Annotated in this window: 40 protein-coding genes; 12 read left to right on the plus strand and 28 right to left on the minus strand. The window is 35.8% G+C overall.

Annotated features, from left to right (window positions below; genetic code table 11):
* Window positions 1-130: 130 nt before the first annotated feature.
* Window positions 131-349 (plus strand): hypothetical protein, encoded by a 219-nt coding sequence (locus tag GH741_RS19930; RefSeq protein ID WP_153738515.1) that lies wholly within the window; start codon window positions 131-133, stop codon window positions 347-349.
* A 97-nt stretch (window positions 350-446) separates the two neighbouring features.
* Here GH741_RS19930 and GH741_RS19935 read toward each other — a convergent pair whose 3' ends face one another.
* From GH741_RS19935 to GH741_RS19965, 7 genes are all read right to left on the minus strand, one after another.
* Window positions 447-605 carry a hypothetical protein gene (locus tag GH741_RS19935; RefSeq protein WP_153738516.1) on the minus strand — a complete coding sequence of 53 codons (159 nt, stop codon included), beginning with the start codon at window positions 603-605 and terminating at the stop codon, window positions 447-449.
* 100 nt (window positions 606-705) lie between these two features.
* On the minus strand, window positions 706-2,076 hold the full coding sequence (locus GH741_RS19940; RefSeq protein WP_153738517.1) for a dipeptidase: 1,371 nt from the start codon (window positions 2,074-2,076) through the stop codon (window positions 706-708).
* A gap of 147 nt (window positions 2,077-2,223) precedes the next feature.
* Window positions 2,224-3,357, minus strand: coding sequence for a bifunctional cystathionine gamma-lyase/homocysteine desulfhydrase (locus tag GH741_RS19945; RefSeq protein WP_153738518.1), 1,134 nt, complete (start codon window positions 3,355-3,357; stop codon window positions 2,224-2,226).
* A 50-nt stretch (window positions 3,358-3,407) separates the two neighbouring features.
* Complete coding sequence (locus tag GH741_RS19950) at window positions 3,408-4,340, minus strand: PLP-dependent cysteine synthase family protein (protein ID WP_153738519.1); 933 nt, start codon at window positions 4,338-4,340, stop codon at window positions 3,408-3,410.
* Window positions 4,341-4,351: 11 nt separating this feature from the next.
* Window positions 4,352-4,819 (minus strand): S-ribosylhomocysteine lyase, encoded by a 468-nt coding sequence (locus tag GH741_RS19955; protein WP_153738520.1) that lies wholly within the window; start codon window positions 4,817-4,819, stop codon window positions 4,352-4,354.
* Window positions 4,820-4,845: 26 nt separating this feature from the next.
* A complete protein-coding gene (locus GH741_RS19960; protein WP_153738521.1) occupies window positions 4,846-5,484 on the minus strand; it encodes a class I SAM-dependent methyltransferase in 639 nt (212 codons plus the stop codon).
* Window positions 5,485-5,661: 177 nt separating this feature from the next.
* Window positions 5,662-6,486 (minus strand): YhcN/YlaJ family sporulation lipoprotein, encoded by an 825-nt coding sequence (locus GH741_RS19965; RefSeq protein ID WP_153738522.1) that lies wholly within the window; start codon window positions 6,484-6,486, stop codon window positions 5,662-5,664.
* Window positions 6,487-6,739: 253 nt separating this feature from the next.
* Here GH741_RS19965 and GH741_RS19970 point away from each other — a divergent pair, with 253 nt between their 5' ends.
* Entirely contained in the window at window positions 6,740-6,979 is a 240-nt protein-coding gene (locus GH741_RS19970; protein ID WP_153738523.1) for a YhdB family protein, read from the plus strand.
* A gap of 82 nt (window positions 6,980-7,061) precedes the next feature.
* Here the strand turns inward: GH741_RS19970 and GH741_RS19975 are convergent, their stop codons facing one another.
* From GH741_RS19975 to GH741_RS20010, 7 genes are all read right to left on the minus strand, one after another.
* Entirely contained in the window at window positions 7,062-8,627 is a 1,566-nt protein-coding gene (locus GH741_RS19975) for a bifunctional GNAT family N-acetyltransferase/carbon-nitrogen hydrolase family protein (RefSeq protein ID WP_153738524.1), read from the minus strand.
* Window positions 8,628-8,649: 22 nt separating this feature from the next.
* The gene (locus tag GH741_RS19980) at window positions 8,650-9,570 is read right to left on the minus strand and encodes a Gfo/Idh/MocA family protein (RefSeq protein ID WP_153738525.1); all 921 of its coding nucleotides are present in this window, start codon (window positions 9,568-9,570) and stop codon (window positions 8,650-8,652) included.
* Window positions 9,571-10,270: 700 nt separating this feature from the next.
* Window positions 10,271-11,230, minus strand: coding sequence for an anti-sigma-I factor RsgI family protein (locus GH741_RS19990; RefSeq protein ID WP_153738527.1), 960 nt, complete (start codon window positions 11,228-11,230; stop codon window positions 10,271-10,273).
* Window positions 11,227-11,958, minus strand: a complete 732-nt coding sequence (sigI, locus tag GH741_RS19995; protein ID WP_153738528.1) for an RNA polymerase sigma-I factor — start codon at window positions 11,956-11,958, stop codon at window positions 11,227-11,229. The genes GH741_RS19990 and sigI overlap by 4 nt, the downstream gene beginning before the upstream one ends.
* Window positions 11,959-12,274: 316 nt before the next feature.
* The gene (locus GH741_RS20000; protein ID WP_153738529.1) at window positions 12,275-13,093 is read right to left on the minus strand and encodes a S1C family serine protease; all 819 of its coding nucleotides are present in this window, start codon (window positions 13,091-13,093) and stop codon (window positions 12,275-12,277) included.
* Between the two features lie 38 nt (window positions 13,094-13,131).
* Window positions 13,132-15,162, minus strand: coding sequence for an ABC transporter ATP-binding protein (locus GH741_RS20005; RefSeq protein ID WP_153738530.1), 2,031 nt, complete (start codon window positions 15,160-15,162; stop codon window positions 13,132-13,134).
* A complete protein-coding gene (locus GH741_RS20010) occupies window positions 15,162-16,910 on the minus strand; it encodes an ABC transporter ATP-binding protein (protein ID WP_153738531.1) in 1,749 nt (582 codons plus the stop codon). The genes GH741_RS20005 and GH741_RS20010 overlap by 1 nt, the downstream gene beginning before the upstream one ends.
* A gap of 906 nt (window positions 16,911-17,816) precedes the next feature.
* Between GH741_RS20010 and GH741_RS20015 the strand changes: the two genes are divergently transcribed.
* The 4 genes from GH741_RS20015 to GH741_RS20030 all read left to right on the plus strand — a co-directional run bounded on the left by GH741_RS20015 (window position 17,817) and on the right by GH741_RS20030 (window position 22,385).
* Complete coding sequence (locus GH741_RS20015) at window positions 17,817-18,377, plus strand: beta-class carbonic anhydrase (RefSeq protein ID WP_153738532.1); 561 nt, start codon at window positions 17,817-17,819, stop codon at window positions 18,375-18,377.
* A gap of 252 nt (window positions 18,378-18,629) precedes the next feature.
* Entirely contained in the window at window positions 18,630-20,165 is a 1,536-nt protein-coding gene (locus tag GH741_RS20020) for a spore germination protein (RefSeq protein WP_153738533.1), read from the plus strand.
* Window positions 20,155-21,267: a GerAB/ArcD/ProY family transporter gene (locus tag GH741_RS20025; protein ID WP_153738534.1), complete on the plus strand. Its 1,113-nt coding sequence runs from the start codon at window positions 20,155-20,157 to the stop codon at window positions 21,265-21,267. Before GH741_RS20020 ends, GH741_RS20025 begins: the two co-directional genes overlap by 11 nt.
* A 5-nt stretch (window positions 21,268-21,272) precedes the next feature.
* Entirely contained in the window at window positions 21,273-22,385 is a 1,113-nt protein-coding gene (locus GH741_RS20030; RefSeq protein WP_240795577.1) for a Ger(x)C family spore germination protein, read from the plus strand.
* 54 nt (window positions 22,386-22,439) lie between these two features.
* Here the strand turns inward: GH741_RS20030 and GH741_RS20035 are convergent, their stop codons facing one another.
* The 6 genes from GH741_RS20035 to GH741_RS20060 form a co-directional block, all read right to left on the minus strand.
* The gene (locus tag GH741_RS20035; protein WP_153738536.1) at window positions 22,440-23,261 is read right to left on the minus strand and encodes an aldo/keto reductase; all 822 of its coding nucleotides are present in this window, start codon (window positions 23,259-23,261) and stop codon (window positions 22,440-22,442) included.
* Between the two features lie 140 nt (window positions 23,262-23,401).
* The gene (locus tag GH741_RS20040) at window positions 23,402-24,652 is read right to left on the minus strand and encodes a quaternary amine ABC transporter ATP-binding protein (protein ID WP_153738537.1); all 1,251 of its coding nucleotides are present in this window, start codon (window positions 24,650-24,652) and stop codon (window positions 23,402-23,404) included.
* A complete protein-coding gene (locus GH741_RS20045; RefSeq protein ID WP_153738538.1) occupies window positions 24,652-25,509 on the minus strand; it encodes an ABC transporter permease in 858 nt (285 codons plus the stop codon). The genes GH741_RS20040 and GH741_RS20045 overlap by 1 nt, the downstream gene beginning before the upstream one ends.
* Before the next feature lie 252 nt (window positions 25,510-25,761).
* Window positions 25,762-26,775: an ABC transporter substrate-binding protein gene (locus GH741_RS20050; RefSeq protein ID WP_153738539.1), complete on the minus strand. Its 1,014-nt coding sequence runs from the start codon at window positions 26,773-26,775 to the stop codon at window positions 25,762-25,764.
* Window positions 26,776-27,100: 325 nt separating this feature from the next.
* Window positions 27,101-28,102, minus strand: a complete 1,002-nt coding sequence (locus tag GH741_RS20055; RefSeq protein ID WP_153738540.1) for an ABC transporter substrate-binding protein — start codon at window positions 28,100-28,102, stop codon at window positions 27,101-27,103.
* 328 nt (window positions 28,103-28,430) lie between these two features.
* Window positions 28,431-28,778 (minus strand): hypothetical protein, encoded by a 348-nt coding sequence (locus GH741_RS20060; protein WP_205677358.1) that lies wholly within the window; start codon window positions 28,776-28,778, stop codon window positions 28,431-28,433.
* A 333-nt stretch (window positions 28,779-29,111) separates the two neighbouring features.
* Here GH741_RS20060 and GH741_RS20065 point away from each other — a divergent pair, with 333 nt between their 5' ends.
* Window positions 29,112-29,696 carry a YczE/YyaS/YitT family protein gene (locus GH741_RS20065; RefSeq protein WP_476693060.1) on the plus strand — a complete coding sequence of 195 codons (585 nt, stop codon included), beginning with the start codon at window positions 29,112-29,114 and terminating at the stop codon, window positions 29,694-29,696.
* Window positions 29,697-29,738: 42 nt separating this feature from the next.
* Here GH741_RS20065 and GH741_RS20070 read toward each other — a convergent pair whose 3' ends face one another.
* Window positions 29,739-30,809, minus strand: a complete 1,071-nt coding sequence (locus GH741_RS20070; RefSeq protein WP_153738543.1) for an undecaprenyldiphospho-muramoylpentapeptide beta-N-acetylglucosaminyltransferase — start codon at window positions 30,807-30,809, stop codon at window positions 29,739-29,741.
* 170 nt (window positions 30,810-30,979) lie between these two features.
* On the opposite strand from GH741_RS20070, the gene GH741_RS20075 reads away from it, so the two are divergent.
* On the plus strand, window positions 30,980-32,341 hold the full coding sequence (locus GH741_RS20075) for an MATE family efflux transporter (protein ID WP_338079585.1): 1,362 nt from the start codon (window positions 30,980-30,982) through the stop codon (window positions 32,339-32,341).
* A 709-nt stretch (window positions 32,342-33,050) separates the two neighbouring features.
* Window positions 33,051-33,191 (plus strand): hypothetical protein, encoded by a 141-nt coding sequence (locus GH741_RS20080; protein WP_153738545.1) that lies wholly within the window; start codon window positions 33,051-33,053, stop codon window positions 33,189-33,191.
* 36 nt (window positions 33,192-33,227) lie between these two features.
* Here the strand turns inward: GH741_RS20080 and GH741_RS20085 are convergent, their stop codons facing one another.
* From GH741_RS20085 to GH741_RS20105, 5 genes are all read right to left on the minus strand, one after another.
* On the minus strand, window positions 33,228-33,809 hold the full coding sequence (locus tag GH741_RS20085) for a YIP1 family protein (RefSeq protein ID WP_153738546.1): 582 nt from the start codon (window positions 33,807-33,809) through the stop codon (window positions 33,228-33,230).
* A 167-nt stretch (window positions 33,810-33,976) separates the two neighbouring features.
* Window positions 33,977-35,404 carry an aldehyde dehydrogenase family protein gene (locus GH741_RS20090; protein WP_153738547.1) on the minus strand — a complete coding sequence of 476 codons (1,428 nt, stop codon included), beginning with the start codon at window positions 35,402-35,404 and terminating at the stop codon, window positions 33,977-33,979.
* Window positions 35,405-35,526: 122 nt separating this feature from the next.
* Window positions 35,527-36,717, minus strand: a complete 1,191-nt coding sequence (locus tag GH741_RS20095) for a NupC/NupG family nucleoside CNT transporter (RefSeq protein WP_153738548.1) — start codon at window positions 36,715-36,717, stop codon at window positions 35,527-35,529.
* A gap of 192 nt (window positions 36,718-36,909) precedes the next feature.
* Entirely contained in the window at window positions 36,910-37,410 is a 501-nt protein-coding gene (locus tag GH741_RS20100; protein WP_153738549.1) for a hypothetical protein, read from the minus strand.
* A 135-nt stretch (window positions 37,411-37,545) separates the two neighbouring features.
* Window positions 37,546-38,421, minus strand: coding sequence for an ROK family protein (locus tag GH741_RS20105; protein WP_153738550.1), 876 nt, complete (start codon window positions 38,419-38,421; stop codon window positions 37,546-37,548).
* Window positions 38,422-38,701: 280 nt separating this feature from the next.
* Between GH741_RS20105 and GH741_RS20110 the strand changes: the two genes are divergently transcribed.
* Both GH741_RS20110 and GH741_RS20115 read left to right on the plus strand, forming a co-directional pair.
* On the plus strand, window positions 38,702-38,989 hold the full coding sequence (locus GH741_RS20110; protein WP_153738551.1) for a hypothetical protein: 288 nt from the start codon (window positions 38,702-38,704) through the stop codon (window positions 38,987-38,989).
* A gap of 26 nt (window positions 38,990-39,015) precedes the next feature.
* A complete protein-coding gene (locus GH741_RS20115) occupies window positions 39,016-39,411 on the plus strand; it encodes a spore coat protein (protein ID WP_153738552.1) in 396 nt (131 codons plus the stop codon).
* 177 nt (window positions 39,412-39,588) lie between these two features.
* Here GH741_RS20115 and yhbH read toward each other — a convergent pair whose 3' ends face one another.
* Window positions 39,589-40,749, minus strand: a complete 1,161-nt coding sequence (gene yhbH, locus GH741_RS20120) for a sporulation protein YhbH (RefSeq protein ID WP_153738553.1) — start codon at window positions 40,747-40,749, stop codon at window positions 39,589-39,591.
* Window positions 40,750-40,966: 217 nt separating this feature from the next.
* Between yhbH and GH741_RS20125 the strand changes: the two genes are divergently transcribed.
* Window positions 40,967-41,545, plus strand: coding sequence for a CBO0543 family protein (locus GH741_RS20125; RefSeq protein ID WP_240795576.1), 579 nt, complete (start codon window positions 40,967-40,969; stop codon window positions 41,543-41,545).
* Window positions 41,546-41,655: 110 nt separating this feature from the next.
* Here the strand turns inward: GH741_RS20125 and GH741_RS22195 are convergent, their stop codons facing one another.
* Window positions 41,656-41,781 carry a hypothetical protein gene (locus tag GH741_RS22195; protein WP_276608252.1) on the minus strand — a complete coding sequence of 42 codons (126 nt, stop codon included), beginning with the start codon at window positions 41,779-41,781 and terminating at the stop codon, window positions 41,656-41,658.
* Window positions 41,782-42,071 lie beyond the last annotated feature (290 nt).

Below are 42,071 nucleotides of genomic sequence, written 5' to 3' on the forward strand. Positions count from 1 at the left end.
TTTCAGCCTGGTTGTATTGTTACTAGAAATATTGACGTTTGATTCCTATGTGATACCTCTGATTTGATTAGGAATCCATTTTCGTGATAGTTGGTGGCTACGAGAAGCGTAGCCGTGGACGTTTCGTGCGATGCAATGCTACCGGAGCCTTCCTTATCCTGCGGGAAAAGCGACGGCTGAAAATCCCGCAGGAAGTGGTATTCTTCCGAGGAAGTTGAAGCGTTGCCCGCGGAAAGCGACTGCCCGGAGCGCAAATAAACATAGCAGCCGATTAAGGAAAAGTGAAAAAAATTCAACAAAAAAAAACATCGCAGTTTATAGATACTCCGTCAAAGCAACAGCCTTTTAGAAAACGGCTTTAAATTAATGGTTACTTCAAAGTTCTAATTAATAAAACAAAAAAATGAAGAGTGTGACTTGTTAAGGTCACACTCTTCAATTAATGTTCATTCTAAATTTTTACCAGTAGCTCCTACATTTTTGTTTGAATTTTTTCGATTGTTTGTTTTGGGATCAATATTTTTCCCGCGTTCTCCGTGACCCAAATAATTAGTTTTCTCTTTTTCTTGGTTCTTAATGAAGCCATCAAAGTCTTGATTTATCATACATTTACCTCCTCCTTGACTACTTGTTATAATTCCCAATTATATTACCTTTAGTCAAATAAAAAGGGGACTTCCTTGGGAAGCCCTCTTTCTCCAACTTTTACTTTTTTCTAACTTCATCCCAGTAATAAACTAATGTCTCCATCCCTTTATCAAAGTTTTCTAGAGGGAAACTTTCATTTGGTGAATGAAGTCGATCCTCTGGAGTACCAAACCCTAATAGAACTACAGGCATATGATAATTTGAATCTATCCATTCTACGACCGGTATAGATCCTCCCATGCGAACGTAAACAGCTTCTTTACCAAATGCACTAGTAAGACTCTTTGATGCTTTTTCAATTAGCGGGTGGTTCGGATCTACTTTATATGCCTTTGCAGATAAAGGCTCCCGTTTTATGTCTAGCGTTACACCTGAAGGTAAATGTTTCTCAAGGTGTGCAACCAGCAAATCTTGCGTTTTCTTTGGATCTTGTCCAGGCACGAGTCTACACGTTAATTTAGCTGTAGCGGTAGAAGGGATAATTGTTTTTGTCCCTTCACCTTGATAACCGCTAAACAATCCATTGATTTCTAGAGTTGGACGTGCCATTGTGTGCTCTTTTGCGGTATATCCTTGTTCTGATACTGTTTCTGTTACACCAGTAGATTTTGTGAAATCTTCTCCTGGTACATTCTTGATAAGCTGACGTTCTTCATCAGCAAGTTCCTCGACATCATCATAAAAACCAGCAACCTGGATTACTTCATTTTCATCTTTTAGTGATGCAAGCAAATGTGATAATGCCATTGCGGGATTCCTTACCGCCCCACCGTAAATTCCGGAATGCAAGTCACTAGAAGGACCTGTAATAGTAAATTCAAGCCCTGTAAACCCCTTTAAACCATAGAGAATGGTTGGTTGACCACTATCTACCATGCCGGAATCGGAAATTACAGCAAAATCCGCTTTAAACTTTTCTTTCTTTTCTTTCAGAACATCATACAAGTTTTCACTACCTATTTCTTCTTCTCCTTCAATACAAACTTTCATATTGATTGGAAGTTTCCCCTCTGTATTCATGTAAGCCTCAAAAACTGCTAAGTGCATGAATACCTGGCCCTTATCATCACTAGCACCACGTGCATATAATCTTCCGTTACGTACCTCAGGCTTAAAAGGTTCACTATCCCATAGCTCTAATGGATCAGCAGGTTGCACATCATAATGTCCATATAGTAAAGCTGTTGGGGCATCGGATCCAGCACCGTTCCACTCTCCATAAACAAGTGGGTGTCCTTTCGTTGGTTGTACCTCTACCTGCTCAAAACCGATTTCCTTAAGATATGTAGCAACAAATTCCGCTGCCATATTAACGTCCTGCTTATGTATTGGATCTGTACTTACACTTGGTATAGATAAAAACTCATTTAAACTTGTTAATAGCTCATTTCTATTGGCCTGTAAATAATCTAAAACTTTTTTTGACATATACAATTCACATCCCTATATAATGTACTTTATTTATTCATTAGTGTAGCATAATGAGACTTGCTTTTATTGTTTCCAGGCTTGACTTTTTTTACTATTTTTTTAAAAGAAAAAAACAGCATCCTTCTTAAAGAATGCTGTTCCCATTTATTCCAATGCTTCTTTTAAATCTTCAATCAAGTCCTCAATATCCTCTATACCAACTGATATACGAATCAAGCCATCAGTAATTCCTAATTCGTGGCGACGATCCTTTGGAATAGAAGCATGTGTCATCTTTGCAGGAATAGAAATTAGGCTTTCCACTGCACCAAGGCTTTCTGCTAAAGTAAAATACTTTACCTTGCTTAACACTTGGTCCGCCTTTTCAGCACTCCCAACATCAAATGAGATCATACCTCCAAAACCAGTAGCCTGTTGCTTTGCTACATCATGCCCCTTATGACTTGTAATTCCCGGATAATAAATTGTACTTACCTTTGAACTACTTTGTAAAAACTCAACTAGCTGATGTGCATTTTTCTCAATTGCTTCCATACGTAAACCTAATGTCTTAATTCCACGCATTAATAACCAAGAATCCTGTGGTCCTAAGATTCCACCAACAGAATTTTGAATAAAATGTAAATCTTCAGCAATCTTGTCGTCCTTAACAACTACTAAACCGGAAACAACGTCACTATGCCCACCAATGTATTTGGTCGCACTGTGAACAACAATATTAGCTCCGAAATCTATCGGCTGTTGCCAATATGGAGTAGCAAATGTATTATCAACGATTAACAATAAATTATTAGCTTTTGCAATCGTAGACATTTTTTTAAGATCGGTAATTTTCAATAAAGGATTCGTTGGTGTTTCAATAAATAATGCTTTTGTATTTGGCTTAATTGCAGCTTCCACTTTTGCTGGATCACTTGTATCAACAAATGTATGATCCAAGTTAAAGCGATTCAATACTTTCGTAGTCAGTCGGTATGATCCACCATATACATCGTCAGTCATTAAAATATGGTCTCCTGCGTTCATAAGCATCATAACAGAGGTAATAGCAGCCATACCAGAGCCAAATGCAAAACCAGTACTTCCATTTTCTAAATCAGCTATAACTGTCTCCAATGCATGTCTAGTTGGATTCCCAGTCCGAGAATATTCATAACCTGTATGCTTACCCGCAGCCTCTTGTTTATAGGTACTTACTTGATATATCGGTACGGAAACTGCACCCGTACGTTCATCACCGGTAATGCCACCGTGAACCATCTTAGTTTTACGTTTCATCATACTCCTCCTTATTTAATGAACCTGAGAAAAGGATTAATTATAAAAAGTTATTTATCGTCATCGTTTTTCGAGTAGATACCTTTACTTAAATAACGCTCACTGCTATCAGCAAAGATTGTAACAATATTTGTACCTGGTTTTGCATTCTTGGCTTCTATTAATGCAGCACACATGGCTGCACCCGAAGAACTTCCAACAAGTAGACCTTCTTTTTTTGCCAACTCTCTTACATAATAGAAAGCTTCCCTATCTAATACTGTATGGATTGCATCAAAGTAAGACCTATCCATGTAATCAGGCAAGAATTCCATACCAATTCCTTCCGTTTTATGAGGTCCTGGTTCTCCACCAGCAATTATCGATCCTTCTGGTTCCACAATTGCCGTTTTAACATCCGGATTCTTTTCTTTTAGGTAACGAGCTGTACCCATAAAAGTTCCACCAGTCCCAGCACCGGCAAGAAAAACATCAACCTTACCGCTTAGGTCTTTCCATATCTCAGGTCCGAGTGTTTTGTAGTACGTCGCGGGATTTGCGACATTACCAAATTGTCGTGGTGAATAACTGTTAGGAATCTGTTCGAGAAGCTCATCTGCTTTAGCAATCGCTCCACGCATTCCATCTTCAGTGGGGGTATTAACAATCTCTGCACCTAACGCTCTCATTAAATCCTGTTTCTCAACACTAAATTGTTCAGGGACACAAAAAATCACCTTAATATCTTGATCCAAAGCAGCCAATGCCAATCCAATCCCAGTATTACCTGCTGTTGGTTCAATTACTGTGCCACCTGCTTTTAATTTTCCAGAAGAAAAAGCATCCTCTAACAACTCCTGACCAAGACGGTCCTTAACACTACCTCCAGGATTATAAAACTCGAGTTTAGCAAACAAACGAACCCCCTCAGGAAGGGGGAACTTGGATAATTCAACTAGCGGTGTATTTCCTATCAATTCTTGGGTATTTCTATATAGCACCATTGCATATCCCTCTATTCAGCAAAAACAATATGCCATTCATTTTTGCCTTCAAGCATACGAGCCGCTATTTCTTTAGCACCATCAAGACTATGATTAGCAGCCCAGCCACATTGTACCTCATTACAAGCAGGAACTTCCGTAGCTTCAAGGACATCCTGTAATGTTTTTTCTAATGCTTTTGCAATGTCATCATAGTTATCATTGTTAAGAATTGCTAAATAAAAACCAGTTTGACAACCCATAGGACCTATATCAAGGACATTATCAATATGGTTACGAATGTTTTCAGCCATTAAATGTTCAATCGAATGTAATCCTGGCATATCCATGTGATCTTTATTCGGTTGATTAAAACGAATATCATATTTGTAAACCTTATCACCACTTTGTCCAGTAGTAACACCAACTAAACGAATATATGGCGCTTTAACTTTTGTATGGTCTAGATTAAAACTTTCTACATTCATTTTCTTTGCCATCCATCATACACTCCCTTTGTTATTTTTTACTGTTTCTCAGCGACTATTAACCAAGCGAATTTATTCATCTGTTTAAAAGTAACATAAAATCCATTTTGTTTAAAAAGACTTTGAAGCGTATTTTTCATTGGATAGTATTCTGTCGTTAAGTCATAAACTAAATCATTATAACCATTGTCTTTTGCTTGGTCGATAATCTCTTGTTTAGTTTCTTCACTTTCAAAAACTGTATCTGCGAATACCACTTTCCCATTGACTGGTAAAATTTCATTAAAGGCTTTTATTGCCTTCCCTTTCTCATCATCAGTAAGGTGATGGAAAGCATACGTACTAACGATAGTGAAAATTGGGATATCTAATTTTGGAAAAGATAGGAAATCCCCATCCAATACAGTCAAATCAGGGTATTTTGCCGATGCAGCTTCACGCATTGCCTTAGAAGGTTCGATCCCAATCACATGATGGTCTGCATCAAGTAATTTCTTCGATAAGTTGCCAGTTCCTACGCCAAATTCCAAAACATTACCTTCAGAATTACTCACTACTTCAGATAATATTGTATCATAATTCTCGAACACATCGCGATATTGAGGATCGTGTCCAGTTACCGCAGCATCATAAGATGTAGCCCATTTATCAAACAGATCAATAAATTCTCGACCCATATTTTACTCATCTCCCAGTTAATATTTATTTTTCATTTTAATTCTTAGTAATACACTATGTTTTATCGGGATTAATGGTAATAATATAACATATAAAAAGGGCTGTATCAATTTTAAAATACCAATTAAAATTATGTAAAACGAAACGCGAGGGCTTGATACCCCCGCGTTACACTTTTATCGTCTATCTGGAAATACTCGTTCAATCATTGCACCCATTTGGTCGAAAAACCCTTCAATTGGTTCTCCATTATTGGCACCATCTCTAAAATTATTTGTTAAATCAACAAAGTCTGGGTTAGTTGATACATAAACATTGTCGATGTCTCGATCTACTGCTTTTACAGCATCACGAATTTCTCTTTCAATACGGTTACTTACATTGTCTCCATTTCCAAGATTGTTTCCATTACCAACATTGCCTGCATTACCACCATTGCGTGCACCATTATCTAATTCAACAGCAACATATGCATTATTATTTGTTGTTAATACATACACATTATCAACATCGTCAACCTCTTGTTCAATTCGATCGGCGGCTTCATCTGCTACTTCAAAACGATTTTCGTTATTGTTGTTATTGTTATTGCCATTACGGTTGTTGTTGTCACCATTGTTGTTATTGTTCATCGTATCAGCATTTCTGTTTAAACCATAGTTCGGAGTACCATTATTATTGTTGTTCATATCTGCTTGATTATTTATATTTCTCTCGTTAAACCCATTACGCGTCCCATTGTCATAATCTCTTGTTAAATAATCATTTCGAGCATCTCTACCGTAACTATTACCATCGTTCATCATTCCAGCGCCATTACGATTTTCATCAGTTCCTAATCGTGTGGTGTCGTTGGTTGGAAAATCCGTTGTGTTGCCAAACCTTGTCTGTTGAACACCATTATCTAGACCTTGACCTGTTTCGTTATTATCTACTCCACAAGCTGAAAGCGTTAAAGAAGCTGAAGCTACTATAGTTAAACCAACTGTTTTCCAATTCATTGGCGTAATTCCTCCTTTTAAAGGCTTAACAATATTATTTACATCGCTCGTTTCTTTATTCGATTTTGGAGTAGTCAATGAATGGAAGTATGCTAAATCCAATATTAATGGAATAAATATGACGCTGGTACATTCTGATATGTAAAATTCATATTCACGTAAAGTATTGGAATTGAAACCATTAATGTCTTCTATTTATAAAAGTAAAGAAGGCCATACTATAATTGACCCTTTCAGAAAGGGGAGAATAGCAATGTATATCCCGGATTATGACAAAGCGCTGTACTTTACTTTATGGGGACAATGGGATGACCTACTGGTTCTTATGGTAAGGACAAACGATGACATTTTATCAAAAAAAATCGAATCTTTTCTCCATGCTTTTCATTACAGAGCAACCGAACAAGAAGTAATGAATAGCCATGAACAATTACTTCATTACATTGATCATGCTATGGGTCATACACCATCTGTCACTATGATGGAAGTTTAAAAAATAAACAAGGTCTGATTTAAGGGCCTTTTAAAAGATAAAGGGTTATCCTATTCCTAGGATAACCCTTTTTACAGCTTTTTTATTTGATTGGTTTAACTTCTGTTTCAATATTTCTATACTTGACTTCAAACAAATCTCGACGTCGGTCACGTAATTGTCTAACAGTGCCAGATCTTCTTTGTCGTCGTAAAATTTCTAAATCAACATCACCAACTACTACTGTCTCAATATTTGGATGACATTCGCCGATAATGCCATCTCGAGCAAATTCAAAATCTGATGGTGTAAAGATTCCAGATTGAGCATATTGGATGTCCATATTTTCAACTTGAGTTAGGTTCCCTACTGTACCAGCAATAACTGTGTAGACCTGATTTTCAACTGCACGAGCCTGGGCACAATAACGCACACGTAAATATCCTTGTCGATCATCCGTACAGAATGGAACAAAAATTATATTGGCACCTTGATCAACTGCATAGCGGGCAAGTTCCGGGAATTGAATATCATAACAAATCTGAATGGCGATTTTCCCACAATCTGTATCGAAGACTTTGACCGTATCGCCAGGCTGGATGCCCCACCATTTTCTTTCATTTGGTGTTACATGAATTTTATATTGCTTTTCAATCGTTCCGTCTCTACGGAATAAGTAAGCAATATTATAAATGTGGTCATCCTCTTCTACAAAATGGGAACCACCAATAATATTGACATTATAGCTTACTGCAAGCTTAGTAAATAGTTCGATGTAATCCTCCGTATATTCAGCTAACCTACGTACTGATTTAGATGGGACCTTCTCATCTAGGAAAGACATTAACTGTGTCGTGAATATTTCAGGAAAGACAGCGAAATCAGAGTCGAAATCATAAGCTACATCAACATAATATTCTACTTGCTTAGCAAATTCCTCGAATGAATCGATGTTCTTCATCATGTATTGAATTACAGTAATCCTTACTGGATACGCTGTTTTAAAGTGCCGTTTAGTTTTAGCATGGTAATCAATATTGTTCCATTCCATTAACGTAGCATATTTTAAGGACTGGCTATCGTCAGGTAAATATCCTGGATTAATACGCATTACTGTAAATCCATTCATGATTTGAAAGGTTAATACCGGATCAAAAATATTTTGATTACTTACTTCTTCTACATATTCTCTTGGAGTTAGCTCATCTTCATGTTTATGATAATTTGGAATTCGGCCCCCAATAATAATACTTTTCAGGTTAAACTCCCTTGCCAAGTCTTTTCTTGCTTCGTATAGCCTTTTTCCAATCCTCATTCCTCTAAATTCCGGATCAACCATTACTTCAATCCCATAAAGATTATAGCCTTCAGGGTCATGGTTGGTGATATATCCTCCATCTGTTATATCATCCCAAGTATGTTTATCATCGTACTCATCAAAGTTAACAATTAAACTAGAGCAGCTCCCGATTATTTTACCATCATATTCAACACAAAACTGTCCTTCAGGAAATACGTTTAAATGACTTTCTAAATGGTCTCGGCCCCATGGTTCCATATTAGGAAAACAAATTTTTTGCATTTCCATGAGTTGATCGATATCATTCCTGGTTATATTTCTAACCTCTAATTTTTTTTCAAAGCTTGACAAATCTAATTTATCTGACATTTTACTACCTACCCTTTCGTTTTTAATTCATTGTAGCTATTAGTCTTTCCAAAAGTTGCTGAGACTTTACAGCTTCCCAACCATCAACCGCTGGTTTTTGGTCGTTATGAATACTTGTTATAAAATGGTACACACAATCTTCAAAACCTCTTATTTTTAAAATTGTATCCCATGAGTTAGAAAGTGAAGTGCTTACAGTTTGATCACTTTCCACTTCAAGCGTACCCAAATTTAACACTCGTACAATTGAATTATTTGTAACAAACTCTAATTTTTCTATATTTGAGCCTGCTTGTCTATGCATAGCAGATGTAAATAGTCGTTGCTCACCCTTATAATTGTGTTTCGCATAAACTAAATTGTGTTCATTATTTTTTTTAATAAAACTATCAGAAATAGCGACATCCTCATTTGCGATCCAGCGAATTGTATCGACTAAGTGTAAATAATCATCACGCATTGTAAACGCATAATCCTGAGGGCCAACACTTGCAGTTCTATGTTTTTCCATGTGAACCCAGTCAAAATCACCCACTAACTTCTTAGCTCTTAAATACATTGGAGCAAAGCGTCGGTTAAAACCAACCATTAGTTTCCGATTGTTTTTATCACTTAGCTCAGCTAACTTTTCTGCTTCTTCTAATGTAGAGGCAAGTGGTTTATCAACATAAACATCTACACCATTTTCAAGTAAGTAGGACACTACCTCATAATGGGTTTCTGTAGAGCTATGAACAAAAGCAGCATCACATTCGTCTGCCAAGGAGGCTAAACTACTAAAGCTATTCATACGATATTGTTTGCAAATCCTATTTCTTTTTTCTACTCCAGGAGAAAAAGCACCGATTAGCTCCCATTCGACAGCTCTTGACAATATGGGTAAATAAGCCTTTTGTGCTATTCCTCCTAAACCAACTACACCTATTCGGATTTTTTTCTCCATCGTGATAGCTCCCTTGTGATCAATTCAATTACTATTGTTAATTGTACTTGATGAATGTAAGTTCAACAAATGATTCCCTCTAGACTGTTTTCTAAAAGGCTGTTTTTTTGACAGAATATCGATAGACTCCGACGTAACCTTTTATTAATTTTATTTTTTTCTCTTTTTTTAATCGACTGCTATACAACCGCTTAGGCAGAATACTTCGCTTTCCATGGGCTCGGCCTCAGCCTCCTCAGAATCAAAGAGCGATTCTTCCGGGGTCTTCGGACACGCGCTGTTCCCATAGGAGTCTACGTATTCTGCCTAAGCTAGTAATAGTGTTCTGATTACAGAAATGTAGCCAATGGTTCTACGTAAAGAGGGATTTTCTCCTGTTGAACACAAAGCTATTCTAAGATACGGAACTACACTACGCTAGTTTTTTGGACTTTATCCATCTTCTTATTGTTGTTGTAAAATGCAGATTGAAGTGGAGGGAAGTCGACTCCTGCGGGAAAAGCGACAGCTGAAAATCCCACAGGAAGTGGGTTTTCTTCCGAGGAAGTTGAAGCGTTGCCCGCGGAAAGCGACTGCCCGGAGCGTAAATAAACTAATAGCTACACTACGTCGCAATTTTCATCTACTGCGGAGATTGATAACGATGCCAACCATAAAAAAACAAATTAAAAGACCTCCGCAATTAGTCAGCAGACGTCTTTTATCTTTTATCTATGTTATTTGGTTTTTTATTATTTGAAAGCTTCTTTTCGAGTCCTGGAGGGATTTTATCATTTGCTCTGTTCTTCATTACCTGGTTGATTTTTTCATTAATATCTTTTTTGTTATGCTCGTTAATTTTATTTTTTTCGTTTTTTTGGATTTTTGGATTCTTACTGGTATTTTCGGATTCTTTTCTTTTTGTTTTGCTTTCCTTATTTGCTTTATTTTCAAAAAAAGATTGAATCATATCCTGTTCATTTCGATTCATATTGGTTTGATTACTAGTAAAAGTTCCATTTTCTTTTATAGATGCTGCCATTTCTTGATTCATTGACGTTTTTTTATGTTTGGCTTCTTCCCGGATTTCTTTTGGAACTACAAATGTTGCTATTTGTAGTTCGCTATTAAGCTTCCTTTCAAAAATATTGTCTAGTATCTTAGTAACTTTATCTGCTTTATGAACATCCATATAACTAACACCAACAAGAATCGTGTTCAAATCTCCCAAAATACCTTGTTGACGACTATTCGTTAAAATTGCACCTGTTACATCCTCTAACGATTGCCCTTCCAAAGTTCCGATTCTGCCTAGCAAAGTTTCTGCATCTTTATTGAATGCATGAACATTTTTTACAACCATCTCTTCGTTTACTTCCAATTCTAAGCTTGGGTTGAAGTCAATGCTAACAAATGCGTACACTTTTTGATCGTCGTACCAAGCATATAACGGCAAGCTGGCTAAAACTAAAAGTGCGGCCATTGCTGCAATTTTAAATTTAGACTTTATTTTCTCTTGTGCAAAAAACAGTTGAGAAAACACCATTTCTTTTTTTACCTGATAGTCTACTTCATCTCCAATATTTGCTTGTTCTAAGGGGTTAACTTTATAGAATCCTCCGTCACGATCTAATACAACAGTATGAGTACGCCGCTGTTGTACAACGATTCCCTTTTTCACAGGCCGACCCCTTTCAAATAATCTTTCAAATAAATATAATCTTCACTTAAGATAATAAACATAGCTAGTATAAATTTCCGATTCCGCTCAAGTGTTTTTTTACTTACATCAACCTTTGTTAGTAGAGCTTTAATCGGAACCTTTTTCTTATTTACAACATACTCTCTCAACTGTTCATCTTTATATAAAATGCGGGCTACACGAACAGCAGAATCTCTCGCATCTTTGTGCTTAGGTGAAACAATTGTTAATTCTTCAAACGATAATTTATATTCTGCAAGCTTTTCCTGAAGCTCTGAAATTTCTTCGCGTCGATTCCAATGATCCGTTTTGTTTTGATAGATAGCTTTGGCTGCCATTACCTCTGTTGGATTTTCAAAGTTCTCATCATGATAGGTTTCATCAAGTGATAAGGCGATACCTTTACCTTTCTCTTTTCTTATGTAGTCAATCACTTTGCGTTTAATTACTAATCGAGCAAAGGATAAAAAGGAGCTCCCTTTTTCCGCAGCATAAGAAAAAATTGCTACATCAAATGCGACTAATCCTACACTAAACTCATCGTCTCTAGTTGGGCTGATATACCTCTTACATACTTCGGAAACAGCTTTAGCAATAAATGGACGATATTGCTGTAGTAGATCATTTCTAATATCTTGATTCCCATCTTGAACTAAGCCAACCTGAATCTCCAAAGATAGAGTATCTTTAAACTGGTAGTTAATCAATCAGATCACCACCACTACAACTTTCGTCATTAAAAGTTTGTTTTAGGGTGTTGCATGTATTTATATAATTACTAGTTTTATTTTTTTTATAGATAGTTGTCATCATTTTTTCTCCAAATAATTTTAGTTTGACTAATCATACATTATCGACAAGTATGAATCTATCACAGTAAACTAACAATTAATTTAATTTGTTTATCAAAAGATAGTACAATATTCCCAATTTATCATGTAATTGTTACAAAACATCCATATTTTTCTAATTCCTATAGAAAAAAGATCCATCTGTTCGAGCTCCGAACAGATGGATCTTCATTTAATTAGCATCTATTTTCTCATAATAATAATCAATTGGAACTGCTAATCCAACCTTACCATTTTCATCATGCTTTAATGTTGCAAACACAACACCTATTACCTCACCATCTGAATCTATCACTGGACTTCCGCTATTCCCTCTGTAAACTGGCGCTTTTAACATTAACACTTCCTGCTCCCAACTATCTAGTTGTGTATAACCGATGACTTCTCCTTCATTTGCAATTCCTTGGAACCTCAATGGGTTACCAATGAAGTAAATATGTTCGTTAGTATCAAATGTTGTTTTGTCAGCTAAAGTTAAGTGGGGTAGATTATCCCCATCCACTTTCAACAATGCTAAGTCAATATCAGGATAGCTTGCTACTACTTCTGCATCAAATAATCCCTGTTCTGGGAATGCAGCCATTATCTGTTTTTCATCCTCAATCACATGGTGATTCGTTAAAATCATTCCATCTGAAGAAATAGAGAATCCAGTACCTTTACTATTACCGGCCTCAATGACAACTACTGACTCCTGATATTCATCAATTGTTGGGTCTGTTGATAGTTTGGCTGAAGTCATTAAAAAATCTAAAGCAGGTATGGAGAATGTTTGTGGAATGACCGCAATGACATTGATGAACATTGCGATTGCGATCAACCAGAAAGCCCACTTAGGAAATGGGCGTTTCGGCTTATCTTTTTCTTCCTCACTATTCTCTAGCGATTTTTTTCTTTCTTCAGCAAGAATCTCCAGTAATTCTTCATCTTCAAATTCCTCATATAAATCTTTATCTATAATATCTTTGTGATATTCGTCAGATTTACTCATCCAATCACCTCATGAGCAGAACATATTATATAGTCTTATTAACTTGCTGGTACCTTTGCTCTTCCTTTTTGCATTTGGTACATTTTGTAGTAGATACCCTTTACGTCTAGCAATTGATTATGACTACCTTGTTCTCTTATTATACCATGTTCTAACACATAAATATGGTCTGCTTTTTGAATAGTCGATAAGCGATGAGCAATTACAAGTGTTGTTCGACCTTTTTTCAGAACCTCTAACGCCTCTTGAATAATGCCTTCCGTTTCGGAATCAATATTGGCAGTCGCTTCATCCAATATTAGAATAGCGGGATCAAAAGCCAGTGCTCTTGCAAAGGAAATCAATTGTCTTTCTCCCATTGATAGGGTACTTCCCCCTTCTTTTACCGGCTCATCATACCCCATTGGTAATTTCCCAATAAAACGATCTGCTCCAACATTTTGCAAGGATTTAATTGCCATTTCCCGGGAAATATCACTATCATTCATCGTAACATTCGACAAAATTGTACCTGTGAACAAAAATGGATCCTGTAAAACAATTCCCATGTGGCTTCTTACTTCCTGTCTAGATAGTGAATTAATATTTTTTCCGTCAATAGAAATTATTCCTTTTTGTGGGTCATAGAATCGAAACAGTAAATTCATTATCGAACTTTTCCCCGATCCTGTATGACCAACAAAAGCAGCTGTTTTCCCTGGCGGAATATCAATAGTTATATCGTTTAACACGTAGTTACTATTATCATAAGCAAAAGAGACAGAGTCAAACTTAACATGGCCGCTATACCGTTCGATTGTTTGGTCCTTGATTGGCTCCCCTTGCTGGTCGATTAATTCAAACACCCTGCTTGCTGCAACTCTAGCTTGCTCCAACAGTGGTAACTGATTAACAATGTTAGTTACTGGTCCAAAAAGTCTCGTTAGGTAATCGACAAAAGCATATAGTAGGCCAACACTAACCACACTACCTAACCCAATTGATGATGTACCAAAATACCAGATAAAAGCAACAAATGCTAGGTTTCTTAATACATTAACAAGGTTATGAGAGGTTAATGCACTTAAACGTACTAGCTTTCTTTGATAAGTGAATTGTCGTTGATTCATTACCTCGAATTCTTCTTTTACCTGGTCTTCTTTCCTAAATGCTTGAATGATTGGCATTCCTCGTATCGACTCATTAATATTTCCGTTAATATCACTAACAGTTGAACGAATTACTTTGTTGTATTTCGTTCCAAAATATTTATATATCTTCATCCATACGTACATAATTGGAAGTAATAGAGTTCCAAAGAGCGCTAACCTACTGTCCAAAAGGAACAGAGCAATATATATTCCGAGCATATAAATGATACTTGTTACAAATTCAGATAACACTCGTTCATACAAATCACGAATAGCCTCTGTATCATTAGTAATCCTTGCAACAATTTTTCCGGCTGGACGATCTACGTAATAATTAATTGGAACTTCTTGAGTATGCTTAAAGACATCATTTCTCATTTTTTGAACAATGCGATTTGAAGCCTTCTGTAACATAAAAGTTTTCCCAAACTGAAAGACTGCAGCAACAAGTAATAACACAACATAAATTGCTAATAATATGAAAATAGGTCGATACTCAGGTTTGAAAAATGTATAGAGTTCATCTAAAGACAGTTTCCTTGCATCCATTTTGACTGTTGTTTCTGGAGTCACAATTTCAATTTCCCCATTTTCAATCAATCGTTTACCCGTGAGCGGCACCTTTTGTTCGATCCAATAGTAATCTCTGTTGACTTGTAAAACAGTAGCTACTGCCACTGAATTATCGCTCACATTTAATCGACCCTCTCTTTTGAAGAGCTTCCCGTTAAAAGCAACCGTATAGTTATCATCATTTTTTTCCACTTGATGCCAAGTTGTCTCAATCCCCGTAATATGCTCATCAATAATTCTTTTTGCGATTAATGGTCCGGCTAACTCTAATGCTACTGCAATCATTAAACATACTAGCCCATTAATTATCGTTTTCTTAAAATACATCGCATAATTAAATAATCTGCTCTCTGTTGATCTTCTCATCAGGAGATCACCTCCTGTTCTTCTAATTGCTGAAGGTTATATTGATTAGCATACCAACCATCTTGATCCATTAATTTTTCATGTGTTCCTTGTTCGATAATCTTTCCGTCATCCAACACAATAATAATTTCTGCATGTTGAATCGCGGACATCCGGTGGGCTGTAATGAAAGTGGTTTTACCTTTTCTCTCATTTTTCAAATGAGCAATGATGGTTGATTCCGTTTTCCCATCTACAGCTGACAAAGCATCATCTAGCAATAATATTTCTGGATCTTTAATAAAGGCTCTGGCCAGCGCAACACGCTGCTTTTGTCCACCTGACAAAGTTACCCCACTTTCTCCTACTTTAGTATCTAAGCCCTTTGGTAAAACTTTGATATCATCTAGAAAGTGAGCTAATTCCATCACTCGATATATTTGTTGGTCAGATGCATCGACTTTCCCAAATTGAATATTTTCACGGATTGTTTTAGAGAAAAGGATCTGTTCCTGTGGGACATAAGCTATCCATGAACGAGTAGTTGCCAATGATAATTCGTTAATGGATACTCCAGATATCGACATTTCCCCTCGGTGTCCTGGGTATTCACGCAATAGCTGTCTTAATAACGTCGTTTTACCAGCTCCAGTTTTACCTACAATACCTACCGTTTGACCCCGCTTTACGTTCAAATTAATTTTTTCTAATTGATCGGATGAAGTTTCTGGATAAGAGAAGCTAACATTTTTAAAATCAATTCGATCTGGCGAGGTAATCTCGACAGGAATATCTGGATCTTTTACATCTACAGGATAACTTAACGTATCATTAACACGATCCAATGAAGCATTTCCGCGTTGCATTACATTAATTAGCTCCCCAACTGCAAACATTGGCCATATCAACATTCCTAAGTAAATATTAAAAGAAACAAGTTCACCAAGCGTAATCAAATTTTTAAATACAAGTGTTCCCCCATAACCAAGACCAATCGTATAGGAAATACCCACTAATATTTTCATTGTTGGCTCAAATAATGCATCCACTTTTGCTACCTCAAGATTTTTTTGATAGACATCTTCTGTCATCCTATTAAACCTTTGTTCATCATTTTTTTCTTGAACAAAAGCTCGAATAACACGGACACCACGGATTGATTCAAGAACATCATTGTTCATTTCACTAAAAGCAGCTTGAGCCTTCATAAACCGCTCATGGATTACGTCGCCATACTTGTGCATGACGATTGCCATAATTGGTAGTGGAATAAGTGAAATTAACGTTAATTTCCAACTAATTGTCCAACCCATTACAACTATAATCATCAGCATGAAAATGCTCGAATCAACTAGTGTTAAGATTCCAAATCCAGTTGTCATGGAAATGGCCTTTAGATCATTAGTTGCTTTTGCCATTAGATCTCCAGTGCGATACTTTTCATAAAATGTGGGAGTCATCTTCAAAAAGTGGGTCATCAATCGTGAACGCATTAATTTTTCCATTATTGCTGCTCCACCAAACAAGTTATAATCCCATAGAAAAGAGATTATATAACTTAAGACCATTAACCCACCGTAAATCATTATTATTTCTAAAATTCGATCCATAGTTAATGTTTGGTATTGAATCTCATCAATCGCCATTCCTACTAACTTTGGTGGAATGATATCGATAATACTCGCAATAATTAGGGCTATAATTGCAAAGGTGTACCTTTTCCAATATTGTTTAAAAAACCAATCTAACTTCTTAAATACCTTAAACAAACCAATCACCTACTCACTTATTTGTCTAACTAACCACTTTCTTTCCATTCTTCGTTCAGTAGTAGTTCCTTTTTCATGACCTTATTCATCTTTCATTCTCCTCTTTGTTATGACTTTTTAGATCCTATTCTTTGAAACAATCAGTACAGCTCTATCAATCAATGGTTTATTCCATTCAAAATTTAACACAAGAACAAATACAAACTTATACCTTTTTATATACTGGTTAATAAACCAGTCTAATTTCCTAAATACGTTAAACATACGATCACCTATTCTCTTTTTCTTTTAAACTATCCGCTTTCTTCTCTCTCTGAAATTATTGTTTCTTTTCTTTTGTAGTTAGTCATTACAATCTCCTCCTTATTTTTTTATATATAGGGTCAGAGCCATAGTTGAGATTAATCACAACTAAGGCAAAATCCAAAAAAACGCATACGTCCGCTGACGTATGCGTTTTCCACTAAATTAAAACTCGGCAAAATACCAAGTATGATGAGAGCCAATCCTTGTCTTACTTAACATTCAGTAACAAGGAATAGCTTTCCCGAAATTTGTATAGAAAAAGGCCACGGACTATTGTCGTGACCTTCATAGATATACTAAGTATGGGATTTCATGCATTACACAAACATATTATGTAATTATCCACAAATATAACGATTTTCCTGAAGGTCACTTTTTATATGAAATTGATTGGATGAATAAATGGTTACTTTTTTCATTTTCGCGACCTCCTTTTTCGTTATTTTATGCTTTTATATTATATTATGGTAATTATTGTTAGTCAACATAAATTTTCGCAATTTTGTCTTTTCTTCCATTTTACTTTATATTATAACTATGAACTATGTTCTTCTTTTGTTAGCAAGAAACACATAATAGTTAAATAAGGGGTTAAGTGCTATGTACTTAGATGAGTTAATCGAATATAATCAGGATTTCGCCAAAGAAGAAAAATTTATTCCATACCAAACAGATAAATTTCCTGATAAACGAATCATTATTTTTAGCTGCATGGATACTCGGTTGGTCGAACTTCTGCCTAATGCATTAAATATTAAAAATGGTGATGCGAAAATTGTTAAAAATGCAGGAGCGATTATTAAGAATCCATTTGGTAGCATTATGAGAAGTTTATTAGTAGCTATCTATGAACTTGGGGCAGATGAAATCTTGGTAATTGGACATCATGATTGTGGTATGAAGGGGTTTAACGGAAAACAACTTATTGAAAAGGCGATGCATAGAGGGGTTCCTAAAGAAACAATTGAAACACTTAAATACGCAGGTATTGATGTAGAAGACTGGTTACAAGGATTTGAAAGTGTAGAAGAATCTGTTGGCCATAGCGTTAATGTTATTAGAAACCACCCAATGCTTCCGATAAACACACCAGTTCATGGTCTGGTGATTGATCCGAATACTGGAAAACTTGATATTGTAACGAGAGGATATTCTGAATAATTCACTACACCCCCCTGTAAAAAGGGGGATTTTAGTTTCCACACTAATGTCACATCGAGTGCGAAGGTAAAAAACAACGAAAACTACTAATAGAACAATAATAGATTACCAATCCAGACTTTCCCAAATGTATTGACCTCGCTAATCAACCTTAAGTATTCAAATCCCAGTATTTGCTCAACAAACCACATATTTTTTCTCCTTCCTGACATACTAACGAAAGGACATTCCTCATGTGGGAGGGGTATTTTTTTGGATAAACGTACAAGAGCATTTCAAAACAGTAAAAAAAAGGGAAAACTCCCTCTTTCAATTGAACAATTAAAAAAGTCAATTAAAGATCAACTACATGATGAAGCGGATCTTATATTCAAAAAAATAAATGTACAAAATAAAAACATCTTAGTTTTTTACATTTCTTACCTTATTGACAAAAAACGATTAGATGAAAACCTCTTTACCCCTTTAATTTATGGCGACAAGGATTGGACTGTTGAAAAATTGTTAGCTGGTCTTCCACTTGGTGAAAGTAAAGAACATCAAACAGTTGAAGACGTTTGTACTAAATTAATAAGCGGTAGTATTGGTATTTACATAGAAAGTGAAAACAAGATTGTTTCTTACTCCATTCTAAATAATCAACAAAGGCCCATAGAAAAACCTGAAAGAGAATCAATCGTTATCGGTCCACAGGCAGCTTTTTCTGAATCGATTGAAACCAACCTAAACCTTGTCCGTTCCAGTGTAAGGTCTAACGATTTAGTGGCCGAAAAGTTTACAATTGGTTCACGATTGCCAACAGAAGTGAGACTTCTCTATCTTAAATCACTTGCTAACGATGATGATGTGCAAACAATGCGTCAGCGGCTTACCGATTTGAAAGTCGATGATATTGAAGACGGATCAGTTCTTGCACAATATGTTGAAGATTCTTCTATTTCAGTTTTTCCGCAATTTTATTTAACAGAGCGCGTTGATCGTTTTTCTTATGGCATTAGCAAGGGAAAAGTCTGTGTGCTAGCAGATGGAAGTCCTGAAGGAATCGTGGCACCTACCACCTTTTTTGGTTTTTTTGAGTCTACAGAGGATGTCTATTTCAGGTGGAACGTTGCAACCTTTTTCCGCATGCTCCGATTTATTGCAATGTTTATTTCATTCATCCTAACTCCAATTTATGTTGCAGGAGTTACTTTTCATTATGAGGTTATACCAACAAATTTATTAATGACTCTTGGGGAGTCGCGATCAAAGGTGCCCTTCCCACCAGTTATGGAAGTGCTATTTCTGGAGCTAATCATCGAGTTACTACGAGAGGCCGGGGCACGATTACCGACGAAAGTAGGACAAACAATTGGTATTGTAGGAGGAATTGTACTAGGCCAAGCAGCTGTCGAAGCTGGTTTAACAAGTAATGTCTTGATTATTGTTATAGCCATGAGCGCTTTAGCGTCGTTTACAGCTCCAAGCTATCTAATGGGGACTGCGATTCGAGTTATTCGTTACCCGTTAATCATTATAGCGGGATTATTCGGAATAATTGGAGTGACTTTTGGTTTATGCCTATTGATCATTCACCTACTAAGAATGACTTCACTTGGACGGCCGTATTTTTTACCTGTTTATCCGTTTGTCTATCAGGATTTGGATAATGCATTGTTCCGCTTACCTTTTGGAGTCAGTAACAAGCGATCCATTGCATATCGCCTAAAAGACGATACCAGGTATAAGGAGAAGAAGTCAGCAAAGCAAAAAGATATTGATGACTTTGGAGGGTATAATGAACATTAATGTCGCTATAAAACCCGGCCTACGTATTCGAGCATTTTATTTATTTTTCATCATTGCTAATATCCAAACTGGAACAGGAATTATGGGGGTATCCAGTTACATTTATAAGGAGGCCAAACAGGATGCATGGTTATCTATTCTAATTGCAGGGGTATTTGTGCACATTATCATTTTCATCATGTTTATAATCCTGAATAAATATGAAAACACGGATATATTTGGTATTCAGACAGACTTATTTGGGAAATGGATAAGTAGGATACTCGGGACAGTTTTTATTATCTATCTTTTTGCTAGTTTATTAACCGTTTTAATCAATTACATCCAGGTGGTACAGGTCTTTCTTTTTCCACTATTATCGCCATGGCTGTTAACTATTTTACTATTATTAATAGTATCCTATTCTGTTCTTGGTGGTTTAAGGGTTGCGGTCGGGGTAAGTTTTATCTTTTTTTTACTATCTATCTGGTTAGTATTATTTCTATATAAGCCAATAACTTTAATGGATTTGGGTCATTTCAAACCGCTATTAGAAGCATCTCCAAAAGAACTATTACTAGGTGCAAAAGCAACGTCCTATTCTTTTCTCGGTTTAGAGATTCTTTTTTTCATCTATCCATTTATTGATAATAAAAAAAGAGCACAACTTCCCACCCAACTGGGCATCGCTATGACGACCTCCCTAATATTACTAGTTACCGTTACATCAATTGGATTTTTCGGTGGTGAACGATTAGAACAAACAATTTGGCCAGTTCTGATCTTATACAAGTCCATTGAATATGCTGTAGTTGAAAGGTTTGACATTATTGTCGTCTCCCAATGGATGATGGTCATTACACCTATTATGATTCTTCTTGTATGGATGATTACTTATGGCATGAAAAGACTATATAGCTTTTCGCAGAAAAAGACGCTATATATTGTCCTATTTTTACTATTAATCGGTGGCGGGACAATTAAAGAGCAATTTACTATTCAATTAATCATTGATTATGTTGCTAAGGTTGGCTTTTGGATTGCTTTCATTTATCCATTAGTTCTCTTTCCTCTCGTTCTAATTAAAAAAAAGATTGAAAAGAAAAAGGAGGGATACAATTGAAGAGCATGTTTCCTATAGTTTGTATGTTTGTCATGCTCATTGGTTGTGTCCCTACCAAGCAAATCGAAAAACTTGGTATTGTAACGAGCTATGGAGCCGATTTACTTGAAGATGGATCAATAGGCAATACTTTACTATACTCTCAATTTGATCCAAACATAAAAGAGCCTGTACAAACCGCGGAGAGTCAAGCTCATTCTTATGAAGGAGCCATTGATGCTGCCAATTTAAAAACGAATTACAAGCTCGTTACCGGACAAATACGTACTAAGGTTTTCGGAAAAGAACTTGCAAAAACCGGAATAGTCCGGTTACTAAGTACACATTTCCGGGATGCTAGTGAGCCTGCAACTTTATATATTGCAGTAAGTGATACGACAGCAAAGGATGTTCTGACAAGTACCACTGAGGTTGATCTAAGTAAATTTCTTTATAATTTAATTGATAACAATAGAAAACGTGAGATTTTACCTAAAAGTGACTTGATAGACTTTTTGCACAAGTATGATGATGTAGGTATTGATCCGGTTCAACCTTTAATAACAATTGAAAAAAAGAGACCAGTTATAGATAGCATAGCATTATTTCAAGACGACATTTACGTAGATTCTTTATCACCAGAAGAAACGTTTCTAATCAAGTTAACTACTGAAAAATTCAAAGCTGGCACACATGAAATCACTCTACCTAAAGAACCCTTCAAGGAAGACATAGGGTATGATACAGATAAAAGTGACAAGGAAACTATTCATTTTGTCTTGAATGAAATAAGAAGTAAAAGTAAAGTGAAGTTAGATGATACCGAGAAACTCAGCTATACCGTCGAGATAAAACTTGTTAGTCGTTTAATTGAAATCTCTGAACCCTTGATAATAGAAGACGAGAAAACAATCAAAAAAATAGAAAAACATAGCTCAGAGCATTTTACTAAACAACTAGAAGAAATGATGGAGAAATTAAAAGAACTAAATGTTGATCCAATTGGGTTTGGGAAAATTTACGATGAGGAAACAAGAAACAAAAAACTGACAAATAAAGAATGGCGTGATTTATATCCAACGATTGACGTGAAGTTTAATGTAAAGGTTGAAATTATTAGACATGGGATTATGCAGTAACTCTTCCTAGTAAAACAAATAGGAGAGCCATAACGGCTCTCCTATTTGTTCATTTTAGTAATCAAATTCGTCCGGGTGTGGCCCGGTACGTTTATCTTGATTTAAACTATCGATCTTTTTCATATCTTCAGCAGATAACTCAAAATCAAAAATATCAGCATTTTCTTTTTGTCTAGAAGCTTTAACAGACTTTGGAATTGTTACGATACCGCTCTGAAAATCCCAACGGACAATTATCTGTGCTGGTGTCTTGTTATGCTTAGCGGCTAATTCTTGTAATATTGGATCATCTAAATAGTTAGCCTTTCCTAGAGGTGACCATGCCTCGATAACAATATTATGTCTTTCGCAATACTCTCTTGTCTCCACCTGAGTTAACTGTGGATGTAGTTCTATTTGGTTAGCCATTGGCATAATTTCCGCTTCACTCATTAAATCTTCTAAGTGGTGGGGAAGGAAGTTACTTACTCCAATTGCTTTTGCTTTTCCATCTCGATAAATCTTCTCCAATGCTCTCCATGTTTCCTTATATTTTCCAGGAACAGGCCAATGGACAAGATATAAATCTACATAATCCAATTCAAGTTTATCTAAGCTACGCTGGAATGCAGCTAAAGCTTCATCATACCCTTGCTCATCATTCCATGCCTTCGTCGTTATAAAGATGTCTTCACGTGGGATACCACTATCTTTAATTGCTCTTCCTACACCTTCTTCATTTTCATAAAAGGACGCAGTATCGATATGACGATAGCCAATATCTAGTGCCGATTTAACAGCTTCATATACACTACCATCTATCATTTTGTACACACCAAGACCGACAACAGGAATCTTCACACCATTATGTAATTCTTTCGTCGTTAAAAAACTCATTTCCTTAGTCCTCCTTCATATTAAGAGAATTTAAAGCCTTTTCAATTACATTTTATACGAAATTCGATTTAGATAGAAGTAATTGGATTACCCTCAATAACAAACCCTCGTCATAAACTAAATATGACAAGGGCATTTTATTACTCTATTTCTTCAGTCTTGTTCTCTGATCCTTGGTAGTATCCATGGTATTCTCTACTTCCTTCGATTTCATCAGCAACTAAGCCTGATAGAACATGAACTCTAAGGATAAAACCTTCTAACTTGTTTTCTTCATTTGTTACAGCAAGAGGGAACTTGGATTCTAGTGCTTTTGCAATGATGTCATTTACATATTCTTCTTTTCTAACTGTTATGACATCTGTAGTTAATACATCCTTTAATGTTTTTTTCATTTTTATCCCTTCAATCGCAGCATCAATCGTAACAATGCCTTTTAAATGACGGCCCCGATCAACGACAAAGACACTCGAAATACCATTATCCTCCATCTCTTTTATTGCAACGTTTAATCCATCCTTTAGAGAAACTAGGGCATTCGGTTTAATCATTACATTCTCAGCTTGAATAATTTTTGAACGATCAATATCCTTAATGAATTCCGAAATATAATCATTTGCTGGAGCTTCCAAGATTTCTTCAGGTGTTCCGACCTGAACCACCTTACCATCCTTCATGACTGCTACACGATCACCAATTTTAAATGCTTCATTTACATCATGTGTAATGAAAACAATAGTTTTTTGCAGTCGATTTTGGATATCCAGTAATTCTAGTTGCATGTCTCTACGAATAAGTGGATCTAACGCACTAAACGGTTCATCCATTAACAAGATGTCCGGATCATTTGCTAAAGCACGAGCTAAACCAACACGTTGTTGCATCCCGCCTGACAATTCATCAGGATATTTGTCTTCATACCCTTTTAAGCCAACTAACTCAATGTTTTCTTGAGCAATTTTTTGGCGTTCTTCTTTCGTAACATCCTTAATTTCTAGACCATATTCTACATTCCCAAGTATTGTGCGGTGATTAAATAAACCGAAATGCTGAAATACCATAGCTATTTTATCTTGTCGGAATTTTTTTAACTGCGATGAGTCATAATCGACAATGTTTTCATCATCGACATATATTGCACCAGCTGTTGGCTTATTCAACAAATTAAAACAACGAATTAATGTCGATTTACCACTTCCTGAGAGGCCCATGATAACAAAAACCTCTCCCTCCTTAATCTCCATTGATGCATCATAGACACCGACAGTATGCCCCGTTTCCGCTAATATTTCATCCTTTGACTTACCTTCTTTTATCATAGGAGCAATTGTTTTTGGTTTTGGACCAAAGATCTTAGAAACATGCTCTATTCTCATTTTGCTTTTAACCATTATTTAGCCCTCCTATGTTTCTGGAATCGATCTGCAACCCCATTGGTTACTCGATCAATAATGATAGCTAAGAAAACGATACTAATACCAGCTTCAAATCCAAGCGCAATGTCGATTCTATTAATAGAAATTAATACTTGCTCACCCAGACCTTGAGCACCTACCATAGAAGCAATTACTACCATTGCTAAAGCCATCATTGTTGTCTGGTTTACACCAGCCATAATGGTTGGTAATGCCTGTGGTAACTGTACCTTCTTCAGCATCTGCCATCTCGATGAACCAAAGGATTGAGCCGATTCAATTACTTCTGGGTCAACCCCTCTAATCGCAAGCTCCGTTAAACGAATTACCGGTGGCAAAGCATAAATTAATGTTGCAAATATAGCTGAGACATTTCCTAGTCCGAAGAAAAATATCGCAGGAATTAAATAAACGAAACTAGGCATCGTCTGCATCGCATCCAAAATGGGACGCATAACAGTAGAAAATCCCTTACTAAACGCCATCCATACCCCTAGAGGAATACCAAGAATAAGACAAATTAATACGGCTGATAGTACAATCGAAATTGTCATCATCATTTCATCCCAAAGACCAAATGCTCCAATTAAAAAGATAAAAGAACCGTATAAGAGACCTGACCAGATTGATCTAAAGTACCAACCTAGTAAAATAATGAAGATAATAAATAACCACCATGGCAAAAAATTTAGAACATCCTCAATACCATTTATGGTTCTAGAAGAAATAAAGAAAATTAAATCAAATAAACCTTCTAATGCATTATCCAGAAAATTGACGAGCGTTTCAACATAGTCACCTAAATTAAATTCTATATCAGGAAAACTTCTCATAGGTAGACTGCAACAGGCAGCCTTTTCACCTCTCGTTTCTTTAAATTTAATAGTAAATAATTCTAACCAATTTCTTTTTTGCTACAAAGATCATAAAATATGCACTTTAAAATTGAATTTAAATTAAATAGCTTTGTTATGGTTGTATATTTCCGGATACCTTTTGTTCTGGAAGTAACGAAAATTAAAACTATTATAAGATAACAAAGTAGCTGACCAGGTAGCAGCCAGCCTACTTGTTGTAAGTTGTAACTATTCTAGTGAATCAAGAATTTTACTAGCAACATCTTCTGAAACCCAACCAGTCCAAACATCCTGATTCTCATTTAACCACCACTGTGCAGCTTCATCAGCATCAGCATCATTCTCATTCATATAAGTTAATGCCTCTTCTGTTAACACACTGCTTGTTTCATAATTAGTCAAAAAGTCATAAACCTCAGGGGCTTGGGCCGGAAAATCTTTGTGAACAGCAACAACTACATCATTTGGTGGAAATTCAGTTGCTCTAGTTTCGTTCCAAATCTCTTCGTCATATTCCGGTTCCTCAAGTAGAGTTAAATCATACATTGCGGTTACAGCAGTTGGAGACCAGTAGTAACCGACCCAAGGTTCGCCTGATTCGTAGGCATCCGCTAAAGAAGTTACAATTGCAGCATCAGAACCTGGCATAAAATTATTCATTGTCTCATCTAAGCCATATGCTTCAAATTTTTCATCAATTCGTTCTGCAACTGCCCAACCACTCGGAGCATTTAAGATTCGACCTCGACCTGGATCTTCAGGATCTTTAAAAACTTCAGGGTATTTTTTTAAATCTTCTACTGTTCTTAAATCGGGTGCTACTGGTTCAATTCCTCGTTCTGCATCACCTTCAATTACGTAAGTCGGAACATATAAACCTTGTGTGTTATCAGCAAAGTTAGTAGAAGCCTTTATAATGTCTCCCACTTCAATTGCTTCTTCATAAACCTCTTTAATATTATCTGTCCATACTTCCATGTACACATTGATATCACCATTACGCAGACCTTGAACTGTAGCTGCGGTAGAGCCTGGTGTGACTTCTGTTTCGTACCCGAATCCTTCTTCGATAATAATCTGAGCTACACTATTATGAAAACGAATGCTATCCCACCCCACATCAGTAAGTACAATTGTTTCTAACTCTCTCTCATTTCCGGCATCATTAGTATCATCAGTACCGCCACATGCAGTAAGAACCAACAAGAAAACTGTAGAAAGTAACAATATTGTTTTTTTCATATAAATTATTATCTCCTTTTGCATTTTATATTTAATATGTACTGGACATATTAAATGCTACAATCAACTTTTACATAATATTCAATCTAGCATTCAGATTTCATAGAAGGAAAATTTTATCTAAGTTGTTTAAATCCTGTATTCTTCTGTCTATTGTGTTAGTAGTCTTTAACTTAAGTTAATTCTCTTTTTAATGTATTTATTAATTCATGCTAGTTATACATACAATTTTCATAGTTTTTAAAGCATGATTTAACTAGTACAATAGAGAAACTTATTATATACGATAAACCTAAAATAGCTGGCTTCAAAGCCAGCTATTTGTTTATTTTAAGAAATTCATTACTTTTTCAGCTACATCTTCAGGGACCCAATTAATCCAAACATCCTCATGCTCACCCATCCACCAATGAGCTGCTTCTTCGGGAGATGCGTCATTTTCAACGATGTATCTGAGAGCATCTTCAGTCAATGCATTACTTGTTTGATAATTGCTAAGAAATTCAACGACCTCCGGTGCTTGATCTGGCAAATCTTTATGAACTGCTATAACAACATCGACTGGAGGAAATGCAGTCCCATAGTTCTTTTGAAATATTTCTTTGTCATACTCTGGTTCTTCTAACAAAGTCAGATCATATTTAGCAGTTATCCCTGTTGGTGACCAATAGTAACCAACCCAGGCTTCTCCAGATTCATAAGCATCTGCTAGAGATGTGATTAGCCCTGCTTCAGATCCTGGATAGAAATAGTTGTACATTTCATCCAGGCCATAAGTTTCTATCTTTGTTTCCATTTGTTCACTAACAACCCATCCAGTCGGACCACCGATAATTCGACCTTTACTTGAATCTTCCGCATCTTGAAAAAGTTCAGGATAATCTTTTAAATCTTCTATAGATCTTAAATCTGGAGCCATTGGCTCAATCCCACGCTCAGAGTCACCCTCAATCACATAGGTTGGTACATAAAGACCTTGCTCATTATCATCATAGTTTATTGAAACTGTTTCGATATCGCCTGCCTCTGTTCCTTCATCATAGATTTCCTGAAGATTATCTACCCAAAGTTCCATATAGACATTTATATCACCTTCTCTTAACCCCTGAAAAGTTGCTGCTGTTGAGCCTGAAATCACCTCAGTGTCATAGCCATAACCATGTTCAACAATGGTTGAAGCAACACTATTATGAAACGCAAAACTATCCCATTGAGCATCTCCGAACACAATTGTTTCTATTGTTTTATCTTCACTGACGTTTTCCGTATTCCCGCAACCAACTAATACAATCAACGAGATAACTAATAACAAATACACCTTTTTCATAGGTTTTCCCCCTAAGTTAATTTTCTGGTTAAAGAAATATAGCTGTCTTTCTACATCCAAATATGCTGAAATCCTATCCCCTGTTAGTATGTTGGTATTTGCATATAACGCATGCTATTAAGCTTACTTAGAGATTATTCATTTGAAACCTTTTAGAGAAGATGAAAAATAGTTATCTTATTAAATTATATCGAAACAATAGAAAATCTCCAATGTGCGAAAAAGGTCATAAATAGGGTTATTAGTCTGAAAATTTAAAATAATCAACCTAATGCTTTATATTTTTAATCTTTTTGCGGTTTTCTATCAAATAAAAAAACACCACAATCTAGTGATGTTTTTGTTTAGATATTTTAATTTCAAAAAATAAATAAGACATTATTCTAATAAGTACAGAATAAAGTGCTACGACACCAATTAAATCCCCAATCTCACCCAGAGAATCAGTGAATAACAACCATGCCGCAACTATTGCCAAAATAATAGCTCTAGTGTTTCCAGACACACCATTTAGAGGCTTCCAGAATCCCCATAGGGTTCTTACTTCTTTTTCTAATTCATTAAAACAAACAAAATGAAATGGTTTAATTCTAAAAAAATTTGATGCTGTAACAAGCTCGTCTCTATCTTTAATTTCTTTATAACAATATCTACAAATATTTGGACCCATCTTCATTTCCTTTCTAGTACTCCATTTCTCTTATTATAACAACTTACAATACGAGTAACCACTATTGAACTTCATTTAAGTAAGTGTTTACTTATCCAGTTGATAAGCACTAATTCTATTCCTTTATAACGGCAATTTATTCATCGAATTAAAAACCGTTGGAAACGCACAAGTATTTGATCAACTAATAATTTAGAGTGAGGGTATTCAGTCTTCTCTTTCTACTAGTTTAGTGTTGTACAGGATACTTATATTTGGAAAAAAACTACTAACTCGAGTATAATTTGCTGTTAGGCTTTCGGTTTTGGAGGTGGACTTAACATTATTATTAAAGTAGCTATATATGTAACTGGAATCTTTATAACATTATTAGGATTATCGTTGATCATCAAAGCATCCTTTGGAACTGGATTTTGGTCCGCTTTAGCTATTGCCTTTCAAGGTAATTTTGGCTTAACTGTCGGTATTTGGTTAGGAATTATTCAAACTTTGGTTCTTATTTTGAATTTTATCATCTCAAAAAAACGACCTGAATACGAGTCCATTATCGCTATCTTTTTAGAAAGCTTGGCAATAGATTTTTGGTTGGAAATTGTACTTGTAAACGTTTCGTTTCAGCAAAGTCCTCTTCTTGTTAAGCTGCTTGTACTAGGTTTGGGAATTATAATTGCTGCTCTAGGCATTGCCACTTATGTGCAACCAAATTTCCCGTTATCTCCGGTCGATCGAATTATTTTTGTACTTAGTATTAAGTTCAACTGGAGTGTACGAGTATCTCAAACATTGGTTGCATTAAGCGTCACACTACTAGCCTACTTCCTAGGTGGGCCTGTAGGTGTTGGAACGATCATCATGACACTTGGTATTGGTTACTGCATACAATCATGGCTACGGATTATGACCCCTTTGTATCAAAGAATATAGTAAACAGGCAAGACCCCTTCTTTTAAAAGGAGTCTTGCCTGTTTATTTTTGTGCATCTTTAATAATTTTAATGACAGTATCTTTCGCTTGGTGACTTTCATAATTACGCATATTCTTTAACATATTATTTTTTGAATCTTTTAGTCGCATTAATTCTTTTACTAATCGACCTTCAGTTAAATCTTCTTCCTCAACCATATTTGCATAGCCCTGTTTTTGAAAAGACTTTGCATTTAAAAGTTGATCCCCACGGCTAGCATTCCGAGATAATGGAATCAGCAACATAGGTTTTTTTAATGCAAGAAACTCAAAAATAGCGTTCGAACCAGCACGTGATAATATAAAATCAGTTGCAGCAAATAAATCACTTAATTCTTTATTTACATAATCAAACTGCGAATACCCATCAACATTCAAGGAGTCGTCAACATTGCCTTTGCCACATATATGAATGATTTGAAATTCCTTTAATAAAATATCTAGTTGCTCTCGAACCGCTTGATTAATTTTCTGCGCACCACCACTGCCCCCCATAATAAGCAATACTGGTTTACTATTCGTTAATTTGGCAAGTTCCAATCCTTTTGTTTTACTGCCTTGGAATAACTCATTTCTAACTACAGCACCTACCCACTCCGCTTTATCCTCCGGTAAGTACTGCATTGTTTCTGGAAAAGTTGCCAAAACCTTTTTGGCAAATGGAGTAGCTAACTTATTCGCAAGTCCTGGAGTGTAATCTGATTCATGAATGACGGCTGGAATTCTCCGCATCCATGCTGCTGCCAAGACAGGAACAGATACGAATCCACCTTTAGAGAATATCACTGAGGGCTTCTTCTTTCCTAATATTCGAAAGGACTGTAGTGTTCCGTTCATGACTTTGAATGGATCTTTAAAATTTTCTTTAGAAAAGTACCTTCTCAGTTTCCCCGTAGATATCTGATGGTAAGTTACACCGTCCAATTCACCAATTAATTCCTTCTCTATACCGTTTTTAGACCCTATGTAATCAATTTCCCAGCCTTCTTGACGAAATACTGGAATAATTGCTAAATTCACGATTACGTGGCCTGCACTTCCACCACCGGTAAATAATATCCGCTTGTTTTTCATGACTTACTCCCCTTCTATATAAACAGTTGCTCAGTATAATATACTCATTTCTTGTAACATTCATAAGAAAAATCTAGTAACTAATAAATAGTGTTAAATATCATAATAAATTAAAATGTGCTATAATCCTCTCTATCCTAATGGAAATTAAGTTAAAAGGGAAGAGATTCGTGTATCAAACTAACACACTCAAACAAAAAATAAAATTATTTTCCGCAATCCTTATACCTATTCTAATTACACAATTAAGCATGTATGCAATGAATTTTTTTGATACTGTCATGTCGGGTAATTCAGGTGCTGAAGAATTAGCAGGTGTTGCAATCGGTTCGAGCCTGTGGGTACCTATTTCTACCGGCATAAATGGAGTTCTGATGGCGATCTCACCTATTGTTGCTCAGTTGATTGGGGCTAGAAATGACAAAAATGTTCCTGAGACAGTTAGACAAGGTATTTATCTGGCAGTTTTCTTAGGAATTATCGTTTCTATTATTGCTTTCCTTTTACTAGATCCTATTTTAAATCTTATGGATTTAGAAGAGCGTGTTCGTTACGTGGCAAAGTACTACCTAATTACAATTGGAATAGGCATTATTCCACTATTTATTTTCAACCTAATCCGTTGTTATATTGATGCATTAGGACAAACAAGAATCTCAATGTTTATTATACTAATAGCTTTACCCTTAAATATTGCGTTTAATTATATGTTTATTTTCGGGAAGTTTGGTGCGCCAGAACTAGGAGGAATTGGAGCGGGTATTGCATCTGCTTTGACCTACTGGCTAGTGTGTGGTATTACAGTTGGGATTGTATATAAGGTAAGACCTTTTGCCGATCATAAAATTTTCAAACAGTGGACGCGACCATCTATTCAAGCATGGTGGGACCAATTGAAAATTGGAGTTCCTATTGGTTTTTCGATATTTTTTGAAGTAAGTATTTTTTCAGCTGTTACTTTATTCATGAGCGTCTATAGTACATACACCATTGCTGCTCACCAGGCTGCTATTAATTTCGCTTCTTTTATCTATATGATTCCGTTAAGTATTGCAACAGCCTTAACCATAGCTGTAGGATTCGAGGTTGGAGCCAAGCGAATTAAAGATGCTCGTACTTATTCATATATGGGAATTGTATCTGGAGTATTCATTGCGATTGTTGCTGGATTTATTCTATTAGCCTTTGATGACCAAATAGCCCGTTTATATAACACAAATCCTGAAGTAGTCGAACTAACAAAGCATTTTATATTCTATGCAATTTTCTTTCAATTTGCTGATGCGTTTGGTGCACCACTACAAGGGTCATTGCGTGGATATAAAGATGTAAACATAACGTTTTGGATGTCACTAGTATCCTATTGGATGATTGGTCTCCCGAGTGGTTGGTTACTCGCCAACTATACAGATTTCGGACCATATGGTTACTGGATGGGATTAATCATTGGCCTTAGCGCTGGAGCCATTACCTTATTCGGTCGAATGTATTATTTGCAAAATAAATTATTAAGAAAGTATGCAACGGAGTAATATGAACTATCATGTTACCCATTCAAAACAAACGTCTATTCCATTGGAGAGACGTTTGTTTTGTTATTGGAAAAGTTATTTTTTAAAAAACGTTGTGGCAGATAATACATAGACTGCGGTGTAACTAAGACGTAACTAATATGTTGATTTGCGCTCCGGGCAGTCGCTTTCCGCGGGCAACGCTTAAACTTCCTCGGAAGAATACCACTTCCTGCGGGATTTTCAGCCGTCGCTTTTCCCGCAGGAGTCGACTGCCCTGCGCTCCAATCACAATCATATAAGTAAATAGCTGTTGTTTATTGAAGGTTAACAAACACAAGACTATACTTTAGCAGGAAGTACATGAAGACTCCTTAAAAGTACAAACCCATTTTCTTCATGCGATTTAATGTAACACTGTCGAAGCATTCCTTGTCATACATAATGAATGGCCCTCGTTTCCATAGGAACCTACATATTTAGATTACGCTAGTAGATTTTCTATTCAGAGTAGTTATATTTCATGAAATAAACTTTTCATGGAGTTCAGCTCACTTCGACAGAAGCTATTCTAAGATGAGGAGAAATGCTCCATGAAACTTAGACACTATGGGTTTTATTCTTCGACAACCCAGAACATAGTGTAGGCAGAATACGTAGACGCCTGTGGGAACAGCGCGTTCCGAAGACCCCGGAAGAATCGTTCTTTGGTTCTGAGGAGGCTGAGGTCGTGCCCATGGAAAGCGAAGTATTCTGCCGAAACGGTGTATATCAGCAATTAAAAAGAGAAGGTAACAAGCAAATCACAACTAATAGTTACGTCGTATTTTTCATCAACTACGAAGTTGAAAACCAACAAAACTTACTTTGACTGGGCCCTATAAACAATAGTAGAAAAGTACATTCATTATAAAAATAGAAACGGCAAAGTAATTAACAAGATTAGTCCAGCCAACAAGAATGCAGGTAAAACATAAACTATAATTGCTTTGAACCAAGAAAAACCATAGAAAACCTTAATTGCAATTACAAAGTAAATAGTATAAGGAATTACTAGCAGACCATCAATTACTAAATAAAACATAGGTTGATAGGTTTCTAAGAAAAATGTTTCTTTTGCAGTAAATATAAATGGTAAAACTACAACTAAATTAATGATCGTTGGTAAACTTGCCCAAGCATAGGCTATTCGGAATCTTCGTAAATCACGGTCCCCACCAAACCAACCTGCTATTAAGTCCGTTATCCAAGAGCCGATTAAAAAGTAAATGTAACCAATCGCTGGACCAAATAGTATAGCCAATATCGAAATGGCAGTAAGTGAAAATTCATCCCCAACATTATTCGTTTGCAAAATAGTAAAAAAATCATATATTCCAGCTATTAGAACGATAATGACTGGGGCTTTCATTGTATTTCTCTCTACTTCGTTCTTAATTGTATTCCCCGGGTGAAGCCAAAATCTTAATAGGCTTTCTTTAATAGTCATGTATTATCCCCCTTACCTCCTATATATTAACATATTAATACAAGTTCATCGTATGATTGGTTTTCGGAACCTATATAGTGTCATTAGGTTCTACAAAAATAGTTTCTAGTTGTACACAAATAAAACAGCTAGGCTACTATTTGTAACCTAGCTAATGTAATCTCATATTAATTTTCCAAATTCAAAACAATTAGTCTTTCCTCAGTCATTTCTTTAATTGAGTACTTAGGTCCCTCTTTACCGTTACCGCTATCTTTTATACCACCATAGGGCATTAGATCGACTCTGTATTGTGAAGCATCATTAATCATTAAACCACCCACTTGAACCTTGCGCGCGGCATAAAAAGCGGTATCAAGATTTTTGGTGAAAATTCCACCTTGTAAGCCGTATGGAGATTCATTTAATTCATCTATACATGCATCGATTTCAGTAAATGAAATAATACTGACAATCGGAGCAAAAACTTCATCACAAACTACTTTCATATCCTTCTTAACATTACCAAGTATAGTAGGTTGCATAACGGCCTCGTTCCGTTCACCACCACATATAATCTCAGCTCCGTTCTTAACTGCCTCATTCACCCATTCCTCGGCACGAATGGCCTCTTTTTCAGCAATCATTGGACCTACATCCGTATCAGGGTCGTTTGGATCACCGACCTTTAATTGTTTAACTTCTTCGACAAGTTTTCCTTGGAACTCTTCTTTAATTGAATCATGAACATAAATACGTTGAACGGATATACACACCTGTCCAGCGAAGGCAAAGCTTTTTTGAGCAATGTTTTTCGCCGCCTGATCGATATCAGCTTCTTTATCCACAATAACAGGCGAATTATTACCTAGTTCTAAAATCAATTTCTTTAAACCTGTGTTTTGTTTTAATTTCAATCCGACCTCTGCACTACCAGTAAATGTAAATAAATTGATTCGATCGTCTTTCATCATTTGCTCCCCGACGGTCGAACCAGAACCTACAACCACATTAAATAAACCAGCAGGTAGTCCAGCTTCTTCAAAAACTTCTGCTAATTTTAAAGCAGTAATAGGTGTCGTACTTGCTGGTTTTAATACAACCGCGTTTCCGGCAGCGAGTGCAGGCGCTACTTTATGGGCAACAAGATTTAACGGAAAATTGAATGGACTAATCGCCCCTACTACACCAACAGGAACTTTTATGGTAAAGGCCATCCGGTTTTCGGAACCAGGTGCAGCCTCGACCGGAACGCCTTCTCCATGAATTCTTTTTGCTTCCTCTGCAGCAATTTCAAATGTCTGGGCTGAGCGATCAATCTCATTTCTAGCTTGCTTCAGTGGTTTTCCTGCTTCTTTCGTAATACAATTTGCAAGTTCTTCTTTTCTTTCCATTAATAGCTCACTCACTCGTTGCAGCACTTTAAATCGTTCATAAGGTGAGAGATCCTTTGACCGGTAAGCCTCTTGAGCAGACTCTACTGCTCGGTTAACATCATCTTCTCCAGCTTGAAATACGGAACCATATACTTCTTGGCTGTATTTATCTAGTACGTCTTTCTTTTCGCTTGTTTCAATCCATTGCCCATTTATGTAAAGCTTATATACTTGAGACATTATTATCTTTCCTCCCTACGGTTTATCAGTTATATTCCACTAACAGAAAAATTAAAACCTTATCGGTGATTTTTCCAAGATAAAAAGAGAGCTCTGAAATTAATCAAAACTCTCCATGCTTATTATAAGAATAATCCTGCCATAGTTGCAGAAAGAATTGACCCTAGGGTAGCACCAATTAGTAGCTTAAAACCAAAACGAGAAACTTCAGCACCTTTTTCAGCATTTATTCCTTGAACTGTTCCGGCAATAATACCAATAGATGAAAAATTGGCAAAGCTAGTTAAAAATACCGAGACAATACCGACTGTTTTAACTGAGAATGTATCGACTAAAGGCTGTAATTCCAACATCGCAACAAATTCATTCGTTACAATTTTTGTACCCATAATTCCGCCAGCTTGGATTACTTCACTTGGAGCGATCCCCATTAATATACCAATTGGAGCAAGTACATAACCTAATATCTGTTGAATTGTTGTTCCAGCAAATACTGATTGAATAATTGCATTAACTAATTCCAAGGATGCAATAAAAGCTATTAGCATCGCTGCTACAATTAGAGCAATTTTTCCACCGTCTAATGCACCATTCGCCATTGCTTCAAATATGCTCTTTGAGTCAGATACCTCTTTTATATCAACTTTATCGTCTTCCTTATTTACTATAACTGGAGCTATAATCGAAGCTATAATTAGTGAACTGAACATATTCAATGGTAAAGCAACTAGTACATATTCTGCTGGTAGCATCTGCATGTAAGCACCAATTATCGATGCTGACACCGATCCCATTGCAGATGCACTCACTATGTATAAACGATTATTATTTAGATGATGAAATTGGGACTTAATCGCGATTATTGCTTCCGACTGTCCAAAGAAAATACTATTAACAGCGTTAAACGATTCAACCTTTGGAAGTCCAGTAATATAAGAGATAAATCCGCCTAAGTATTTAATTAGTACAGGCAGAACCCTTAGATAAGTTAGCACAGAAAGTATCGTAGCGAAGAAAATAATTAATAAAAGTACATTAAAAAAGAATACACCCCCACCTTCATCTACCATCAATCCACCAACCACGAAGCTAACTCCTGAAGTACCGAACTCAATTAGCCTATTAAAAATATCAGAAATCCTTTGTATTACCCAATTACCAATTGAAGTTTCAAACATGAACCATGTAGTAATTACTTGTGCAACTAACATGATGCCAATGCCTAGATAGTTTATGTTTTTACGATCATTTGACATCAGGAATGCAATCCCAATAACCACAATAATTGCAAGTAATCCTAAAAGTATATCCATTAATACTCCCTCCAAATATTTTGATACTTGTATTGTCTTCACTTAAGTACAAAATAATTCTTAAATTTGGCAGTTTGGGAATTCTGTTGATTTACACAGGTAGACTTATTAAGAAAGAATCACGTATTTTCCATACAAAAAGACTGGTACATGTTTTACTGCACCAGTCTTTTAAAAGTTAAATTCATCTAGTTATGAATGAAATGATCTTGCTACCTGTAACAATTGTTCCTTTGAAACCTTTTCATCCTGTGATTCTTCACCAACAGTACTTGACCGATAGATCATTTTGTATGTGATTCCATCCTCTTTCCAATACAACGTTTTAGCATACGAATTATCAACGTATTCCCCATTTATTTCATTTACAATTTTTACATTCTCAGATTCAACAACAGGTTCACTTATATTACCGTCAATAAACTGAATGGATAGTAAATCATTGTCTCTAGTGTAAAAACTAACATCCAAGGCTTCTATGTCTGTATCTGTTATTGTAAAATGATCTGAAACTAGAAACTCTACTTCCATTGGAACAAATTGAGGTATTTCTGGTTGAAATGAAAGCGTATTGACTGCAATTTTGACTTCCTCTATGTTATAGGAATAAAAACCATTAGGGATTGGTTCACTTTGGCAACCTGCTATCAATATTATTAAAGTTAAAGAAAATAATAGTAGTTTATTTTTCACTTGATCGCCCCTCCCATAAATGTAAATTTTTTGTCATTTTTTGTCTCTTTACCTATTAGACGAACTAGATCTACTCATAGTTTCATAAAATTTCAAAAGAAAATTAAAAAAACCAGCCACAGTTGACTGATTTTTTTAATTTTCTTTTATAAAACCATATACTGCCCCTAGCAAGTTTGCGTTCTGTCTATACTTACATACTTCAATATTAGGAACAATTTTGGCCACTTTAACAGCTTCCATAATCTTCTTCAACTTTAAATTGATATTGTCAACCAGATCATCTCTTGCACTAATTCCTCCACCAATTAAAATTAATTCGGGATCGTATATATATTGCAGATTATAAATCCCTGCAGCTAGCATGTGATAAAATTCATCAATCGCATTAAGGCAATCTGTATCTCCTTCTTCAGCTAGCTTAAAAATTATTTCTCCATTTAGAGTGCCAGGCTCAGCACCTTTAATTTTTGTCACATTTTTCACGAGTGCCCCCGTGGCAGCTACCCCGCTCCAAGTGGTTTGTTTAGCATCCATAACCATATAACCAAACTCTCCACCATGCAAATTCGCACCCTTATGTAGTGAGCCATCTTTTATTACTGCTCCACCGATACCAGTTCCTAAAACAACAGCAAGAACATCCTTTTTTCCTTTGGCAGATCCATTCCATATTTCTGCAAGGCCAGCGCAGTTAGCATCGTTCTCTATGTAAACATCCATCTCAGTACGTTCACTTACTAACTTCTTAATATTAGGTCCATGTAAATAGGGAAGAGCACTTGATCCATATATTATTCCTTCATCTGATACTGCTCCTGGAGCACTAATCGCAATACCTTCTAAATTAATAGTTTTATATTGGTTAATATGATTTTCAATTAAGCTGATTAATCCTTCTAAGGTTGAAGGCGTTTTCTTTTTGCCATTTTCAATTATTAATGCATCTTCTTGAATTAGTGCATATTTTACATATGTTCCACCAATATCAAATGCTATGTATTGTTTCATTTTATCACTCCGGTTCTTATTTCTAATTCAATATGCACATATTTAGGGTATTATCCATAAACTAATAACTTTATTATAACTTAAATAGTATAGCAAGACACATTACATATTAACTTTTTTGTGAATATCATAAAAAAGTTAATATGTTCATTTCTCGCTAAAGTAAGACAGGTTTATCAGTGATTATCACCATTTATTGTTTTTTTTCTATCTTAGCCCTTCCAATTCTTTTTCTTTTGACTATACATATTGTAAGCCAATCGAAAAGGAGGGAATAAATTTGGCAAATAAAGAATTGAATGACAATCTTAATGAGATTTCTAACAGCCTAATTAACATGCATGTTTCTGACTTGTTAAACAAACACAACATTTCTAAGGAAAGCAAGCGAATTAAGAGTCTATCAAACAGTGAAAAGGGGCAAATCAAAGATTCTGTAGACAGATTAAGGACACAAACTGAAGCATTTTTGGCTAATCAACAGAATAAGAACAATAGTCTTTCTGCTCCATCCACTGAGGATTTAGTTAAACAACTCCAAAATATTAGAAACAAATCAAAGTCTTAATAAAAATTTAAAAGGAGGAATTATGTATGGGAAAAACTAATAACGAAGCAAAAGCTGTAAGTCAGTACGCAAATGAAATTTCGGATATCGAACAGTCATCTAGAGAAGCAATATTCATTTTGAACTCTACTGAAGTAACCGTAGATACCACAGATACGCAGGTGGCTGTATCATTACAGGTAGCGCTCCAAGTAGCTATAGCAATTGTTGTTAATATTTCTATTGCAGATAGCTCACGGGCTGAAAAAGTAACAGAAGAATTACTTGCATACTCTCAAATTGATCAATTAAATCGACAATTAATCGTTATTGATGGATCTGAAAATGTAACTGTTTCAACAACAGACACTGATGTAGCAGCTTCCATCCAAGTGCTTCTTCAGGTCTTAATTTCACTAGTTGGCCAACTAGATATTTTATAGTCTGGTCTAAAGGTAGGGAGATATCTCATCAGTAGTGTATTCATCCCATCTCGTTTTTGACACAACAAAATATGTCTATAAACGAAAACCCCAGGGACCGTTTATAAAACGTTCCTTGGGGTTATTTATTTTTACTTAGAATATATTGTTTTATATTAAAGATGACGAAATCTAATTCTATAAAGCTGCTTCATCGGTTTGGTTCGAGAAGAACTTCTTCATTGCATAGAATACATCTGTTTTTTTTCTTAGTACGTAATATTTCAATTTTGGATCTTCCATTTGGCGGAACACTTGCATTAATGTAGAATGTCGGTTGTATTGATTGACCTCGCCGTATCCAAACATACTAGAATATTCGAGTAATTCTTGCACCAATGAAACACAACGCCTGTTGTCAGATGTTAAATTATCACCATCTGAGAAGTGAAACGGATAAATATTATATTGATTCGGGGAGTATTTTTCCTCAATAAGTTCTAAAGACTTGCGGTAAGCAGAAGAACAAATGGTTCCACCACTTTCTCCTTTTGAGAAAAAGGATTCTTCATCAACAACCTTTGCTTCCGTATGATGAGCGATAAACTCAATATCAACTGTTTCATATTTAGACCGTAAAAATCTTGTCATCCAGAAGAAAAAGCTTCTTGCCATATATTTTTCCCACATTCCCATTGAACCACTAGTATCCATCATCGCTAATACTACAGCCTTTGATTCTGGTTTTTCAATATCATCCCATGTCTTAAAGCGGAGATCATCTGGATAGATAGGAGTAAATTTTCCTTTTCCATCCATCGCATTTCGCTTAAAGGCTTCTAGCATCGTTCGCTTTTTATCAATATTACCAAGAAGGCCTTTCTTCCTTATATCTCGAAATTCTACATCAGTTACTATAATGTTGTCTTTTTCTTTTTCCTGTAAATTTGGAAGTTCTAAGTGCTCAAAAAATGTTTCTTCAAGCTCCTCAAATGAGACTTCAGCTTCATAGTAATCTTGACCTGCTTGATCCCCAGCACCAGGTCCTTTACCTGGTCCTTGTTTTGGTTTTCCATCTTTAGCAACTACGTCTCCAACCTGACTATCGCCATCACCTTGACCGGCATGTTTATTCTTTTCTTGACTGTATCTAATTTTGTATTCATCGAGTGAACGGATCGGAATCTTTACAATGTCTTTACCACGAGACAAAATGATGTTTTCTTCGCTAACTAAATCGGGGAGTTTGTTCTTGAGGACATCCTGTACTTTGTCTTGGTGTCGCTTTTGGTCGTCATACCCTTTTCTGTGGAGGGACCAATCTTCTTCAGAAATAACAAAGTTTTTTGTATCACCCATTTATTCCCCTCCTTTAGATTTATTAACTATACTATGCGATAAAAAAGCCTTTGATTAAACTTTTTGAAAAATTAATTAAAAGGACATGCAAACTTTTTCAAGTCATCATTAAGTGGCGAGTGAACGGAACCATTAAATTTCTTCCACAAAATAAACTATTAAAGCATTAATCTATAGACAATAGTACAAAATAAGGGAAAACAGTAGGATGAATCTAATGGATTTTATTGAAATTACCATGTTATTTATGATAGCGGCTGGAAGTATAGGATGTTTTTATTTTATTCGATTAGATTGGAGACGTTTCGGGTTCCTTTTTATAATTAGTTTACTAACTGCCAATTTGGCATGCTATATGTTCACCAGAATTGGATTATACTCTTTTCCTAACAATGTTCTACATGGCGCATTCCTCATTCCATATGGGCTAGTTTCAACTCTTTTTCCGTTTATCGTAATGTTTGGAGTCAGATATAGTCCTGAACGATGGGTTTTTAAAATCCCTTTTTATTGGACAGTTATTCATTTGGGAGTTTTAGGAGAGGTCATTCTTAAAAATACAACAATTTTCAAGTTTGAAGACGAATGGAATTTATGGAATAGCTACACATTATGGTGGGTCTTTTTTCTACTGTTTGAAATTTTGGGAAGCAAGATTATTCCACCCTACCTACGAAAACCAATTCTTTCAGAATCATTCAGATACGGAAAATGGGCTTGGATTGTTGTCCATGTAATTCTTATTTTAACTATATTTCTAGCTGGTGTTTATACAGGAGTAACTCTAATAAATTAGAACTTGATTACCCATTGCTATCTGAAAACTAGCATTGGTAATGTTGAACATAAAGGCTCATTTTGTAAGTTTTGTTGTTCTAAATATTCGCAGTTGATATAAATTGCGTCCTAACTGCTATGTTGATTTGCGCTCCGGGCAGTCATCATCATATCTGCAACAATTATAAAAGGGAGACAGATAAGATCAAAACTAGCGTAGTTTAGTTCAACAAATTTTAATAGCTGTGATTTCAAGAGTGGGAAATTCTCTCAACATACAGTACGACTTTTCCCTCAATAATCAGAACACCCCTAACAGTGCAGGCAGAATACGTAGACTCCTATGGGAACAGCGCGTGTCCGAAGACCCCGGAAGAATCGCTTTTTGATTCTGAGGAGGCTGAGGCCCAATGTCATCAAGGTAGTCTTACAAATTATGGTAGTTAATTAGTTATTATTATTCTGAATTAGGCTGAAAAGCACTTGACTTTTCAAAAGCACCCCAATAATCGTTTTGAACACTACTTTTTAGGTGTATCAAAATG

The sequence above is a fragment of the Aquibacillus halophilus genome (assembly GCF_009649745.1).
Classification (GTDB): domain Bacteria; phylum Bacillota; class Bacilli; order Bacillales; family Amphibacillaceae; genus Aquibacillus; species Aquibacillus halophilus.

What these genes read in the sequence shown, in the direction of transcription:
- GH741_RS19930 (WP_153738515.1), top strand. Translation starts at nt 131, where the DNA reads ATGCAATGCTACCGGAGCCTTCCTTATCCTGCGGGAAAAGCGACGGCT.
- GH741_RS19935 (WP_153738516.1), bottom strand. Translation starts at nt 605, where the DNA reads ATGATAAATCAAGACTTTGATGGCTTCATTAAGAACCAAGAAAAAGAG.
- GH741_RS19940 (WP_153738517.1), bottom strand. Translation starts at nt 2,076, where the DNA reads ATGTCAAAAAAAGTTTTAGATTATTTACAGGCCAATAGAAATGAGCTA.
- GH741_RS19945 (WP_153738518.1), bottom strand. Translation starts at nt 3,357, where the DNA reads ATGAAACGTAAAACTAAGATGGTTCACGGTGGCATTACCGGTGATGAA.
- GH741_RS19950 (WP_153738519.1), bottom strand. Translation starts at nt 4,340, where the DNA reads ATGGTGCTATATAGAAATACCCAAGAATTGATAGGAAATACACCGCTA.
- GH741_RS19955 (WP_153738520.1), bottom strand. Translation starts at nt 4,819, where the DNA reads ATGGCAAAGAAAATGAATGTAGAAAGTTTTAATCTAGACCATACAAAA.
- GH741_RS19960 (WP_153738521.1), bottom strand. Translation starts at nt 5,484, where the DNA reads ATGGGTCGAGAATTTATTGATCTGTTTGATAAATGGGCTACATCTTAT.
- GH741_RS19965 (WP_153738522.1), bottom strand. Translation starts at nt 6,486, where the DNA reads ATGAATTGGAAAACAGTTGGTTTAACTATAGTAGCTTCAGCTTCTTTA.
- GH741_RS19970 (WP_153738523.1), top strand. Translation starts at nt 6,740, where the DNA reads ATGTATATCCCGGATTATGACAAAGCGCTGTACTTTACTTTATGGGGA.
- GH741_RS19975 (WP_153738524.1), bottom strand. Translation starts at nt 8,627, where the DNA reads ATGTCAGATAAATTAGATTTGTCAAGCTTTGAAAAAAAATTAGAGGTT.
- GH741_RS19980 (WP_153738525.1), bottom strand. Translation starts at nt 9,570, where the DNA reads ATGGAGAAAAAAATCCGAATAGGTGTAGTTGGTTTAGGAGGAATAGCA.
- GH741_RS20000 (WP_153738529.1), bottom strand. Translation starts at nt 13,093, where the DNA reads ATGAGTAAATCTGACGAATATCACAAAGATATTATAGATAAAGATTTA.
- GH741_RS20005 (WP_153738530.1), bottom strand. Translation starts at nt 15,162, where the DNA reads ATGAGAAGATCAACAGAGAGCAGATTATTTAATTATGCGATGTATTTT.
- GH741_RS20015 (WP_153738532.1), top strand. Translation starts at nt 17,817, where the DNA reads ATGTACTTAGATGAGTTAATCGAATATAATCAGGATTTCGCCAAAGAA.
- GH741_RS20025 (WP_153738534.1), top strand. Translation starts at nt 20,155, where the DNA reads ATGAACATTAATGTCGCTATAAAACCCGGCCTACGTATTCGAGCATTT.
- GH741_RS20030 (WP_240795577.1), top strand. Translation starts at nt 21,273, where the DNA reads ATGTTTCCTATAGTTTGTATGTTTGTCATGCTCATTGGTTGTGTCCCT.
- GH741_RS20035 (WP_153738536.1), bottom strand. Translation starts at nt 23,261, where the DNA reads ATGAGTTTTTTAACGACGAAAGAATTACATAATGGTGTGAAGATTCCT.
- GH741_RS20040 (WP_153738537.1), bottom strand. Translation starts at nt 24,652, where the DNA reads ATGGTTAAAAGCAAAATGAGAATAGAGCATGTTTCTAAGATCTTTGGT.
- GH741_RS20045 (WP_153738538.1), bottom strand. Translation starts at nt 25,509, where the DNA reads ATGAGAAGTTTTCCTGATATAGAATTTAATTTAGGTGACTATGTTGAA.
- GH741_RS20050 (WP_153738539.1), bottom strand. Translation starts at nt 26,775, where the DNA reads ATGAAAAAAACAATATTGTTACTTTCTACAGTTTTCTTGTTGGTTCTT.
- GH741_RS20055 (WP_153738540.1), bottom strand. Translation starts at nt 28,102, where the DNA reads ATGAAAAAGGTGTATTTGTTATTAGTTATCTCGTTGATTGTATTAGTT.
- GH741_RS20060 (WP_205677358.1), bottom strand. Translation starts at nt 28,778, where the DNA reads ATGAAGATGGGTCCAAATATTTGTAGATATTGTTATAAAGAAATTAAA.
- GH741_RS20070 (WP_153738543.1), bottom strand. Translation starts at nt 30,809, where the DNA reads ATGAAAAACAAGCGGATATTATTTACCGGTGGTGGAAGTGCAGGCCAC.
- GH741_RS20085 (WP_153738546.1), bottom strand. Translation starts at nt 33,809, where the DNA reads ATGACTATTAAAGAAAGCCTATTAAGATTTTGGCTTCACCCGGGGAAT.
- GH741_RS20090 (WP_153738547.1), bottom strand. Translation starts at nt 35,404, where the DNA reads ATGTCTCAAGTATATAAGCTTTACATAAATGGGCAATGGATTGAAACA.
- GH741_RS20095 (WP_153738548.1), bottom strand. Translation starts at nt 36,717, where the DNA reads ATGGATATACTTTTAGGATTACTTGCAATTATTGTGGTTATTGGGATT.
- GH741_RS20105 (WP_153738550.1), bottom strand. Translation starts at nt 38,421, where the DNA reads ATGAAACAATACATAGCATTTGATATTGGTGGAACATATGTAAAATAT.
- GH741_RS20115 (WP_153738552.1), top strand. Translation starts at nt 39,016, where the DNA reads ATGGGAAAAACTAATAACGAAGCAAAAGCTGTAAGTCAGTACGCAAAT.
- yhbH (WP_153738553.1), bottom strand. Translation starts at nt 40,749, where the DNA reads ATGGGTGATACAAAAAACTTTGTTATTTCTGAAGAAGATTGGTCCCTC.
- GH741_RS20125 (WP_240795576.1), top strand. Translation starts at nt 40,967, where the DNA reads ATGGATTTTATTGAAATTACCATGTTATTTATGATAGCGGCTGGAAGT.